Source organism: Qipengyuania proteolytica, from assembly GCF_019711565.1.
Classification (GTDB): Bacteria; Pseudomonadota; Alphaproteobacteria; order Sphingomonadales; family Sphingomonadaceae; genus Qipengyuania; species Qipengyuania proteolytica.
The window spans coordinates 1,517,393-1,573,018 of record NZ_JAIGNN010000001.1; the positions used below are offsets into that span (position 1 = coordinate 1,517,393).

The 55,626-nt window shown below is 64.7% G+C and carries 57 protein-coding genes and 3 tRNA genes (2 of these 60 only partly in view); 37 read left to right on the top strand and 23 right to left on the bottom strand.

The window, feature by feature from the left end; all coding sequences use genetic code 11:
* On the bottom strand, positions 1-358 hold the beginning of the coding sequence (gene rlmB / locus K3172_RS07455; RefSeq protein WP_221589120.1) for a 23S rRNA (guanosine(2251)-2'-O)-methyltransferase RlmB. 431 nt of this gene lie to the left of the window's left edge; only the first 358 of its 789 coding nucleotides appear in the window; its start codon is at positions 356-358; the stop codon falls past the left edge of the window.
* 150 nt (positions 359-508) lie between these two features.
* On the opposite strand from rlmB, the gene K3172_RS07460 reads away from it, so the two are divergent.
* Positions 509-594 (top strand) — tRNA-Tyr (locus K3172_RS07460).
* 1,024 nt (positions 595-1,618) lie between these two features.
* Here K3172_RS07460 and K3172_RS07465 read toward each other — a convergent pair.
* Entirely contained in the window at positions 1,619-2,335 is a 717-nt protein-coding gene (locus K3172_RS07465; protein ID WP_221588393.1) for a Crp/Fnr family transcriptional regulator, read from the bottom strand.
* 88 nt (positions 2,336-2,423) lie between these two features.
* Here K3172_RS07465 and K3172_RS07470 point away from each other — a divergent pair, with 88 nt between their 5' ends.
* Genes K3172_RS07470 through K3172_RS07480 form a run of 3 tightly spaced genes read left to right on the top strand, consistent with a single transcriptional unit; the run spans position 2,424 to position 5,179 of the window.
* Positions 2,424-3,566, top strand: a complete 1,143-nt coding sequence (locus K3172_RS07470; RefSeq protein ID WP_221588395.1) for a beta-ketoacyl-ACP synthase III — start codon at positions 2,424-2,426, stop codon at positions 3,564-3,566.
* Positions 3,567-3,605: 39 nt separating this feature from the next.
* Positions 3,606-4,358 carry a phosphatidylserine decarboxylase gene (locus tag K3172_RS07475; protein WP_221588398.1) on the top strand — a complete coding sequence of 251 codons (753 nt, stop codon included), beginning with the start codon at positions 3,606-3,608 and terminating at the stop codon, positions 4,356-4,358.
* Positions 4,355-5,179 carry a CDP-alcohol phosphatidyltransferase family protein gene (locus K3172_RS07480; protein ID WP_221588400.1) on the top strand — a complete coding sequence of 275 codons (825 nt, stop codon included), beginning with the start codon at positions 4,355-4,357 and terminating at the stop codon, positions 5,177-5,179. Before K3172_RS07475 ends, K3172_RS07480 begins: the two co-directional genes overlap by 4 nt.
* Here K3172_RS07480 and K3172_RS07485 read toward each other — a convergent pair.
* Positions 5,163-5,405, bottom strand: a complete 243-nt coding sequence (locus tag K3172_RS07485; protein ID WP_221588402.1) for a hypothetical protein — start codon at positions 5,403-5,405, stop codon at positions 5,163-5,165. The two genes, K3172_RS07480 and K3172_RS07485, sit on opposite strands and share 17 nt — an antisense overlap.
* 353 nt (positions 5,406-5,758) lie before the next feature.
* Between K3172_RS07485 and rpsB the strand changes: the two genes are divergently transcribed.
* Both rpsB and tsf read left to right on the top strand, forming a co-directional pair.
* A complete protein-coding gene (gene rpsB, locus K3172_RS07490) occupies positions 5,759-6,511 on the top strand; it encodes a 30S ribosomal protein S2 (protein ID WP_221588404.1) in 753 nt (250 codons plus the stop codon).
* A 112-nt stretch (positions 6,512-6,623) separates the two neighbouring features.
* Positions 6,624-7,550 carry a translation elongation factor Ts gene (gene tsf / locus K3172_RS07495; protein ID WP_221588406.1) on the top strand — a complete coding sequence of 309 codons (927 nt, stop codon included), beginning with the start codon at positions 6,624-6,626 and terminating at the stop codon, positions 7,548-7,550.
* Positions 7,551-7,771: 221 nt separating this feature from the next.
* On the opposite strand, the gene K3172_RS07500 is transcribed toward tsf, so the two are convergent.
* The 4 genes from K3172_RS07500 to K3172_RS07515 all read right to left on the bottom strand — a co-directional run bounded on the left by K3172_RS07500 (position 7,772) and on the right by K3172_RS07515 (position 11,360).
* Positions 7,772-8,638, bottom strand: coding sequence for an AraC family transcriptional regulator (locus K3172_RS07500; protein WP_221588408.1), 867 nt, complete (start codon positions 8,636-8,638; stop codon positions 7,772-7,774).
* Positions 8,639-8,690: 52 nt separating this feature from the next.
* Positions 8,691-10,064 carry an MFS transporter gene (locus K3172_RS07505; protein WP_221588410.1) on the bottom strand — a complete coding sequence of 458 codons (1,374 nt, stop codon included), beginning with the start codon at positions 10,062-10,064 and terminating at the stop codon, positions 8,691-8,693.
* Positions 10,065-10,157: 93 nt separating this feature from the next.
* Entirely contained in the window at positions 10,158-11,024 is an 867-nt protein-coding gene (locus K3172_RS07510) for a metallophosphoesterase (RefSeq protein WP_345725618.1), read from the bottom strand.
* Between the two features lie 177 nt (positions 11,025-11,201).
* Positions 11,202-11,360, bottom strand: a complete 159-nt coding sequence (locus tag K3172_RS07515; RefSeq protein ID WP_221588412.1) for a hypothetical protein — start codon at positions 11,358-11,360, stop codon at positions 11,202-11,204.
* A 601-nt stretch (positions 11,361-11,961) separates the two neighbouring features.
* Here K3172_RS07515 and pyrH point away from each other — a divergent pair.
* The 10 genes from pyrH (at position 11,962) to rpmE (ending at position 21,612) form a co-directional block, all read left to right on the top strand.
* Entirely contained in the window at positions 11,962-12,687 is a 726-nt protein-coding gene (pyrH, locus tag K3172_RS07520) for a UMP kinase (RefSeq protein WP_221588414.1), read from the top strand.
* Positions 12,688-12,700: 13 nt separating this feature from the next.
* Positions 12,701-13,258 (top strand): ribosome recycling factor, encoded by a 558-nt coding sequence (gene frr, locus K3172_RS07525; protein WP_221588416.1) that lies wholly within the window; start codon positions 12,701-12,703, stop codon positions 13,256-13,258.
* Between the two features lie 22 nt (positions 13,259-13,280).
* Positions 13,281-13,964, top strand: coding sequence for a polyprenyl diphosphate synthase (uppS, locus tag K3172_RS07530; protein ID WP_221588418.1), 684 nt, complete (start codon positions 13,281-13,283; stop codon positions 13,962-13,964).
* 1 nt (position 13,965) lies between these two features.
* A complete protein-coding gene (locus tag K3172_RS07535) occupies positions 13,966-14,667 on the top strand; it encodes a phosphatidate cytidylyltransferase (RefSeq protein WP_221588420.1) in 702 nt (233 codons plus the stop codon).
* Positions 14,664-15,821 carry a 1-deoxy-D-xylulose-5-phosphate reductoisomerase gene (locus K3172_RS07540; protein WP_221588422.1) on the top strand — a complete coding sequence of 386 codons (1,158 nt, stop codon included), beginning with the start codon at positions 14,664-14,666 and terminating at the stop codon, positions 15,819-15,821. Before K3172_RS07535 ends, K3172_RS07540 begins: the two co-directional genes overlap by 4 nt.
* Positions 15,822-15,823: 2 nt before the next feature.
* The gene (gene rseP / locus K3172_RS07545; protein ID WP_221588425.1) at positions 15,824-16,966 is read left to right on the top strand and encodes an RIP metalloprotease RseP; all 1,143 of its coding nucleotides are present in this window, start codon (positions 15,824-15,826) and stop codon (positions 16,964-16,966) included.
* Positions 16,967-17,138: 172 nt separating this feature from the next.
* Complete coding sequence (gene bamA, locus K3172_RS07550) at positions 17,139-19,838, top strand: outer membrane protein assembly factor BamA (protein ID WP_221588427.1); 2,700 nt, start codon at positions 17,139-17,141, stop codon at positions 19,836-19,838.
* Positions 19,838-20,530, top strand: a complete 693-nt coding sequence (locus K3172_RS07555) for an OmpH family outer membrane protein (protein ID WP_221588429.1) — start codon at positions 19,838-19,840, stop codon at positions 20,528-20,530. The genes bamA and K3172_RS07555 overlap by 1 nt, the downstream gene beginning before the upstream one ends.
* Positions 20,531-20,557: 27 nt before the next feature.
* The gene (gene fabZ / locus K3172_RS07560) at positions 20,558-21,019 is read left to right on the top strand and encodes a 3-hydroxyacyl-ACP dehydratase FabZ (RefSeq protein WP_221588431.1); all 462 of its coding nucleotides are present in this window, start codon (positions 20,558-20,560) and stop codon (positions 21,017-21,019) included.
* 368 nt (positions 21,020-21,387) lie between these two features.
* Entirely contained in the window at positions 21,388-21,612 is a 225-nt protein-coding gene (gene rpmE, locus K3172_RS07565; protein WP_221588433.1) for a 50S ribosomal protein L31, read from the top strand.
* 64 nt (positions 21,613-21,676) lie between these two features.
* Here the strand turns inward: rpmE and K3172_RS07570 are convergent, their stop codons facing one another.
* From K3172_RS07570 to K3172_RS07580, 3 genes are read right to left on the bottom strand one after another with little or no spacing between them, the layout of a single operon-like run.
* A complete protein-coding gene (locus K3172_RS07570) occupies positions 21,677-22,198 on the bottom strand; it encodes an MOSC domain-containing protein (RefSeq protein WP_345725619.1) in 522 nt (173 codons plus the stop codon).
* A 25-nt stretch (positions 22,199-22,223) separates the two neighbouring features.
* Positions 22,224-22,541, bottom strand: a complete 318-nt coding sequence (locus K3172_RS07575) for a TraR/DksA family transcriptional regulator (RefSeq protein ID WP_221588436.1) — start codon at positions 22,539-22,541, stop codon at positions 22,224-22,226.
* Positions 22,541-23,176, bottom strand: coding sequence for a prolyl hydroxylase family protein (locus K3172_RS07580; protein WP_221588438.1), 636 nt, complete (start codon positions 23,174-23,176; stop codon positions 22,541-22,543). Before K3172_RS07580 ends, K3172_RS07575 begins: the two co-directional genes overlap by 1 nt.
* Positions 23,177-23,370: 194 nt before the next feature.
* Between K3172_RS07580 and K3172_RS07585 the strand changes: the two genes are divergently transcribed.
* The 10 genes from K3172_RS07585 to K3172_RS07630 all read left to right on the top strand — a co-directional run bounded on the left by K3172_RS07585 (position 23,371) and on the right by K3172_RS07630 (position 31,605).
* Positions 23,371-23,447 (top strand) — tRNA-His (locus K3172_RS07585).
* A gap of 50 nt (positions 23,448-23,497) precedes the next feature.
* Positions 23,498-24,562 carry a Leu/Phe/Val dehydrogenase gene (locus K3172_RS07590; protein WP_221588440.1) on the top strand — a complete coding sequence of 355 codons (1,065 nt, stop codon included), beginning with the start codon at positions 23,498-23,500 and terminating at the stop codon, positions 24,560-24,562.
* 85 nt (positions 24,563-24,647) lie between these two features.
* Complete coding sequence (gene ccmC, locus K3172_RS07595) at positions 24,648-25,370, top strand: heme ABC transporter permease CcmC (RefSeq protein WP_221588442.1); 723 nt, start codon at positions 24,648-24,650, stop codon at positions 25,368-25,370.
* Positions 25,367-25,510, top strand: coding sequence for a hypothetical protein (locus K3172_RS07600; protein WP_221589163.1), 144 nt, complete (start codon positions 25,367-25,369; stop codon positions 25,508-25,510). The genes ccmC and K3172_RS07600 overlap by 4 nt, the downstream gene beginning before the upstream one ends.
* 5 nt (positions 25,511-25,515) lie before the next feature.
* On the top strand, positions 25,516-25,977 hold the full coding sequence (ccmE, locus tag K3172_RS07605) for a cytochrome c maturation protein CcmE (RefSeq protein ID WP_221589124.1): 462 nt from the start codon (positions 25,516-25,518) through the stop codon (positions 25,975-25,977).
* The gene (locus K3172_RS07610) at positions 25,974-27,956 is read left to right on the top strand and encodes a heme lyase CcmF/NrfE family subunit (protein WP_221588444.1); all 1,983 of its coding nucleotides are present in this window, start codon (positions 25,974-25,976) and stop codon (positions 27,954-27,956) included. The genes ccmE and K3172_RS07610 overlap by 4 nt, the downstream gene beginning before the upstream one ends.
* Positions 27,953-28,477 (top strand): DsbE family thiol:disulfide interchange protein, encoded by a 525-nt coding sequence (locus tag K3172_RS07615; RefSeq protein ID WP_221588446.1) that lies wholly within the window; start codon positions 27,953-27,955, stop codon positions 28,475-28,477. Before K3172_RS07610 ends, K3172_RS07615 begins: the two co-directional genes overlap by 4 nt.
* Positions 28,478-28,479: 2 nt before the next feature.
* Positions 28,480-28,884: a cytochrome c-type biogenesis protein gene (locus K3172_RS07620; RefSeq protein ID WP_221589126.1), complete on the top strand. Its 405-nt coding sequence runs from the start codon at positions 28,480-28,482 to the stop codon at positions 28,882-28,884.
* Positions 28,881-29,537 (top strand): tetratricopeptide repeat protein, encoded by a 657-nt coding sequence (locus K3172_RS07625; protein WP_221588448.1) that lies wholly within the window; start codon positions 28,881-28,883, stop codon positions 29,535-29,537. Before K3172_RS07620 ends, K3172_RS07625 begins: the two co-directional genes overlap by 4 nt.
* Before the next feature lie 121 nt (positions 29,538-29,658).
* Positions 29,659-31,605, top strand: a complete 1,947-nt coding sequence (locus K3172_RS07630; protein ID WP_221588450.1) for a potassium transporter Kup — start codon at positions 29,659-29,661, stop codon at positions 31,603-31,605.
* 315 nt (positions 31,606-31,920) lie between these two features.
* Here the strand turns inward: K3172_RS07630 and K3172_RS07635 are convergent, their stop codons facing one another.
* The 5 genes from K3172_RS07635 to K3172_RS07655 are packed head-to-tail and all read right to left on the bottom strand — an operon-like array spanning position 31,921 to position 37,219.
* Positions 31,921-32,571 (bottom strand): inner membrane-spanning protein YciB, encoded by a 651-nt coding sequence (locus K3172_RS07635; protein WP_221588453.1) that lies wholly within the window; start codon positions 32,569-32,571, stop codon positions 31,921-31,923.
* Positions 32,571-33,497: a signal recognition particle-docking protein FtsY gene (gene ftsY, locus K3172_RS07640; RefSeq protein ID WP_221588455.1), complete on the bottom strand. Its 927-nt coding sequence runs from the start codon at positions 33,495-33,497 to the stop codon at positions 32,571-32,573. Before ftsY ends, K3172_RS07635 begins: the two co-directional genes overlap by 1 nt.
* The gene (locus K3172_RS07645; protein WP_221588457.1) at positions 33,494-34,669 is read right to left on the bottom strand and encodes a MiaB/RimO family radical SAM methylthiotransferase; all 1,176 of its coding nucleotides are present in this window, start codon (positions 34,667-34,669) and stop codon (positions 33,494-33,496) included. The genes ftsY and K3172_RS07645 overlap by 4 nt, the downstream gene beginning before the upstream one ends.
* On the bottom strand, positions 34,666-35,487 hold the full coding sequence (gene dapF, locus K3172_RS07650) for a diaminopimelate epimerase (protein ID WP_221588459.1): 822 nt from the start codon (positions 35,485-35,487) through the stop codon (positions 34,666-34,668). Before dapF ends, K3172_RS07645 begins: the two co-directional genes overlap by 4 nt.
* 40 nt (positions 35,488-35,527) lie before the next feature.
* Positions 35,528-37,219: a putative bifunctional diguanylate cyclase/phosphodiesterase gene (locus K3172_RS07655; RefSeq protein ID WP_345725620.1), complete on the bottom strand. Its 1,692-nt coding sequence runs from the start codon at positions 37,217-37,219 to the stop codon at positions 35,528-35,530.
* Between the two features lie 152 nt (positions 37,220-37,371).
* Here K3172_RS07655 and K3172_RS07660 point away from each other — a divergent pair, with 152 nt between their 5' ends.
* Entirely contained in the window at positions 37,372-37,779 is a 408-nt protein-coding gene (locus tag K3172_RS07660) for an EVE domain-containing protein (protein WP_221588461.1), read from the top strand.
* A gap of 219 nt (positions 37,780-37,998) precedes the next feature.
* Entirely contained in the window at positions 37,999-38,181 is a 183-nt protein-coding gene (locus K3172_RS07665; protein ID WP_221588463.1) for a CsbD family protein, read from the top strand.
* A gap of 70 nt (positions 38,182-38,251) precedes the next feature.
* On the opposite strand, the gene K3172_RS07670 is transcribed toward K3172_RS07665, so the two are convergent.
* Positions 38,252-39,919, bottom strand: a complete 1,668-nt coding sequence (locus K3172_RS07670) for a thiamine pyrophosphate-binding protein (protein WP_221588465.1) — start codon at positions 39,917-39,919, stop codon at positions 38,252-38,254.
* 132 nt (positions 39,920-40,051) lie between these two features.
* Between K3172_RS07670 and K3172_RS07675 the strand changes: the two genes are divergently transcribed.
* Positions 40,052-40,246, top strand: a complete 195-nt coding sequence (locus tag K3172_RS07675) for a hypothetical protein (protein WP_221588467.1) — start codon at positions 40,052-40,054, stop codon at positions 40,244-40,246.
* 6 nt (positions 40,247-40,252) lie between these two features.
* On the opposite strand, the gene K3172_RS07680 is transcribed toward K3172_RS07675, so the two are convergent.
* Positions 40,253-41,590 carry an MFS transporter gene (locus K3172_RS07680; protein WP_221588469.1) on the bottom strand — a complete coding sequence of 446 codons (1,338 nt, stop codon included), beginning with the start codon at positions 41,588-41,590 and terminating at the stop codon, positions 40,253-40,255.
* 113 nt (positions 41,591-41,703) lie between these two features.
* On the opposite strand from K3172_RS07680, the gene pgsA reads away from it, so the two are divergent.
* Positions 41,704-42,297 carry a CDP-diacylglycerol--glycerol-3-phosphate 3-phosphatidyltransferase gene (pgsA, locus tag K3172_RS07685; RefSeq protein ID WP_221588471.1) on the top strand — a complete coding sequence of 198 codons (594 nt, stop codon included), beginning with the start codon at positions 41,704-41,706 and terminating at the stop codon, positions 42,295-42,297.
* A gap of 258 nt (positions 42,298-42,555) precedes the next feature.
* Here pgsA and K3172_RS07690 read toward each other — a convergent pair whose 3' ends face one another.
* From K3172_RS07690 to rnd, 3 genes are all read right to left on the bottom strand, one after another.
* Positions 42,556-42,864: a hypothetical protein gene (locus K3172_RS07690; protein WP_221588473.1), complete on the bottom strand. Its 309-nt coding sequence runs from the start codon at positions 42,862-42,864 to the stop codon at positions 42,556-42,558.
* 102 nt (positions 42,865-42,966) lie between these two features.
* Positions 42,967-43,863, bottom strand: a complete 897-nt coding sequence (locus tag K3172_RS07695; protein WP_221588475.1) for a hydrogen peroxide-inducible genes activator — start codon at positions 43,861-43,863, stop codon at positions 42,967-42,969.
* 10 nt (positions 43,864-43,873) lie between these two features.
* Positions 43,874-45,079, bottom strand: a complete 1,206-nt coding sequence (gene rnd, locus K3172_RS07700; RefSeq protein WP_221588477.1) for a ribonuclease D — start codon at positions 45,077-45,079, stop codon at positions 43,874-43,876.
* A gap of 178 nt (positions 45,080-45,257) precedes the next feature.
* Between rnd and aspS the strand changes: the two genes are divergently transcribed.
* A complete protein-coding gene (gene aspS / locus K3172_RS07705) occupies positions 45,258-47,123 on the top strand; it encodes an aspartate--tRNA ligase (RefSeq protein ID WP_221588479.1) in 1,866 nt (621 codons plus the stop codon).
* A 53-nt stretch (positions 47,124-47,176) separates the two neighbouring features.
* Here aspS and K3172_RS07710 read toward each other — a convergent pair whose 3' ends face one another.
* On the bottom strand, positions 47,177-47,608 hold the full coding sequence (locus K3172_RS07710; RefSeq protein ID WP_221588481.1) for a ferritin-like domain-containing protein: 432 nt from the start codon (positions 47,606-47,608) through the stop codon (positions 47,177-47,179).
* Positions 47,609-47,718: 110 nt separating this feature from the next.
* Complete coding sequence (locus K3172_RS07715) at positions 47,719-49,698, bottom strand: serine hydrolase domain-containing protein (protein WP_221588483.1); 1,980 nt, start codon at positions 49,696-49,698, stop codon at positions 47,719-47,721.
* A gap of 163 nt (positions 49,699-49,861) precedes the next feature.
* Here K3172_RS07715 and K3172_RS07720 point away from each other — a divergent pair, with 163 nt between their 5' ends.
* The 5 genes from K3172_RS07720 (at position 49,862) to K3172_RS07740 (ending at position 53,144) form a co-directional block, all read left to right on the top strand.
* Positions 49,862-50,098, top strand: a complete 237-nt coding sequence (locus K3172_RS07720) for an acyl carrier protein (RefSeq protein WP_006834437.1) — start codon at positions 49,862-49,864, stop codon at positions 50,096-50,098.
* A gap of 96 nt (positions 50,099-50,194) precedes the next feature.
* Complete coding sequence (gene fabF, locus K3172_RS07725) at positions 50,195-51,454, top strand: beta-ketoacyl-ACP synthase II (RefSeq protein ID WP_221588485.1); 1,260 nt, start codon at positions 50,195-50,197, stop codon at positions 51,452-51,454.
* 1 nt (position 51,455) lies between these two features.
* Entirely contained in the window at positions 51,456-52,430 is a 975-nt protein-coding gene (mltG, locus tag K3172_RS07730; protein ID WP_221588487.1) for an endolytic transglycosylase MltG, read from the top strand.
* A complete protein-coding gene (locus K3172_RS07735; protein WP_221588489.1) occupies positions 52,427-52,954 on the top strand; it encodes a 2'-5' RNA ligase family protein in 528 nt (175 codons plus the stop codon). The genes mltG and K3172_RS07735 overlap by 4 nt, the downstream gene beginning before the upstream one ends.
* Positions 52,955-53,067: 113 nt before the next feature.
* Positions 53,068-53,144, top strand: a tRNA-Met gene (locus K3172_RS07740).
* 22 nt (positions 53,145-53,166) lie between these two features.
* Here K3172_RS07740 and K3172_RS07745 read toward each other — a convergent pair.
* A complete protein-coding gene (locus tag K3172_RS07745) occupies positions 53,167-54,729 on the bottom strand; it encodes an aldehyde dehydrogenase (NADP(+)) (RefSeq protein ID WP_221589130.1) in 1,563 nt (520 codons plus the stop codon).
* A gap of 126 nt (positions 54,730-54,855) precedes the next feature.
* On the opposite strand from K3172_RS07745, the gene K3172_RS07750 reads away from it, so the two are divergent.
* A protein-coding gene (locus K3172_RS07750) for a sugar porter family MFS transporter (protein WP_221588491.1) crosses the window boundary here: on the top strand, positions 54,856-55,626 show its 5' portion. The gene runs 648 nt beyond the window's last position; only the first 771 of its 1,419 coding nucleotides appear in the window; it begins with the start codon at positions 54,856-54,858; its stop codon lies off the right edge, out of view.

Below are 55,626 nucleotides of genomic sequence, written 5' to 3' on the forward strand. Positions count from 1 at the left end.
TGACGATCGGTCCGGCGTCCGCTCCGCCCAGAACCTCGTCGAGGTGGATGTCCTCCAGCGGCGCGCATTCCAGCACCAGCCCCTGGTGCGGCGCATCCTTCGCCACCAGGCGCGCCAGATCTGCTACGTCCGCATATTCGAGCGGGAAATCCTGCGGAAGCTCGCCATCCAGCGAATCGATTCCCTCGCGGGTGGCCCACAGCTTGCGGTGGACCCGGTCGGGGTTCTTGAGCGCAGCCTCGACCGCGTGGCGACCCCAGAGGCGCACCTGCCCGCTACTCGCCCGGCCGCTACCCCGGCCACCCTTCATCCGGCCTGCACGCCCTCTCAGGGCTCGCTTGCGTTCGACCTTTGCCATCATTCCTGTCCTGTTCGATAGATTGCCAGCGGCTCCTGCCAGCGAGGCCATTGACAGGCAAGCGCCGCTTCGCCAAAGGGGCGCCTCTCGGCCGGGGAGCCCAGCGGTTTCCCCAGCATTTCTCTTCACTGAGATCAGGCGAGCCCGTGTGGACAGGTGGCCGAGTGGTTAAAGGCAGCAGACTGTAAATCTGCCCGCGCAAGCGTACGCTGGTTCGAATCCAGCCCTGTCCACCACAACCTTCCTAAAAACCCTTATAATTCAAGGGCTTGTGGAAGGTTTGCCAATTGGACCGTTTCCCACCTAGGCAAATTTCACAGAACTTCTCTTGTCATCCTGAGCGTAGAAACCTCCCTATCGCATCGGAGCTGTGCGGATCTCGCAAGGTCAAACAGCGGAGAGGCCGCTTTCTGGATTTTCTGCAAAAAAGCGGTAATTCCGCTACCGACCCGATTGCAGAAGTTCGATGTGTGAGTAGACTGATCGGATGCGGAAATTGTGTGGCCTGATTGCAGGCGTGTCGTTCCTTGCGAGTTGCGCAATCACGTCAGGATCAGAGATCATCGCGAGGTGCCCGGCCACAGAGCAAACTTTTCGTTATGAAACAGAACATGGGAGTTCACTCAGTCTCAGAGACGGGCAATCGGAAATTGAAGTTTCCGGCCTTGGTATCCGCACCGATCATGCAGACTCCTGGTCTCTGTTCGTCAACAGAGAAGCGAGCGGCCTCTTCATACGAAACTACGGGGCAATGGATTATAACTTATTGAATGGCGGATCGTGGTATAGAGATGGCCTTGCCTGCCAGTCTAATAAACTGCCAGATACTATCGAGGTGATCTGCAAGAATTCGTATGGCGATCTCGGTGGATACCATTTTAAAGAGGGGCGAGGAATAGAAGAGCTTTTTATTACTCATGGTCAAAATCGACAACGTGTTAGACTGATAGGTGAAAAGGGTATCTTCTGGAATTGTAGTTTCTGAGTCGGACGGCATCGGCCGAGCTTGGTCTGCCCTTCTCGGTCAGGTTGGCGCAAACGGTTTCACTTAACCTTTAAAGCAATGTCGGCTTCCCACCCAGAATCGGACAATCTCGTTCGCCAGAATATGCTCTGAAAGCTGCCGAATAGGATCGCATTTCAGGTTAGGCAATCAGCCCGCAACGCCGCAGTACTCCGTGGGTCAAAACGGGTAGGTTTGCCAACGCAAGTATCTGAAAAATAATATTTACCCTATACCAGGCCTGTCCACCAGCTCGCTCAGCCCGCCAATTCTTCCAGTCGGTCACGTGCGACAATCACGATCTCGCGCCGTGCGGGAAGATCGATCAGGCCGTCCTTCCTGAGTTTCGAAAGCTGGCGGCTGACCGTCTCGATCGTGAGGCCTAGCACATCGGCAATCTGCTGGCGCGACAACGGGAGTTCGAACTGCTCGCGGCCAGGCGCCGTGCAGCCTTTCTGTCCGACCCTCTCCGACATTTCGAGCAGGAAGCTGGCCAGCTTCTGTTCCGCGTTCATGCGTCCGAGCAACAACATCCACCGCCGTGTCCGATCCAGTTCCGACAGAGTACGCTCGAGCAGCTTGTGCTCGAGTCTGGGGTGCTCGCGCGCGAAGCGGTCGAAATCGGCCCGCTGGAAGACACAGACATGGGCGTCGGTGAGGGCCTCGACGCCGTAGGGCGTAGTCTGTCCAAACGGCCGCCCGAGGAAATCTGCAGGGTAAACCAGACCGAGTATCTGCTCCTTGCCGTCCGCGGTCTGGGTCGAGAGCTTCAAGATTCCCTCGATGACATTGGCGACCAAAATCGCCTCTTCGCCTTCCCACATAATCTGCTCGCCCGCAGCCAGCATCCGCCGGCGGCCGATGCTGTTGAGGATTGCGATCTCACCGTCGTCGAGATCGGCACAGATCGCCCGATTGCGGATCGCGCAAGCCTGGCAGAACGATGACGAACGCTGGAGGAGTGGGGAGTCCATGCGCTATCCATAGGGGGTTGCGGACAGCGTGCCAACTCCGGGCGGGATGACTTGCCCACTCGGCGTTGCCCGCCTAATCCCACGCGCCATGACTCAGCACACCATGATGACAGGTCGCCCCGTCATTTCCGCCACCGGGCTTTTCACGCCTGCAGAAAGCATCACCAACGAGGAACTGGTTGCCAGTTTCAACGAGTTCGTGCGGCGCCATAACGCGGCGAATGCAGAGGCAATCGCCGCGGGCGACATGGAGCCGCTGCAGGAAAGCTCGGTCGAGTTCATCGAGAAGGCCAGCGGGATCAAGGCGCGACATGTGATCGCGAAGGAACCCGTGCTCGATCCGGACACGATGGCGCCCCGCTGGCGCGAGCGCGGCAATGACGAGTTGTCCCAGATGGCCGAGATCGGCGTGGCGGCTGCGCGGCAGTCGCTGGAGCGGGCCGGGCGCGATGCAGGAGATGTCGACGCGGTGCTGTGCGCCGCCTCCAACATGGAGCGGCCCTATCCGGCCATGGCGATCGAGATCCAGCAGGCGCTCGGCATCGATGGCTTCGGCTTCGACATGAATGTCGCGTGCTCCTCGGCGACGTTCGGGATCCAGACGGCCGCCGACTATATCCGCGCGGGTAACGCGAAGAGCGTTCTGGTGGTGAGCCCCGAGATCACCAGCGGCCATCTCAACTGGCGCGACCGGGACAGCCATTTCATTTTCGGCGATGTGGCGACGGCGGTGCTGGTCGAGGATGCATCGATCGCTCCCGCGGGGCATTGGGACATTCTCGGCACCAAGCTGAAGACCGTGTTCTCGAACAATATCCGCAACAATTTCGGCTTCCTCAACCGCGCCTCGCCCGAAGGACAGGGTGGTGCGGACAAGCTCTTCGTCCAGGAAGGCCGCAAGGTGTTCAAGGAAGTCGTGCCCATGGTAGCCGAGATGATCGTCAGCGAGGCGGCTCGGCTCGGCATCGATCCCGAACGCCTGCGACGCCTGTGGCTGCACCAGGCCAATGCCGGGATGAACCGCCTGATCGCGCAACGCGTGCTCGGTCACGAGGCGACTGCAGACGAAAGCCCGACCGTGCTCGACACCTATGGCAACACGTCGAGTGCCGGCTCGATCATTGCGTTCCATCTGCATAGCGATGACCTCAAGGCAGGCGATACGGGCCTCATCTGTAGTTTCGGTGCGGGGTATTCGGCTGGCGCCGTGTTCGTGCGAAAGGCGGCCTGACGGCTTGTGGCGCTGTGGCGCAGCGCCTAGGTGCAGGGCATGGCAGGTGATCTTCTAGACAACCAGGGGCGCGGCGATGTGCGCTGGTCGCTCCCCCCGATCCATCCCGAAGGCCGCAAGTTCGGTGTCGTCGCGACGCTGGTCAGCCTGTTTTTCCTGCTGGGCCTCGACTGGGAGATCGTGGGTTGGCCGCTGCTGATCCTTTCTGCAGGGGTTTTCGCCTTTTTCCGCGATCCTGAGCGCGTGGTCCCACAAAGCGATAGCGCGATCGTGTCGCCTGCGGACGGATTGGTCATCCAGATTGCGGAAATCGAGCCGCCGCGCGAACTGGTGATCGAAGATGGGTCGGGTACGGCAGGCCTCGCGCCCGGACCGGTCACCCGGATTTCGATCTTCATGTCGGTGTTCGACGTCCACATCAATCGGGCGCCGGTCGGCGGCATGGTCAATCGCGTGGTCTATATTCCTGGCAGCTTCGTTGATGCCAGCCTCGACAAGGCGAGCGAGGACAACGAGCGTCAGCATGTCCTGATCGAACGGACCGATGGGGTGAAGGTCGGTTTCACCCAGATTGCCGGACTGGTGGCACGCCGCATCGTGCCCTTCGTGAAACCGGGCGATGCAGTGGGCGTTGGTCAGCGAGTCGGACTCATCCGCTTCGGCAGCCGCGTGGACGTGTACCTGCCGGCCGGCACCGGAGCGAAGGTCCTGTTGGGCCAGCGGGTCGTCGCCGGCGAAACCGTGCTTGCCGAGCTTGGCACGCAAAAGCTTTTGGAAGGTGTCGCACAATGAGCCTGCTCCCGCCGGAAACGCCATCGGAGCCGCAAGAAAACGCGAGGCTTGGGCCGAAAGCAGCCGAGGACGAGCGGCCGGTACTCGGGCGCTCGCGCGGGCTAACCCTGCGGGCAATGGCGCCCAACGCCATTACTGCGGCGGCCCTGTGCTCGGGCCTTACAGGCATCCGTTTCGCCATCGCGGAACAATGGCCCGCCGCGGCGGTGGCGATCATCATTGCCGGCATTCTCGATGGGATGGACGGTCGCATCGCACGGCTGCTGAAAGCCCAGTCGCGTTTCGGCGCGGAACTCGACAGTCTCGCGGACTCGCTGAGCTTCGGCACGGCGCCGGCGATCATTCTCTACCTCTGGTCATTGCAGGCTGAGCCGCGTTGGGGATGGTTCTGCGCGCTGGCGCTGGCGATCTGCTGTGCGCTGCGCCTCGCCCGTTTCAACGCGCAGATCGACGTCGAGGAACAACCGCACAAGTCGCTGGGCTTCCTCACCGGGGTGCCCGCCCCGATGGGGGCAGGCCTGGCGTTCATGCCGTTTTTCGCTTGGTCAGCGACCGGGATCGACCTGTTCCGCGAGCCGGTCCTGGTCGGGCCGTGGCTGCTGGGCACGGCCCTCCTGATGATTTCGAGCATGGCGACGCCGAGCTGGACGTCTGTGCGGCCGCGGCGTGGCATTCGCTTGTGGGTGCTGGCCTTCGTGGGGCTGCTCTTCGCCGCGCTCCTCGTGGAGCCGTGGTGGACGCTCAGCGCGATCGGTATCGGCTACCTCGCGCTGCTGCCCTTTACGCTGATGCGTTACGCGAGGCTCAAGCGGCGCGCTTGAGCTGGATGCCGGTGGCGGCACTGACCGAGCACCGGCCAAATGCTGTATGACCGCCCTTGGCGATTGCAGGACGCAGTGAAGGCAGGGCCACCGTCGCGGAGGTCATCCGCATCTCCCGCCGCAGCTGGCCAAAAGCGGACCACCAGCGCAGTCCGCTATCGGCGAGCACGCCCAGTGCAGCCACTGCCGTGAGGGCGAGAAGGGCGATGAGGAACAGTGCGAACATTGCAAATTCTCCTTGCCCGGGCTGTCGACTTGCCTGTTGACAGGCCGGGGATATCTAGTGGAAAACCCTTGTTGCCCGCCGGGTGTTCCGGCGATGAGAACAATGTTCCTGTTTTGTTCTCACTTGTCAAGCGCTTTTCGCGCCGAGATTCCATTTTTCTGCGACGAATTGAGGGTGGATTTCCTGCCTTACCCCCGCTAAAGGCGCGCGGTCCGTGAGGGATTCGGTCAGTTCAGGCCTTTCGCGCAGCGGGCAAATCCACATGGAAGGCGCTCATACCGGTGCCCGGCCGCGGGATACACCGCACCACGGGTTCCAGCTTTCCAGAGGCATAACCGGAAAGGAATATCACTATGGCGGCTCCTACCGTCACGATGCAGCAATTGATCGAGGCCGGCGCACACTTCGGCCATCAGACCCACCGTTGGAACCCGCGCATGAAGCCGTACATCTTCGGCGCGCGCAACGGCATCCACATTATCGACCTGTCGCAGTCCGTGCCGCTGTTCGCACGCGCGCTCGACTTCGTCAGCCAGACCGCACGGTCGGGCGGCAAGGTGCTGTTCGTCGGCACCAAGCGCCAGGCGCAGGACGCGATCCGCGAAGCCGCGCTCGCTTCGGGCCAGCATTACGTCAACCACCGCTGGCTGGGTGGCATGCTCACCAACTGGAAGACCATCAGCGAGCGGATCAAGTACCTCAAGACCCTCGACGAGCGCCTTGCCGGTGACACCGCGGGCCTGACCAAGAAGGAAGTGCTCGACCTGACCCGCAAGCGGGACAAGCTCGAAATGTCGCTCGGCGGCATTCGCAACATGGGCGGCATTCCCGACGTGATGTTCGTGATCGACGCGAACATGGAAGATCTCGCGATCAAGGAAGCCAACGTGCTTGGCATCCCGGTCGTCGCCGTGCTCGACACCAACGTCGATCCGGAAGGCATTGCCTTCCCGGTCCCGGGCAATGACGACGCCAGCCGCGCCATCAAGCTCTATTGCGATGCAATTGCCGAAGCGGCCCGCACCGGCAAGGGCGAGGGGATCCAGGATTCGGGTGCCGACGTCGGCGCCATGGAAAACCCGCCGGAAGAAACGGCCGCGGCCTGATCCGGAACCCGTGAACGGGGATGCCACGCCCCCGTCACAAAGCGAATTTACGCGCCGGGCCGCTCACCACAGCTGGCCCGGTGCCCGCACACTATACGAGAAGGAACATACCATGGCTGCATTCACTGCCGCTGATGTGAAGGCCCTGCGCGAAAAGACCGGCGCGGGCATGATGGACGCCAAGAAGGCGCTCGAAGCCGCGAACGGCGATATCGAAGCCGCAGTCGATGCACTGCGCGCCAAGGGCCTCGCCACCGCCCAGAAGAAGTCGAGCCGCACCGCGGCCGAAGGCCTCGTCGGCATCGCCGTCGAAGGCACCACGGGTGTGGCCGTCGAAGTGAACTCGGAAACCGACTTCGTCGCCAAGAACGACAAGTTCCAGGACTTCGTGCGCAAGACCACGCAGACGGCGCTCGCCACCGATGGTGACGATGTCGATGCGCTCAAGGCCGCTGCCTATCCCGATGGCGGCACCGTCGGCGAAAAGCTGACCGACAACGTTGCGACCATCGGTGAGAACCAGCAGATCCGTCGCATCAAGACCGTTTCGGTGACCAACGGCGTGATCGTGCCATACATGCACAACGCCGTCGCGCCCGACCTCGGCAAGATCGGCGTGCTCGTCGCGCTCGAAAGCGAAGGTGACAAGGCCAAGCTCGAAGAACTCGGCAAGAAGCTCGGCATGCACATCGCCGCTGCCTTCCCGCAGGCGCTAACCGCCGAAGGCCTCGACGCCGACGTGATCGCGCGCGAACGTGCCATCGCTGCCGAAAAGGCTGCCGAAAGCGGCAAGCCCGCCGAAGTGCAGGCCAAGATGGTCGACGGCGCGGTCAACAAGTACGCCAAGGAAAACGCGCTGCTCAGCCAGGTCTACGTCATCGACAACAAGACCCCGATCGCACAGGTCGTCGAGCAGGCCGCCAAGGACGTCGGCGCCAAGGTCGAGCTGGTTGACTATGTCCGCTTCCAACTGGGCGAAGGCATCGAGAAGGAAGAGAGCGACTTCGCCGCCGAAGTCGCCGCTGCCGTCGCCGGCTAAGCGATACCGCTTCCTACAGAATTGGGCCGCCGGGGGAGACTCCGGCGGCCTTTTTCGTGCGCGGCGGGGCGGTCGGCAGGGCAGGTTGATCAAACTCACGCGAGTGGACGCTGCAAGTCCGGTAAGCTGGCCGAATCACGATTTGAAAGAACCGATGAGAGGCTAATGCGCCGGTTTCGTGTAGGAAATCCGGTCCTTACGCCGTTGCGGATGTGGCCCGCTCACCCCGGATAAGCCGCGATCCTGCGTTGCATTTCCGCGTGCCAGGCCTCCATCTCGTCCTCGGTTTCCACGGCGCGTCCGTCGGGCCAGAGGTAGCGGTAGGGGAAGTCGTGGCCGAACAGCGCATCGTCTTTCAGCTGGCCCCGGTTGAGGCCGTAGATGCGGCGCATCTCGTTGAGGTAGTGCGGCAGGTCGGCATAGGCGAAATCGGGCTCTAGCTCGATCCGGCTGGCGATCGTGTCCTCGAGCATGCGGGTCCGGTACAGGCGGTGCGCGCGCAGGATGCGCTTGGGCGTGCGGCCGTAGCGGCGCTTGCAGGCGCGCTCGAGCGTGCGGATCGTGCAGCCGAGCCGCTCGGCGATCTCTGCTACCCCCCATTCGCGATCGGCGCCGCGGACCAGCATGACCATATCGCCTACCAACCCGGGTGGCTTGGCGTCGGGCAGCAGCTCGAGCAGCGCGGCATCCATGGCGGCAAACCAGCTTTCGGGAGTGGGATCGGCGGCCTTCAGCCTGTCGTACACGGCGGCGATCTTCGGATGGCGGTCCCGGTCCATGCCGACGATCCCGGTCTCGGCCGAAGGATCGATATCGAACAGGCGGTCGTAGGCGCCGCCGGTCACCCGCAGGCTTACGATGTCGCCGCCGCCGATGGAGTAGCGGATAAAGACCGGGTCGTTGGCGATCCCCATCAGGACAGGCTCGGTCCGCGGCTCCCCTTCCACCTCGATGCGCGTGCCGGACAGGTTGAACGCGATCAGGCCCGCTGCGAAGGTCGAGATGTCCTCCATCGGCACAGGCCAATGGCCGAAGACGTCGGCAAAGCCGGCGAGGCGCGCGTCGCACATGCGGATGGGGATCTGCATCGCGCGGCATCATGCGCGCCGTGGGAGCCAAGTCAATTCGCCGGCAGTTCGATCAGGCGGTCGCTCGGCTGCCGAAACCAGTGCTTTCGGACGTCGCTAGCTCGACCTTCCCGTCGCTCATGCCCTCGTTGTGGTAGAGCCGATAGCGCGCGAGGATCGCGATCCCGATCACCACGCCGATGATCGGCAGGATGCTCGACGAGGCGATAATCGCGACGATCGTTTCGCGACCCTGCTCTTCGTTGGGCACGAAACCGCTCAGTTGCAGCATCCACCCGAGCGCGAAGCCGGTCGCGGCACCGCCGACGTTCCCGACCAGCCGGTAGATCGTCATGTAGATACCCTGCCGCTGGCGCCCGGAAACGTTCGCGTCGTAATCTGCGATATCGCCCAACATCGCGTAGTTCACCGCCGCCGCGCCGCCGGCGATACCGGCCAGTACTCCCAGCGCGAGATAGAATTCGAACCCGATCACAGGCACCAGCGGAACCAGCGCGAAGACCACCAGCCACAGCTTGAGGCCCTTGCTCCAGATCGCCTGCATGCCCCAGCGCGGGATCATGCGGTACCAGGCGAAGCCCACGATGCGCTGGACGATCATGTAGGTTATGAACATCACGGCGATCATGTCCGGCCGGTCGATCACGTAACGCAGCATGTAGGGCACGCTGAAGGCGAGGCTGGTGAAGGCGAAACTCTCCGCGAACTGCACCGCGATCAGCTGGCGATGGTAGCCGACGCCGATAACCTCCCGCAGCATTTTCCAGACATTGCGCTCGACGTCGCGATGGCGCGCCGGAAGTTCCTTCAGCAGCGGATAGCAGGCTACGGTCAGGAGTGTGATCAACAGGCTGCCTCCCACGACCCACGGCAACACGGCTGCGCGGGGATCGGGCGCGTTGATGATGGACTGACCGCCGAAATTGACGGCCACGATGACGGGAATCATCAGGAAGGGGACGAGGATGCCGAACAGCGTTCGGGCCTTCGCGCCTTCGCCGGATTCGATGCCGAGCGCCTGGATGGGGATATAGCGCAGCGTGGCGGCAGTCTGGACGAGGATGAGGGCGATAAGGATCCACAGGATCGTGCCGTTCGTGCCGAGGTCTTGCGGCACCAGCCAGAGCATCCACAGCAGGCAAAAGAGCAGCCCTCCTGCAAGGATGAACGGCCGGCGCCTGCCGTGCCTGCTCTCCAGCCGGTCGCTCCAGGTGGCGATAGCGATGTCGGACACACCGTCGTAGATGCGCGCCACCGCCAGCAACGTGCCGACCACGGCTGGCGCGACGAGCAGCACGTCGGTTGCGTAGATGAAGTAGTAATTGGCAAAGAAGGTGAAGAGCGCGGTCGAAGGCACCGTCGTGATCGCGTAGAACCAGAGGGTCCTGCGGTAGACCAGCTTCGGATCGTCGACGATGGCGCTCATGTGGATGTCTCCCTTCATCGCGCCGGTTCTTGCGGTATCGACGGGCGGGAAGGCTTGAACGAATGCGACAATCGCGGAACTGCCGGCTATGCGCTAGTCCCGCGGCTCGCTCTTCCCGGTCACCTCGACCAGCCAGATCTCGGGTTTCGTGAACAGACGCACCGGCATCAGGCTGGTGCCGAGGCCCGCGCCGACGATGACCGTGCGCTTGCCCTCGTCGATGCGGCCGCAGGCGTAGCGGTCGCCGTAGTCGGAGAAATGCGCGGGCGCGCCGCCCCAGGGATAGGCGATCTGGCCGCAATGGGTGTGACCGGCGAGGACGAGGTCGATGCCCTCGGGCGCGTCGGCGGCTGGATCGGGACTGTGGCTCAGCAGGATCGCGCCGCCGCCGAGCTTGTCCATCGCGACCAGCGTCTCCGGGATGTCTTCGCGCCGGGTATAGGCATCGTCGAGCCCGCCGATCACCAGCGGGCCGAGGCGGATCGCGGAGTTCGCGACCAGCGGGATGCCGTACCGCTCAAGCTGGGCGGCGAGGGCGGGCATGTCGTACCAGTGGTCGTGATTGCCGGGCACTACCACCGTGCCGAGACGCGGGGTCAGCGCGGCCAGCGGGGCGACGATCTCCTCGGGCGTGTAGATATGCGTCGCCGTGCGCCGCTCGCTGACGAGGTCGCCCGCGATCGCGACGATGTCGGGGTCGAGCGCGTTGATCTGCGCGACGATCTCTTCCAGCCGCGCGGGCGGCATGTCGGGGCCGGCCACGTGGATATCGCTTATGAGGGCAACGGTTATCGGCCTGGCCCCGGCAGGCAGGGCGGCAGTCGCAACGCTCGTGCGGTGCACGACCGGATCGCCCAGCGTGTCCGACCACGCCTTCGCGCCGAGCATGCTCGCAAGCAAGGCGATCACGGCAAGCGACCATCTTGCTTTGCGGCTCGCCCTGTTGATGTCTGCCTTCACCAGATCCGGCTAGGCGGGCAGTCATCCGCCCGCAAGACCAATCCTTTTGGACGACATGCCAAAAAGCGACCTCCGCCCCGGGACGGGGCAGAGGCCGTGAAGGAGGGGACACGCCACCATAACCATTCTGCAACGCAGCCCGTGGGTCGCCTCGTCTGCCTCGCGTCCCGAAGCTCTTCAGCCGCGCGCGAGTGCCATTCTGAAAATTTCCGCTTCGACCGCATCGCGGCCGTCGTCACTGTCGCGCACGAGATCGATTGGGCGCCCCCCAAGCTCCGCGCACTCGCCGTTGATGAAATCCAGCGCTTCTTCCCGTCCCAACACCAGCATCGCCATCCGCAAGACTTCGGCGCATCGCTGCGCTGAACCCTCGGGAGGGTCCTGGATCATGCGCGGGGTTGTGGCGTCTTGCTCGCGGACTTGTGCGCCACGAGTGCCTGCATACTGCCCTTTGCCGTCCAGGCTGCTGCCGCAGCGGCGCCAAGTGTATTCTGGAGGGACCCGATCAGTGTCGCCAACCTGTCCGCATCGGCCAGGCAGGTGCTGCGATACCCATCGGAGATTGCCGTGGATGCCCGCATGGTGGCGACTTGATGATCGAAATATAGCTGGTTCAAATTCAAGATTGTGCTCCTCGGTCAAAGCGGGAGCACAACTTGTCTCTCAGGCGCAGCTGCTCTGTTCAGGTGCTGCGATGGCATGGCGATAACAGATTGGCCCGGCCGTGTATATGGACTTCATGGCGCTTGGTCCCGTGGTCAGGGGTCGCGGCGCACAGATCGGGTAGGCCTTTCGCTGACCGGGGCCGGGTACGGGGATCGCGTCACCGACCAATTGCCTTTGGATAGGTGCAGCTTCGGGGCTTTCCCTTTGCGCCTGTCACAGGTCTTGGCTAAGGAGCCGCATCCCGCTCCGCAACTTGGATTCTTTCCTGCCCATGCCCTTGTCCACGATGAAACGCGTCCTCCTGAAGCTTTCGGGCGAGGTGCTCATGGGGGACCAGCAGTTCGGGATCGACCCGGCCTTCGTCATGGAACTCGCGAAAGAGGTGAAGGCGGCGAAGGAAACCGGGCTCGAAATCTGCCTCGTCATCGGTGGTGGCAACATCTTCCGCGGCATGGCGGGTGCGGCGCAGGGCATGGACCGCGCGCAGGCCGACTACATGGGCATGCTTGCCACCGTGATGAACGCGCTGGCGATGCAGAACGCGCTCGAACAGATCGGCGTCCAGACCCGAGTTCAGAGTGCGGTGCAGATGGACCAGGTGTGCGAGCCGGTGATCCGCAGGCGGGCCGAGCGCCATCTCGAAAAGGGCCGCGTGGTGATCTTCGCCGCCGGCGTCGGCGCGCCCTATTTCACCACCGACAGCGGGGCTGCGCTGCGCGCTGCCGAAATGCGCTGCGACGCGCTGCTCAAGGGCACTAGCGTCGACGGGGTCTATGATAGCGATCCCAAGAAGAATTCGGACGCAAAGCGTTTCGAAACGGTGACTTACAGCAAGGTTCTGGCAGACGACCTCAAGGTGATGGATGCCAGCGCCGTGGCCCTGTGCCGCGACAACAACATCCCGATCGTCGTGTTCTCGATCCGCGAGCAGGGCAATCTCGCCCGGGTCATCGCGGGCGAGGGCGTGCAGACGATCGTCACGAACGAAAAGAAGTAAGAGGAAGCCGCACATGGCCAAGTACGACAAAGCCGATATCGAGCGCCGCATGAAAGGCGCCGTCGAAAGCCTCAAGGGCGACCTGTCCGGCCTGCGCACCGGCCGCGCCAATACCAGCCTGCTCGATCCCGTCGTGGTCGAGGTCTACGGCTCGATGATGCCGCTGAGCCAGGTCGCGACCGTTTCCGCGCCCGAGCCGCGCATGCTCAGCGTGCAGGTGTGGGACAAGTCGAACGTCAGCGCGGTGGAGAAGGGCATTTCCAAGGCCAATCTCGGCCTCAACCCGATGACCGACGGCCAGACCGTGCGCCTGCCGATGCCCGATCTTACCGAAGAGCGCCGCAAGGACCTCGCCAAGCTGGCGGGCGAATATGGCGAGAAGGCCAAGATCGCGATCCGCAACGTGCGCCGCGACGGCATGGAAGCGCTGAAGGAAGACGAGAAGAAGAAGGAAATCTCCGAAGACGACCGCAAGCGGCTCGAGGACGAGGTTCAGAAGCTGACCGACAGCCACGTGGCCGACACCGATGCCGCGGTCGAGAAGAAGGTCCAGGAAATCCTGACCAAGTAAGGTCGGGATTCGGGGAAAGAGGATGAGCGGGGAAGGCCAGCAGGCCCGGCATGTTGCCATCATCATGGACGGCAACGGACGCTGGGCGAAGCGCAAGCACCTGCCCCGCGCGATGGGTCATCGCAAGGGCGTGGAGGCGGTGCGCGAACTGGTGCGCAGCCTCAAGGAAACGTCGGTCGAGTGCCTGACGCTCTACGCCTTTTCGAGCGAGAACTGGAAGCGGCCCGACGAAGAGGTCGACGACCTGATGAATTTGATGCGCAAGTTCATCAAATCGGACCTGCCCGAGTTCATCGCGAATGACGTGAAGCTGCATATTCTCGGCGACTGGCAGGCACTTGCGCCCGATATCGTGGAAATGCTCGAGGATGCGCTGGAGCGGACCAGCAAGGGCTCGCGCACGCTGGCGGTGGCGCTGAACTACGGCGGGCAGGCGGAAATCGTGGCTGCGGCGCTCAAGGCGGCAGAGGCGGGCGAGATCACCGAGGACAGCATCGCCGCGAATCTCTACACCGCCGGCCTGCCGCCGCTCGACCTGCTGATCCGCACCAGCGGCGAGGTGCGGCTGTCCAATTTCCTCTTGTGGCAATGCGCCTATGCGGAAATGATGTTCACCGACGTGCTATGGCCGGACTTCACGCCCGACCTGTTCAAGCAGGCCCTCGAAGATTTTGCGGGCCGGGAGAGACGCTTTGGCGGACGCTGACATGACCGCGACGGCTCCTGCAAAGGGCAAGAACGCCGATCTGCCGGTGCGGCTGGCCTCGGCCGTAGTGATGATCGCCGTGGCGGTCGGTGCGCTCTGGGCCGGCGATCCGTGGCTCGACATCTTCATCGTCGCCGTGGTGCTGGCGGTACTGGTCGAATTCGTGCTCCTGGTGGTCAAGGCGACGCCCAACGTGCCCTACCGGCTGGCGGCGATCCTGGGGGGGGCAGTTTACATCGGCCTTGCCGGCCTCGCGCTGACGCGCTTTCCGGTCGCGATGATCGTCGCCGTCATCGGCGCGGTCGTCTTCGTCGATACCTTCGCCTATTTTTTCGGGCGCACGCTGGGCGGGCCCAAGATCGCCCCCGCGATCAGTCCTTCCAAGACCTGGGCCGGACTGCTCGGCGGGATCGTCGGCGCCTCGATCTGGATCGCGGGCTGGGTCTACGTCGTGGCGCATGCAACCTCCGGATCGAACACGATGTGGTTCGAAGCGCGCGAGCTGGCGCAGATCCTTGGCATGGGGGCGGCTGTCGCGGTCACCGCGCAAGCGGGCGACTTCTTCGAGAGCTGGCTCAAGCGCAAGGCCGGGGTGAAGGACAGTTCGCGCCTCATCCCGGGCCACGGCGGAGTGTTCGACCGAACCGACGGGATGATCCCCGTGGCGCTGCTCGCCGCGGCCTTCTTCAGGGCAGCACTGTGACCCGCTCCATTTCCATCCTCGGCGCGACCGGGTCCATTGGCACCTCGACGCTCGACCTGATCCGCCGGAACGGCGACGAGTGGCGCGTCGTCGCACTCACCGCCAATTGCAACGTTGCCGAACTCGCCGCGCTGGCGAAGGAATTCCGCGCAGAAGTCGCCGTCGTCGCGGACGAAAGCTGCCTTGCCGACCTGCGCGCCGCGCTCGACGGTTCCGGTATCGGGGCGGCGGGTGGCCGGACGGCCCTCTGCGAAGCCGCCTCGCGCCCGGTCGACCTTACCGTTGCGGCCATCGTCGGCTGCGCAGGGCTGGGCCCCGTGATGGCGGCGATCGAGCAGGGCGGCACCATCGCGCTCGCCAACAAGGAAGCGCTCGTCTCGGCCGGCGAAATCCTCAAGGCCTCGGTCGAGAAGCACGGGGCGACGTTGCTGCCGACCGATTCCGAGCACAATGCGATCTTCCAGTGCCTCGCCGGCAACCGGATCGAGGACGTGCGGCGGGTTATCCTGACCGCCAGCGGCGGCCCGTTCCGCACCCTCAATGCCGAGCAGCTCGCGACCGTCACCCGTGAACAGGCGCTCAAGCACCCGAACTGGGACATGGGCGCGAAGATCACGATCGATTCCGCGACCATGTTCAACAAGGGTCTCGAACTGATCGAGGCCCATCACCTGTTCCCGGTCGGTCTCGAGAACATCGAGATCGTGGTCCATCCGCAGAGCATCATCCACTCGATGGTCGAATATCGCGACGGTTCGATCCTCGCCCAGCTCGGCCCTTCGGACATGCGCGTGCCGATCGCGTCGTGCCTCGCCTGGCCGCAGCGGATGGAGACGCCGATGGCGCCGCTGGACCTGCCGGCCATCGGACGGCTCGATTTCGAGGCGCCGAACGAGCAGGTCTTCCCCGCGACGCGCCTGTGTCGCGAGGCGATCGGCGAGGGCGGGGCGGCCCCGGCGGTGCTCAATGCCGCAAACGAGGTCGCCGTAGCGGCCTTTCTCGATCGTAAGATACCGTTCAGCCGTATTCCCGTATTGGTGGAGCGCGTTCTCTCGAATGGCGAATTGCCGGAAGCGCCGCGGACCCTCGACGAGGTCCTGCGCGTTGACGAGGGCGCGCGACACCGTGCGAACGAATTGCTGGAGCTCGCCTGACCTTGGAAAACCTGCTGCCCCTCTGGGTCTATTACGTCCTTGGCTTTCCCCTATTGCTGGGCCCGCTGGTGACGGTTCACGAACTCGGCCACTATCTCGTAGGTCGCTGGTTCGGCGTCCATGCAGAGGCCTTTTCGGTCGGTTTCGGCAAGGAAATCTGGGGCTTCACCGACAAACGTGGCACGCGCTGGAAACTCTCTGCGCTGCCGCTCGGCGGCTATGTCCAGTTCAAGGGCGACATGAACCCCGCGAGCGTGCCCGATCCTGCGGCGATCGAACAGGCCAGCGCCGAGGAGCGTGAGGGCAGCTTCCACCACGCCGCACTGTGGAAGCGGGCGCTGATCGTCTTTGCCGGTCCCGCGACAAACATTCTCGTCACGCTGGCGATCTTCGCGAGCTTCTTCGCATTCTACGGCAAGCCCGTCCCCGCGGACGCGGAACAGCAACTCACCATCGCCGAATTCGCCGAAGTCTCGCCCGCGCGCGAGGCGGGGCTGCGCGAAGGAGACCGGATCCTCTCGGTCGAAGGCGAGGCGATGGAAAGCTTCCGCGACGTGCAGGACGCGATCATGATGTATCCGGGCCGCACGCTCGACATCGCTGTAAAGCGCGACGGCAGGCGCGAAACCTTCGCCGTCCCGGTGGGCGTGCACGAGATGGAAGACCGGTTCGGCAACGTCTCCAAGATCGGCCTGGTGGGAATCCAGGCCGCCGCCGCGGCCTACGACTACGAACCGCAGGGCCTCGTCTCGAGCATGGGGCTGGCGGTCGACCATTCGATCGGCGTGGTCGACATGATGCTGACCGGGATCGGCCAGATCGTCAGCGGCGAACGTTCCGTCCAGGAACTCGGCGGACCGGTCAAAATCGCCAAGTTTTCGGGCGAGCAACTGAGCATGGGGGCGCTCGCCTTCATCAATTTCGTCGCCCTGATTTCGCTTAACTTGGCATTCATCAACCTGCTGCCAATCCCCGCTCTCGACGGTGGGCACCTGGCTTTCTACGCGGCCGAAGCGGTCCGCCGGAAGCCGGTCGGCCCGCGTGGAACCGAAGTGGCGTACCGCGCCGGCGTGGCCCTCGTGCTCGCGCTGATGGTGTTCGTCACGATCAACGACCTGGCTGGGCTCCCGATCTTCGGGAAATAGCCGGGGAAAGGGAGTACGGCAGGCGCTCATCCACAGTCGCAACGCTTGATTGGCACCCGCGCTTCGGGCAGGGGACCTGCGGGTCGCCGCGCTTGCGGCGACACGGTGCCGGATCGGGTGAGAACCAGCCGCACGCCATGGGATTTTAACGAGGACGGGAATCTCCTTGTCGATGACTGAATTTGCTCCTGCCGCCACGCGCCGCAACACCTCGCCTGCGCGGCTGGCCATCGGCTTGCTCGCCGGAACCATGCTTGCCGGCATGCCGCAGGTGGCGCTTGCCCAAGAGGCCGAGGCCGCCCAGGCCGCAACGCCCGCGCCGGCAGCGCAGCAGGAAACGGTGCAGACCATCGCGGTCAGCGGCGCGCAGCGGCTCGAGCCGCAGACCATCCTGTCCTACATCCGGCTGCGTCCGGGCGACGTGTGGACCCAGGCGGTCGGCGACCAGGTGCTGAAGGATCTCTACGCGACGGAGCTGTTCTCCAACGCCAGCGTGGTGAACAACGGCGGCAACGTCGTGATCACCATCGTCGAGAACCCGGTGATCAACCGCCTCATTCTCGAGGGCAACAAGCGGATCAAGAACGACAAGATCCTGCCCGAGATCAAGCTGTCGCCGCGTCAGATCTTCACCCGTTCCAAGGTCCGCGCGGACGTCGCCCGCATCATCGAGCTCTACAAGCGCCAGGGCCGCTTCGCCGCCACGGTCGAGCCGAAGATGGTGCAGCTGAGCCAGAACCGCGTCGATATCGTGTTCGAGATCAACGAAGGGCCCAAGTCCAAGGTCCGCCAGATCAACATCATCGGCAACGAGCAGTTTTCCGACGGCGAATTGCGCGGGGAGATGCTGACGAAGCAGGCGCGCCTCACCAGCTTCTTCAGTTCGAACACCAGCTACGACCCCGATCGCCTCGCGTTCGACCAGCAGAAGCTGCGCCAGTTCTACCTCACCGAAGGTTATGCCGATTTCCGCGTCGTCTCGGCGGTCGCCGAACTGACGCCCGACAAGCGCGACTTCATCATCACCTACGTGGTCGAGGAAGGCGAGCGCTACAAGTTCGGCGACGTCAGCGTCGACAGCCAGATCCGCGACTTCGACAGCGAGGCGATGACGCGCCGCCTGCCGATGAAGGGCGGCGACTTCTACGACGCCAAGCTGGTCGAAGACACGGTCGAACAGCTGACCGAGCTAGCCGGGACCTTCGGCTATGCCTTTGCCGACGTCAGCCCGCAGTTCAGCCGCAACCCCGAAACGCTGACCATGGACGTGGAGTTCGTCCTGCGCGAGGCGCCGCGCGTCTATGTCGAGCGGATCGACGTCAACGGCAACACGCTGACGCAGGACAAGGTCCTGCGCCGCGAGTTCCGCCTGGCGGAAGGCGACGCCTTCAACTCGCTCGCGGTGGCGCGATCGACCGCGCGCATCAACTCGCTCGGCTACTTCCAGGAAAACTTCGAAATCAACCAGGTCGAAGGCAGCGCGCCGGACCGGATCGTCCTCGAAGCCAATGTGGAAGAACAGGCCACCGGCCAGCTGCAGCTGTCGGCCGGTTTCAGCTCGCTCGAAAGCTTCATCCTCGCGGGCTCGATCCAGCAGCGCAACTTCCGCGGTCGTGGCCAGACGGTCGGCCTCAGCCTCAACTATTCGCGCTATTCGAAGTCGGCCCAGGTGAGCTTCAGCGAGCCCTATGTTTTCGACCGCAACATCTCGGCCGGGATCGACATCTACCGCCGCGATTTCAACAGCTTCAACTTCCGCAACAACGAACGCAACACCACCTACCAGCAGGCCACCACCGGCCTGTCGATCCGGGCGGGTGTGCCGCTGACCGAATATCTTTCGGCTATCGGCAGCTATACCTTCAACTATGACGACGTCTCGCTGGGCGACGAGTTCTTCGATGCCGACGGGACCTGCCGGGCGACCCGCTATCTGTGCGAGGCGATCGGCCAGCGGTCGAGCTCGATCCTGGGCCTGTCGCTCAACTACAATTCGCTCGACAGCCGCCTGCGTCCGACGCGCGGCGAGAGCGTCAGCTGGACGACCGAAGTGGCCGGTCTGGGCGGGTCGGAGAAATACGTCCGCATGCGGACCCGCATGGCCAAGTACTGGCCGCTGGGTGGCGGCTTCATTTTCTCGCTTGCGGGCGAAGGCGGCTGGATCCGCGGCTTCGGCGGCGAAGAGGCGCCGGGTGTCGACGAAATCCGCCTGACCGACCGCTTCTTCCTCGGCGAACCGCAGATGCGCGGCTTCGATATCCGCGGGATCGGCCCGCGCATCGTCCGACTCGACTATGTCGTCGATCCGGATGATACCGATGGCCCGCGCATCCTCACCTCGCTCGAGGACGCGCTCGCCAACAACCAGCGACGGGACGACTCGATCGGCGGCAAGGCCTATTACCTCGGCCGTGCCGAGCTCGAAATTCCGCTCGGCAGCGGGGCCCGCGAAATGGGCATTCGTCCGTCGGTTTGGCTCGATGTCGGCTCGCTGTTCTCGATCACGCGCCCCGTGCTGATCGATCAGCCGAACGGACGCCAGGTCTCGATCGACGGCGTGCTGCAATATACCGGCCCGCTGCTCGATTCCGACGGTAACATCCGGCTCGACGCCGATGGCGATCCGATCATCGGCCGCACGCCCAACGCCACCGCGCCGGACGGCACACCGAACGATCCCGAGATCGATCCGTTCAGCTATTATCGCGAAGTGCTCGTCGGGGATTCGTACAGCCCCCGCATTGCCGCCGGTTTCGGCGTCAACTGGAACTCGCCCTTCGGTCCGTTCAGGATCGATGTATCGCAGGTGATCAAGAAGCAGCCTGGCGATGACACCAAGACCTTCTCCTTCAATGTAGGAACGCAATTCTGATGAATACCAAGACCAAGCTTTTCGCAGCCGCGGCCCTCGCAGGCGCGGCAGTTGCTGGCACGCCGGCGGCGGCTCAGGTGACCGGCGCGATCGCGACCAGCAGCCCCGAGGCGGTGATCGTCCGTTCGGCGGCGCGCATCGCGGCCTACCAGCAGATCGAAACCCAGTACGCGACGCAGATCCAGCAGATCCGCACCATGCGCCAGGAAGCGGCGACGCTGCAGCAGAGCCTCGACACCAACAAGGACGGCCAGCTGACCCAGACCGAAGCGCAGGCGAACCCGACCGTGGTCCAGCAGATCCAGCAGAAGGAACAGCAGATCCAGACGGCGTCGCAGCCGATCGTGCTGGCCCAGACCTATGCGATCGAGCAGCTGATCAACGATTACAACAACGTCCAGCAGCAGGTCGTGCAGCAGAAGAAGATCCAGCTCCTGCTGACGCCCGAAGCGGTTCAGTGGGCGCCCGACACGCTGAATGTCACGAACGATCTCGTGAACGTGATGAACCAGCGCATGCCGAGCGTGCAGATCACGCCTCCGGCCGGCTGGCGTCCGCGCGCGGAATCGCTGCAGACGCAGCAGACCGTCTCGCAGATCCTTCTCGGCGTGGCCCAGCAGCAGGCGGCGCAGCAGGCTGCCCAGCAGCAGGGCCAGCAGCCCGCGCAGCAGCAGCAGCCGGCCGGCCGCTAAGACGCTGACGGTACAGGGGGCAGGGCGATGAGCGAGGAAACAAACGGTTTCGACGTGGTCGAGGTGCTGAAGCGCCTGCCGCACCGCTATCCCCTGCTCCTGGTCGACCGCGTCAAGGAACTGGTCGTCGACGAGCGCATCCACGCGATCAAGGCGGTCAGCTTCAACGAGGACTTCTTCCAAGGCCATTTCCCCGGCGCGCCGATCATGCCCGGCGTGCTCCAGATCGAGGCGCTGGCACAGGCCGCCGGCGTGCTCGCGGTGGAAAGCCTCGGCCTCGCAGGCTCGGGCAAGCTCGTCTATTTCATGGCGATCGAGAATGCGAAGTTCCGCAGCCCCGTAACACCCGGCGTGCTCCTCGACCTGAAGGCCGAATTCGTCCAGAAGCGCGCCCGCGTCTGCAAGTTCGCGGGCGAGGCTTCGGTCGACGGCAAGGTGACCTGCGAGGTGAGCTTCACCGCCATGATCGCCGACGCCCCTTCGGACTGATTTTCTGTTTTTCGAACCGACATCCGTCGGTTCGTCCTCGCTAGGCGTGCGGCAAGCCGCACCCGCTGCGGGCGGCCAGTCGGCCTTGCCGACCGCTAGTCGCGGGCGGAACCAGCGCATTCTGTAGAACTTTGGCGATGTTTCCGAGCCGCAGGCGAGGCAAGCGCGACTGCGCGCCCGCAGTGACGCGAACTTCAGGTCGCGTGAGCGAGGATAGCCAAAGGCCCGGATGGGCCTGCCGGCGCCTGAGGCAGAACAAACAAACCCAAATCGGACTTGCCTTCCAAGGCAATTCCGATTAGGCGCGCGCCTTTCCCATTCACAGCTGGACCGGTCGGAACCGTTCCGAAGCTAGAAGGACGAATATCATGAAGGCCGAAGGGCATCCCGACTATCACATGATCACGGTCAAGATGACCGATGGTACCGAATTCCAGACGCGCTCCACCTGGGGCAGCGAAGGCGACACGCTGTCGCTGGAAATCGACCCGACCAGCCACCCGGCATGGACCGGCGGCAAGCAGCAGCTTCAGGAAGGCGGCCGCGTCGCAGCCTTCAACAAGCGCTTCGGTGGCCTCAGCCTCAAGAAGTAAGCCTCGCGCTGTACGAAATCAGGGAAGGGCGGTCCGCTTGGGCCGCCCTTTTTCGTTCTCTTGGCTAGACGCGGTCGAGCCCGATGTGCGGGCCGGGTGCCGTCTCGACCGCGATCGCATCGCCCGGCCTGATCGTCCCGCCGCGTTCGGCGATGGCCATGATTCCCGCCTTGCGGATAATCTCGTCCCCCCGGCGAATGGCGAGGTGCTCGAGCAAGCCCGGCTGGAATGCCTCGATCTGCGCGCAGGGATTGCGCAAGCCCGTGACCGTCAGCAGGGCCTCACCGATATGGAGCCTGTCGCCGCGGCCCAGCGCCAGCAAATCGATACCTGAGGTCGAGATATTCTCCCCCAGGTCGCCCGGCCGGACAACGAAGCCCACCTCGGCCAATGTACTGAACAGTTCGCAATCGATCAGGTGGACCTGCCTCAGGTTGGGCTGCGAAGGATCGACCTTTACCCGTGAAAGATGCTGGACGGTCTCGCCCGCATGGGCATCCCCGCGCACGCCGTGGCCGGCAACGATCTCGATCGCCTCGCAGCTGTCCTTGGAGAAGCCGTGGTGCCCGGATCGATGCACTGCCACGACCCGTCCTTGCGACATCCAGCCCTCAGTCCGCGCAGTCGATGCAGCGCGTGGCGATCGGGCGGGCTTCGAGACGCTTGCGGGATATGTCCTTCCCGCACTGGCTACACGTCCCGTACGTCCCGTTCTCCATGCGGTGCAGGGCCGTGCGGATTTGCCCGATCTCCTGCCGCAGCACCTCGTCGACGCCTTCGAGGGCCTCGTCGTCCGCGAGGTCGACCGCCTGTTCGCTCGAATCGGCATCGAGCGGGTGGCGCAGGTCGTCCTCGATCACCTCGGCACGTTCCAGCAGGTCCGCCAGGCGGGCCTGCAACTGGTCGCGGATGTCGTCATACTTGCTCATCACCATCCCCACGGTTTTTCGCGATACCACTTGGTTATCACATATTTGACGCCTTTGCGGACCTTCATGCCGTGGTGGATCGTGTTAGGGTTCTCGCGCCCGTCCGGCCTGCGGTTGTTCCAGCAGACCAGTTTGCCCGCCTGCGGCTGGAAGGTCTTGCCCAGCGCCTTGAACCGTGTAGCGCCACCACCGTCCACGTCATTGAGATAGATCATGAAAGTCCAGGTCCGCTGGCCTGCAACCGAACAGTATCGCGTCCAGTCTTCGCCCCCGGGATTGAAATAGTCGCAATGCGGCTTGAACTCCTGCCCGACGTCGTACCTCTGGCCCTGCACGGGCTCGCCATGCGCAGGATCGATGCCATTGAGGTCGAACAGCAGCTTTTCCAATGCCTGCACCGCAGGTTCTTCGGGCGCGAGATCGCAGGTCTCGCTGGTGCGGAAGTACCGGTCGTCCCCCGCATCGGCGAGGGTGGAGGGGCGCCGGTCCTTCTCGATCAGTCGGATCAGCTCCGCGCACAGGTCGGGGCCCGCAAAATCGCGCAGCTGGAACAGCTCCAGCTTGTCGCTGGGCACGCGTTGCACACCGCCATGGGCGAGCAAGCGTGCTGCCGAAGATTCGCCGGGCGCGATCATGGCCATCAGATTAGTCTCGCGCGAAGCGCAGGCAAGGGTGCGAAACAAAGTTGCGCGCAGCGCTTGCCTTACGCTTTTTCGCTTCCCATTTCCGACGCGTTGTGCAACAGGCACGCGCCGCTGCACGGGACGGGTTGACGCCCCTTCGTGCGAGCGTATCAGGCCCCCTTCCCGGGCGGAACCGGGGGCTTGTGGCGATCGTAGCTCAGTTGGTTAGAGCGCCGGTTTGTGGTACCGGAGGTCGGGGGTTCGAGACCCCTCGATCGCCCCATTTCCCCCCTGTCGAATGCCGCCCAGCTCAGCTTGCAGGGGCATAATGCGATGACGGCTTTCTGGACCGAAGCGGATTACGACGATCACGAACTGGTCGAAGTCGTCCGTGACCCGAAGAGCGGCCTGACCGCGATCATCGCGCTCCATTCGACCCATCTCGGCCCCGGCGCAGGCGGCACGCGTTTCTGGCATTACGCCAATCCCGAAGACGCGATGCGCGATGCGCTGCGCCTGTCGCGCGGCATGAGCTACAAGAACGCGATGGCGGGCCTGCCGATGGGCGGCGGCAAGGCCGTCATCCTCGCCGATGCCGACAAGACCAAGACCCCCGAAATGCTCGCCGCCTTTGCCGATGCGGTAGAGGGGCTCGGCGGTCGTTATGTCACCGCCGAAGACGTCGGCATTTCGGAAGCGGACATGGCCGCCGTCGCGCAGCGCACCCAGTATGTCTCCGGCCTGCCGGTCGAAGGCGAGGATGCGGCGGGCGGCGATCCCGGCCCGTTCACCGCGCTCGGCATCTTCCTCGGCATCAAGGCCGCGGTGAAGCACAAGCTCGGCAAGGACAGCGTCGAGGGCGTGCATGTCGCCATCCAGGGCACAGGCAGCGTCGGCGGCGGGGTCGCCCGCCTGCTGGCCAAGGAAGGCGCGAAGCTAACGCTCTCCGACATCCACGAAGATCGCGCTGCGGCCCTGGCCGCCGAACTGGGCGCCGACACGGCGGCATCCGACGCGATCATGTCGGTCGCTTGCGACGTATTCAGCCCCAATGCGCTCGGCGCGATCCTCGACGACGCGGGCATCGCCCGGCTCGATTGCCAGGTGGTAGCAGGCGGAGCGAACAACCAGCTGCAGAGGCCCGAGCACGGCCCGATGCTGGCCAAGCGCGGCATTCTCTACGCGCCCGATTACGTGATCAACGCGGGCGGGATCATCTCGGTCACGCTCGAATACCTCTGCCGCAACGACAAGGCGCCCTGCGATATCAACGAGGTACGCAAGCGGATCGCGCAGATTCCCGGCCGTCTCGAGCAGATCTGGCAGGAAAGCGAAGCCACCGGTGCCTCGCCCGACCAGGTCGCCGACCGCATGGCGCAGGACCTTATCGGGCGGTGAGAAGACCGGCAGGCCGTGGAGGCCTGTTTTTAGGCCATTGTTTCCCGTCGCCAGCCCTGCCAAAGCATGGGGCGGACGGACATTGATGCACGGCTTCGCAAATCCCAAACGCTTCCTCGCGCTCGCCAGCTGGCTGACGCCGTTGCTGATCGTGAGCGGACTTGTGATCAGCGCCGGCGCATTGTGGTGGGGCCTGACGCAAGTCGCCCCCGACCGCCTGATGGGGGAGACAGTGCGGATCCTCTTTCTTCACGTGCCCGCCGCGTGGCTGGGGATGGGCGGCTGGACGGCGATCGCCCTTTCCAGCCTCGTTTTCCTCGTCTGGCGGCACCCGCTGGCAAGTCTCGCCGCGCGAGCCGCCGCGCTGCCCGGCTTCGTCTTCACCGTCATCTGCCTCGTCACCGGCTCGATCTGGGGCCGGCCGACCTGGGGCACCTGGTGGGTGTGGGACGGTCGGCTGACCAGCATGCTGGTGCTCGCCTTCCTCTACCTTGCCTATATCGCGCTGGCGCAGGCGGCCGAGCGGGAGGGCGTGAGCCCCCGCATCCCGGCCATTTTCGGCCTGCTCGGCGCGATCAACATTCCGATCATCAATCGCAGCGTGGTGTGGTGGAATTCGCTCCACCAACCGCCCAGCATCACCATGGGCAAGAGCGCGATCGACGGCGAATTCCTCGCGCCGCTGCTGGTTGCGGTGATCGGCTTCTCGCTCCTGTTCGGCGGCGTGGTGCTCGCCCGCATGCGCGCGCTGCTCGCCGATATCCAGGCCGAAGCGCGTCTGCGTCGCCGGGCGATGGAGGCGGCGTGATGCGCGAGGCGCTCGACCAGTGGGATTTCGTCGCCGCCGCCTATGCGGTGGGCGTGATCGGGACGCTGGCGATGGTCGGCTGGGCGTGGATCGACATGAAGCGCGCCGAGAAGCGCCGAGAGGAGTCGCGCCGCAAATGAGCGCCATGAAAGCCAAGCACCAGCGACTCGTTCTCGTCGTCGTCGCGCTGGTCGCGCTGGTCGGCGCGGGGCTGCTCGCCGCCTATGCGCTGCGCAACCAGGCGAACTATTTCTACCTGCCCGAGCAGATGCAGGCCGATCCCCCCGAAGTCGGGCAGGCGGTGCGGCTTGGCGGGATGGTCGAGGCGGGCTCGCTGATCACCGATCCCGATGGGGTGACGCTGCGCTTCACTGTGACCGGCAACGACGGTTCGCGCGTGCCCGTGCGCTTCAGCGGCATCGCGCCGGACCTGTTCGTCGAGGGCTCGGGCGTCGTCGCCGAAGGGCGGCTGGAGGCAGACGGAACCTTCGTGGCGGACAACCTGCTCGCCAAGCATGACGAGAACTATGTCCCCAAAGAACTCGAAGGAATGACGCAGGCGCAGGCCGCGAAGATGGCCGAAGAAACCACGGTGGGCATCGAGTGATTGCAGAGATCGGCCACGCCGCCCTGTGGCTCGCCGCCGCGCTTGCGGCGCTGCAGATGCTGGCGGGCTTCCTCGCGGTAAATGCAGGCGGGGAGGGCGATGTCGCCCGGTTGGTCCGGCCGACTGCGATCATGCAGGGCGTGCTTGCCAGTGTCGCTTTCGCCATGCTCCTGTGGCTGTTCGCGACCACCGACCTGTCGGTGAAACTCGTCGCGGCGAATTCGCATTCGATGAAGCCGATGATCTTCAAGCTCGCCGGCGCATGGGGCAATCACGAAGGCTCGATGCTGCTGTGGGTGACCGTGATGTCGCTCGCTGGCGGGCTGATCGCGCTGGTCGAACGCCGCCTGCCCGAACGCACGATGCAGGCGACACTGGCCGCACAGGGGCTGGTTTCACTCGGCTTCTACGCTTTCCTGATCCTCAGCTCCAATCCGTTCGAGCGGCTGCCGGTGCCCGCGCCGGAGGGCATGGGCTTGAACCCGCTGTTGCAGGACATCGGCCTCGCCTTTCACCCGCCGACGCTTTACATCGGCTATGTCGGCCTCTCGGTTGCCTTCAGCTTCGCAGTGGGCGCGCTGCTGACGCGGCAGGTGACCCCCGATTTCGCCAGCGCGATGCGCCCCTGGGTTCTGGGCGCCTGGGTGTTCCTGACCATCGGCATCACCGCTGGCTCCTACTGGGCCTATTACGAGCTCGGCTGGGGCGGCTGGTGGTTCTGGGACCCCGTGGAAAACGCCTCGCTGATGCCGTGGCTCGCCGCGACCGCCTTGCTCCATTCGGCGAGCGTACTGGCGAGCCGCGACGCGCTGCGAATCTGGACGATCATGCTCGGGGTGGTCGCCTTCTCGATGAGCATGGTCGGCACCTTCCTCGTGCGCTCGGGCATCCTCACCAGCGTGCATGCCTTTGCGGTCGACCCCGAACGCGGGACCTTCATCCTCATCCTGCTGGCGCTGTTCATCGGCGGCGCGCTGCTTCTGTTCGCCCTGCGCGCGAACACGATCAACGAGGGCGAGCGGTTCGCCATCGCCAGTCGCGAGGGCGCGCTGGTGTTCAACAATGTCATGCTAAGCGCGATCCTTGCCATCGTCCTGCTCGGCACGCTCTACCCGCTGCTGACCGAGGCGTTCGACGTGCGCGTTTCGGTCGGGCCGCCTTATTTCAATCCGGTGGGCGCGATCTTCGCGGTGCCCATGTTCCTCGTCATGGCGGTGGGCCCGCTGCTGCGCTGGAGGCAGGACCGGCTCGACCGCATCCGCCCCGAGATCGCACTATTCGCCGCGGTGGTGATCGCTGCGCTGATCTGGTTCGGGCTGGTGATGGACGTCGCGATCCTCCCGCTGCTCGGGCTGGCGCTCGCCGTCGGCCTCGGCGTCGCGAGCTTCATGCCGCTGCGCGGGCGCAAGCTGACCCGCGTACCGCTCGCGACCTGGGGCATGGTCGTCGCGCATTTCGGCATCGCCGTCGCGCTGCTGGGCATGGCGAGCGAGAGCGCGTTCTCGGAGGAACGCCTCGCTGCGGTCCAGGAAGGTGGCACCACCACGGTTGGCCCGTGGACGATCACGCTGCGCGAAGTCGTGCCCGTCGCCGGACCCAACTGGACCGCGACCGAGGCGCATATTCTGGCCAGCTATGACGGCGGCGAGCCGGTCTATCTCGGCCCGCAGGCGCGCAATTTCTGGGCGCCGCCACAAGAGACCACCGAAAGCGCGCTGGCGACACGCTGGAACGGGCAGCTCTACGCCGTGGTTGGCGACCGGGCGCCCGATGGCCGCTGGCAGGTCCGCCTGTGGTGGAAGCCGCTGGTAACGCTGATCTGGTTCGGCGGGCTGCTGGTGGCGGTGGGCGGCGTGCTGGCGCTTTTGGGGCGCGTCGTCGCCGACCTGCGTCGCCGCAGCATCGCGCGCAAGATCGTCGAGCGGCGCAGCGAGGAGGAGGCATTCGCCCGCTCGCAGGCGCAGGAGGCATCGGCATGAGCTGGCGCGTCTGGGTCCCCCTGCTGCTGTTCTCCGGCTTCCTCGGTCTTGCCGCCTACCAGCTGACCCAGCCCAAGGACGATTTCGTCCAGAGCGCGATGGTCGGCGAAGAACTGCCCTATTTCGACCTTCCGCCCGCCACGCAGGGCGCGCAGGGCGCGGCAAGTGCCGATTTCCGGGATGGCACACCGCGCCTGCTCAACATCTGGGCCAGCTGGTGCCTACCCTGCATCGCCGAGGCCCCGCAGCTCGAAGCGCTCAAGCAACAGGGGGTCGAAATCGTCGGGATCGCCATCCGTGACCGGCCCGAGGATGTCGCGCAGTTCCTTGCGGAGAACGGCAATCCCTACGCCCGGATCGGCCGCGACGACCTGTCCGAAGTGCAGCTGGCGATCGGCTCTTCGGGCGTACCCGAAACCTTCGTGATCGATGGCAAGGGCGTGATCCGCTACCAGCACATCGGCGACATCCGCGAAAATGACGTGCCGAAGCTACTTGCGGAACTGGAGGCGGCCCGATGATCATGCGGCTTTTGCTGAGCCTCGCCGCATTCGTGCTCGCAGTACCTCTCGCGGCACAGGACAGCATGCCGCCCGCTCCCTACGCCTATCGCCAGCTCGACGACCCGGCACAGGAAGCCGCCGCGCAGGACCTGATGGAAACGCTGCGCTGCCTCAAGTGCCAGTCGCAGTCGATTGCCGATAGCGATGCACCGATGGCGGGCGACCTGCGTCACCAGGTCCGGATCCGCATCGCGGCCGGCGAGGAGCCGGAGGCCATCCGCCAGTGGCTGATGCAGCGCTATGGCGACTACGTCAGCTACAAGCCCGAAGTCAGCGCCAGCACATGGCCGCTGTTCGCGATCCCGCTGCTGCTCGTCCTCGTCGCCGGGGGCATCCTCGTCGGACGGTTGCGGAGGCGCGCATGACCTGGCTCCCCATCCTTGCGCTGGCGCTGGCCACCTTCGCGGTCGCGGTGGTGGTCCTCAAGCTGCCGCGGACGGTCTGGATGCTGTTCGGCGCAGCCTTGCTGTTCGGTCTTGCCGGCTACGGCGTGTCCGGTTCGCCGGGCCAGCCCGCCGCCCCCAAGGCCGCGGAGCCCGAACTGGCGGCACAGACCGGCGAGCTTATCGTGAAGGCCCGGCGCGAATTCTATCCCGAGGGAGTCCTGCCGTCGCGCTTCGTCGTCACGGCCGACGCTTTCGCCCGGCGCGGCGATTTCGAGAGTTCGGCGCGTTTCCTGCGCAATGCCGTCACCGAGAACCCCAGGGACGGGGAGGCCTGGCTGGCGCTCGGCAATTCGCTGGTCGAGCATGCCGACGGCAAGCTGACCGCGGCGGCGCTGTTCGCCTACCAGCGCGCCGAGGAATTGCAGCCGATGAACCCGGCGCCGACCTATTTCCTCGGGCTCACTTTCCTGCGCGAAGGCAATCCGGTGCGCACGCGGGAACTGTGGGTCGACCTGCTGGAAAAGGCGCCGGAGGATTCTGAGTGGCGGCCGCTGTTACAGGACCGCCTCGCGCGTCTCGATGCGCTGCTCGGCATCGGCCCGCCGCCGCCTGCGGCAGAAGAGCCGCAATAGAACGGGCATTTGCGGCCTGTATTGCGGCGGCATGGCGATGCTGCTAATCGCCGCCGCTTGCGCGGGCCTGCGGGCCCCCAAGCGAGATATTTGACCCTATGCGGCAGGACACCACTTTCCCATGAGCGAGGCCATCGTGCCGCAAACCGCCACACCGAACGAAAGTCCGGTGGAGGGCGAATCCGCGCATGGTCATGGCTCGGCCTCGAAGACCGCGCTGGCGATCGGCGCGATCGGCGTCGTTTTCGGCGATATCGGGACCAGCCCGCTCTACGCCTTTCGCGAGACCTTTCTGGGCGAGCATAGCCTGGCGATCGACAAGCTGCACATTTACGGTGTCGTCAGCCTGATCTTCTGGTCGATGACGCTGATCGTTTCGATCCAGTACGTCACGATCCTCATGCGCGCGGACAACAACGGGCAGGGCGGCACGCTCGCGCTCGTCGCCAAGCTGTCACGCCACATCGGGGCGACGCGTTACGGCTGGATCACCGTCCTGCTGGGGGTTTTCGCCACTGCACTCTTCTATGGCGACAGCATGATTACGCCGGCAATCTCCGTGCTCTCGGCGGTCGAGGGCCTGACTGTGGTGGACCCCGGGTTCGGCCGCTTCGTCATCCCGATCGCGCTCGTGCTGCTGATTATGCTGTTCCTGATCCAGCGGCGCGGCACCGGGACAGTCGGCAAGCTGTTCGCGCCGATCATGATCGTCTATTTCACCACGATCGCGGTGTTGGGGACGATCCACATCGTCCAGAATCCCTATATCCTGCAGGCGCTGAACCCCTGGTATGCGGTGCAGTTCTTCATCACCGACGGATGGATCGCCTTCCTCGCGCTGGGCTCGGTCGTTCTCGCCGTGACAGGTTCGGAAGCGCTCTATTCGGACATGGGGCACTTCGGCCGCGGCCCGATGCGGCTCAGCTGGTTCGGCTTCGTCATGCCCTGCCTGCTGCTGAACTATTTCGGCCAGGGCGCGATGATCGCCGCGATGGACCCGGCCGAAACGCTCGCGGCGATGAAGAGCCCGTTCTTCAACATGGCGCCCGAGGAACTGCGCCTGCCGCTCGTGCTGCTCGCGACTGCCGCTACCTTCATCGCCAGCCAGGCGGTGATCAGCGGTGCATTCTCGATCACCCACCAGGCGATCCAGCTGGGCTTCATCCCGCGCCTGTCGACCGAGCACACCAGTGCGACCGAGCGCGGGCAGATCTACATTCCCTTCATCAACAATGCGCTGATGGTGGCGGTCATCCTGCTGGTGCTGATGTTCCAGAATTCGAGCAATCTCGCGGCCGCCTACGGTATCGCAGTCACCGGCGCGATGTTCATCGATACGCTGCTGATGGGTGTGCTGCTGGTGGCCGTATGGAAGTGGAAGTGGTGGTATGCGCTGCCGGTCTTCCTGGTCTTCGTCTTCGTCGACGGAGCGTATTTCTTCGCCAACCTGCCGAAGGTGCCCTACGGCGGCTGGTTCCCGCTCGTAGTCGGAGTGATCGCGTTTACGCTGCTCACCACCTGGGCACGCGGGCGCAAGCTGATGCGCGACCGCATGAGCGAGACCGCGCTGCCGATCGAAATCTTCGCGAAAAGTGCGAAGAACTCTGCAACCCGCGTGCCCGGGACTGCAATCTTCATGGCCAGCCAGACCGCCGGCGTGCCCTCTGCGCTGTTGCACAATATCAAGCACAACAAGGTGCTGCACGAACGCGTCGTGATCCTGACCGTGCTGATCGCCGACAAGCCCTATGTTCCCGAAGGCGAGCGCTGTTCGATGATCGACCTGGGAGACGGGTTCTATCGCGCCACGCTGCATTACGGCTTCATGGAAGAGACCGACGTGCCCGAAGGGCTCAAGCACATGCAGCGTTGCGGCGGCGATTTCGACATGATGCACACCAGCTTCTTCCTCAGCCGCCAGACCCTGCTGCCGAGCGCCAAGCCCGGCATGCCGATCTGGCGCGAGAAGATTTTCGCGTGGATGTTGCGCAATGCGGCGACCGCGATGGATTTCTTCCGCCTGCCGACCAACCGTGTGGTCGAGCTGGGGAGCCAGGTGGAAATTTAGGGTCGGTTAGCGCAGCACTGCGACAACGGATGGCAGGAGGAGGACTGCGCCTGCGGTCCAGTGCCAAACTTTCGGTCTGCTGATCCTTCTAATCGAAAGGGCAAAGCAGATCGAAAGACCTGCCAAGATCATGCACAGTCCGCTGGCTAGGCTTCCGTCCATATTGCTGAACAAGATTCGGAAGCGACTGCGAGCGCCAGCCAGATCGCCGCGCTCGTCCAGAACATGACCTGAAGCAGGAACAAGAGGTGACGCTTGGTCTGCTCGAACGGCGTTTCGTAAGCCAAGTTGCGTGATCCTCCGCGCCGAAAATGCTCAGGCCGTCGGCGGCTCGTCCTTCGCCACCTCGTCAGCATCCTCGAGCGCGAGGCCGTGCTTCAACAGCATCGGGATCTGGGTGAAGGTGAAGAGGAAGCTCAGCGGCATGAAGACCCACAGCTTGGCCCACAGCCAGCCTTCGAAGTGCATCATGCGCACCAGCACCTCGTTCAGCGCAGCGAGCGCGAAGAAGAAGAAGCCCCAGTTGCGCGAGAGCTTGAGCCAGCCTTCCTTGTCGACACCCTCGAAGGCGGCCTCCAGCAGCACTTGCAACAGCGCCTTGCCGCGCAGCCAGCCACCCACCAGCAGCACGCCGAACAGCAGGTAGATCGCGGTCGGCTTGAACTGGATGAACCGTTCGTCCTGCAGCCAGATGGTGAGGCCGCCGAAGCCCACGATCAGGGTCGTCGAGAGGATCAGCATGGGGCTGACATGGCCGAACTTCAGCTTGCTGAAGGTCAGTGCCACGACCGCCGCGACCATGAAGGCGATGGTGCCGTAGATCACCGCCGCGATCTCGCCGAAGGTGGAATCGGCGGGCGGCTGGTAGAACTTGTAGACGCCGAGAAAGACCAGCAGCGGGCCGTAGTCGACCAGGATGTTGAGCCAGCCGGACTTGGGCTTGGACTTGGTTTCGGTCTCGAGCATCACGCTACTCCTGCAATCACGCGCGCGACGAGGTCGGGGTCGAAGGGGCGCAGGTCGTCGATCTTCTCGCCCACGCCGATGGCGTGGATGGGCAGGCCGTATTGCTCGGCTGCCTGCACCAGCACGCCGCCGCGAGCGGTGCCGTCGAGCTTGGTCATGACGATGCCGGTGACGCCCGCGACTTCCTTGAAGACATCGATCTGCGCGAGGGCGTTCTGGCCGTTCGTGGCATCGAGCACGAGCACCACGTCATGCGGCGCTTCGGGGTTGAGGCGGCCGAGCACTTTGCGGATCTTCGCGAGCTCGTCCATCAGCTCGCGCTTGTTCTGCAGGCGTCCGGCGGTGTCGACGATCAGCACGTCGGTGCCGATATCGGTTGCCTTCTTGACCGCGTCGAACACGATCGAAGCCGGATCGCCGCCCTCGGCCCCGCGCACGATGGGGACGTCGATGCGATCCGCCCAGGTCTGCAACTGACCGATGGCGGCGGCGCGGAAGGTATCGCCCGCAGCCAGCATCACGGCATAATCGTCTTCCTGAAACAGGTGCGCGAGCTTGGCTATCGTCGTCGTCTTGCCGCTGCCATTGACGCCGATCACCAGCAGCACCTGCGGGCGCGGGAAGGCGGTGATTTCGAGCGGTTTCGCGACCGGACGCAGGATCGCGGCGATTTCCTCGGCGACGGCTTCCTTGAGCTCCTGTTCGGAAATCTCTAGGCCGAAACGCTTATCGCGCAGCTTCTCGCGAATGCGCGCGGCGGCGCTGGGGCCGAGATCGGACAGGATCAGCGCATCCTCGACATCGTCCAGCGTCGCATCGTCGAGCTTGGCCGTGCCGACCACTTCGGTGAGGTTGCTGGTCAGCTTCTCGGAAGTCTTGCGGAAGCCGCCGAACAGGCGCTCTGTCCAGCTGGGTTTGTCGCTCATATCAGCAGGCCGTTCTCGATCGTCTTGGGCGTCACGGTGAGGAGATCACCGGCGCGTGTGCCCTGCGGCACGGAAACTCTTGCGAAGTGCGGTGTGTAGCCCGTCCCGTCGCGCTCGGCGAGGACGGTGTGCGGCTTATCGACGAGCGACGCCAGCCACTCGTCGCGGGTTGCGGCGGCGACAGCGCGCAACTCGGCGGCGCGGTCCTTGACGCTCTCGCGCGCGACCTGCGGCATGCGCGCGGCGGGCGTGCCGGGGCGGGGCGAGTAGGGGAAGACATGCGCGTGCACGATTCCGAGCTCGCGGAGGATCGACAGGTTTGCCGCGTGATGCTCCACGGTTTCGGTCGGGAAGCCTGCGATCAGGTCGGCCCCGATGGCGATGTCGGGACGACGCTCCTTCAGGCGCCTCACGAGATCCATCGCGTCGCTGCGCAGGTGCCGCCGCTTCATGCGCTTGAGGATCAGGTCGTCCCCGTGCTGGAGCGAGAGGTGCAAGTGCGGCATCAGCCGCTCCTCGCTGGCGAACATTTCGAACATCAGAGGGTCGATCTCGATCCCGTCGAGCGAGGACATGCGCAGGCGCGCAAGCTGCGGGAAGGTTTCGAGCACCGCCTGCACCAGCGCGCCGAGCGGCGGCGTGTCGGGCAGGTCGTGGCCCCATGAGGTGACGTCGACTCCGGTCAGGACCACCTCGCTCGCACCGTGATCGAGGTGGCGCGCCACCTCGGCGAGCACCTCGGCGATGGTCAGCGATCGGCTAGGCCCGCGCCCCTGCGGGATGACGCAGAAGGTGCAGGCATGGTCGCACCCGTTCTGGACCGCGATGAAGGCGCGGGTGCGGTCCTGCGGGGCGGGCGGCGCATCGACCGGCACGTTCCACGCCCGCGCGTCGAGCTTGGCGGCATTGGCGACGAGGCCGTCGACCTCGGGCATTGCGGCAAGCTGTTCGCGCTCGATATCGGCGGCGCAGCCGGTCACCAGCAGGCGGGCTTGCGGGTGGGCGCGGCGTGCGCGGCGGATCGCCTGCCGCGTCTGGCGTACGGCCTCGCTCGTTACCGCACAGCTGTTGACGACCACCAAGTCGCGCTCCTTGGCCAGCATGGCTCGGATCTGCTCGCTTTCGGAAATGTTGAGCCGGCAGCCGAGCGAAATGACCTGCGCTTCGCTCACGCGAAATCGCTCCATGCGAAGCTGCCGCGATAGCTCTCGGTCGCGGGGCCGGTCATGAGCATGCGATTGTCCTCGCCCCACGCGATGGTGAGGTCTCCGCCGGGGAGAGTCACGGTCACTTCGCGCTCGACCAGGCCGCGCCGCATCGCGTGGATCGCGGTGGCGCAGGCGCCGGTGCCGCAGGCGCGGGTAAGGCCCACGCCGCGTTCCCATACGCGCAGGCGGATATGCGTGCGGCTTACGATGGTCGCGACGTTCACGTTCACGCGTTCGGGGAACAGCGGGTCGGTCTCGATCCCGGGCCCCATTCGGTCGAGCGGAACCGCGTCGGTGTCCTCGACGAAGAAGATCACATGCGGATTGCCGACATTGACCGCGCCGGGTTGGTCGAGGCCGTCCCACCCAACCGGCATGAGCGCCGTGTCCATGCCGTAGGCGAGGGGGATCGCATCCCAGCCGAAGCGTGGCTCGCCCATGTCGACGGTTGCGCCACTGTCGGTCGGTTCGACGCGGATCACGCCGCCACCTGTCTCGACGCTGGCGGCAGACCCGTGAAGCAGGGCGACCGCGCGGCTCGCATTGCCGCAGGCCTCGACCTCCCCGCCGTCGTGGTTGAAAATGCGCATGCGGAAGTCGGCGGCATCGCTGGGCTCGAGCAGGATCAGCTGGTCGCAGCCGATCCCGGTGCGGCGGTCGGCCAGCGCCCTGGCGACGCGCGCGTCGATGGCGGGCAGGGTGGTCTCGCGCGCATCAAGCACGACGAAATCATTGCCGAGGCCATGCATCTTGGTGAAGTGGACGCGCGTCATGCGGCGCATCTATGCACTGGCGCGTGCAGCGTCCAGCCTGCTGGCGCGATCAGCCTGCTTTCGCGCCGCTTTCGCGCGGGCCGTCGCCGGCGCCGAAATTGACCTTGGTGACGTTGCTGTCGACTTGTTTCGACAGCAAATCCTGCCTGCCGAGACGCTCGAGCACCTTTTCGGCCGGTTCGGGCTTGCCATAGTGGTAGCCCTGGCCCTTGAGCTTGCCCATCGATCGCAGGGCCTGGAGCACCTGCTCGTTCTCGACGCCCTCGGCGGTGATCGGCAGCTTCAATCCGTCGCCCATCGAGATGATCGCATCGATCAGCTTGCCGCCGTGGTGGTCTTCCTTGAGTTCGGCGATAAAGGCGCGGTCGATCTTGAGGCGGTCGAACGGCAGGCTGCGCAACTGTGCAAGGCTGGAATAGCCGGTGCCGAAATCGTCGAGGCTGATGTGCACGCCCTGGTTGCGCAGCGAGGTGATCATCGAGCGGACCATGCCGATATTCTCGTGCAGGCAGCTTTCGGTGATCTCGATGTCGAGGCGGCTGGCCGGGAAGTTGTGCTTCACCAGCAGCTTCAGCAGTTTCTGGGCGAACCACGGGTCGCGCATCTGGACCGGCGAGATGTTGACCGAGAGGGTGAGTTCCGCGTCCCACTGCTTGGCGTCCTCGAAAGCCTGCGACATCAGGCGGTCGCTGAGATCGCCGATGACGCCGATTTCCTCGGCAATTGGGATGAAGATATCCGGGCCGACGACGCCCATTTCGGGCGATTGCCAGCGCGCGAGCATTTCGAAGCCCGTCAGCCGGCCCGTCTCGAGGTCGATCTGCTGTTCGTAATAGGGGCGGAACTCGCCCAGCGCGATGCCCTTGCGGATACCCGATTCGAGCTCGTTGCGGAAGCGCAGCTCGTTTTCCATCGGCGGTTCGAACCAGTAGTAGCGGTTCTTGCCCTGCTTCTTGGCGTGATACATCGCGATATCCGCCTTGTGCATGAGCTTCTGGGCGGACGCGGTGCCGAGATTGGGATCGTCGAGCTGCGTGCTCGAGGCGACGCCCACCGAAATCGTCACGTCGATCGAGGCGGTTTCGTGGCGCACCGGCGTGGCGACCGTTTCGATCATGCGGGACACCAGCTGGTCGATCCGGTCGGGGACCTGCGGGTGATAGGGCACGACGCAGAGGAATTCGTCGCCGCCGAGCCGGGCGAGCAGGCCGCCTTCGGGCAGCAGGCGGCCGATGCGGCGGGCGATGGCCTGCAGCACCTCGTCGCCGGCCTGGTGGCCGTTGAGGTCGTTGATCTGCTTGAAATTGTCGAGGTCGACCGCGACCACGGCCAGCGCCCGCTCGCGATGCGCGCGTTCGGCCAGCAGGTCGGCGAGGGCGGCGGTGAGGCTGCGGCGGTTATGGCAGCCGGTGAGATGGTCGATATCGGCGAGGCGGCGCGCTTCCTCTTCCGAGGCACAGCGGCGAACCAGCTCGGCATTCAGCGCCTTGTAACGGCTCCAGCCAAGCAGGATCAGCGCGATATTGAGCAAGAGGGCGTTGGTAAGCACCACGTCGGGCGATGCTGCGCCGCCCTGCCAGGCCCTGATCAGCGTCGGCATGGCGACACCCGCGGTGCCGACGAACAGGATGATGGCCGCGAGCGCAATTCCGAGCGTGACGAAGTCGTGGCGGCGCTCGGCCTGCCGCCTGCGTCCCCCTGCCAGCTTCCCGCGTCCCGCAACTTTCGACAATTCGGACAATCTCGCCCCCGGATACCAATCCCGCCCGGAATACCGCGAGCGGCCTAAGAAGCGGTTAACCGGCCGGTTACCTGCTGCAGGCTGGCCAGCGCAGCGCACAGCCGCTACGCGGCGCGCAACCCGTTCATCGCACACGAAGGATTTGCCCGACCATGCGCTACTGGCTGATGAAGTCCGAACCGTTCAAATACAGCTGGGACGACCTCGTCGCGGAACAGGAAGGTACTTGGGACGGCGTGCGCAATTACCGCGCGCGCAACAACCTCGCCGCGATGGAGGTGGGCGACCAGGCGTTTTTCTATCACTCGCGCGAAGGGCTGGAGATCGTCGGCATCTGCGAGGTCAGCGTGGCCGGCATCGGCGACCCGACCGACGACACCGGCAAGTGGGCCGCGGTCAAGATCAAGCCTAAGACCAAGCTGCCGCATCCGGTATCGCTGAAGCAGATCAAGGCCGAGCCGCAACTAGCGGAATGCGAACTGGTCAAGCTGTCGCGCCTGTCGGTGGCGGAGATCACGCCAGACGAATGGTCGGTGATTCTCAAGATGGCGGGCATTTGAAGCAGCTAGGTGAGGGGCCATCGGGCCATCGCGCCGGCCTCGTCGGTTCGGAAGCGCACGTTTCCTTTCGATCAATATGGCACAAGAACATTCGTTGATTTCGCTTGGTCGCAAACATGGAGCGACTGGGCGCCAGCAACTGGAACCCAATCGCGCAGGTCACCGTTATCCTGCTGTAACGGCGCAAGAAATTGCGCTTCCAGCCAGAGGAGAGACCCCATGGGTGAACTGAGCGAAAAGATCAAAGGCAACACCAACGAAGCCATCGGCAACACCAAGCAGGCGGTGGGCGACATGACCGACAACCACAGCCTCGAGCGCGAAGGCGAGCGCCAGGAAGCCAAAGGCGAAGCCCAGCAGCTGAAGGGCGAAGTGGAAGGCAAGCTCGGCAACGACATCTGACGCCGGACACGCTGATACCAGCGAGCGAAGGGCCGTCTCCCCCAGCGGGAGGCGGCCCTTTCACGTAAGGTCAGCGGCTGCGCAGCCCGCTGACGCTCGCGCCGCTGGCGGCAAGTTGCTCGATATCGATCCGGCAATGGATTAGGCGCAGCCCGCTGCGGCCCTGCGCGGCGACGAGAGCGTCCTTGAAGGCCTCGGTCGTGTCCGCGCGCGCGGACCAGCCGCCGAAAGCCTCGGCCATGGCGGCGAAGTCGGGGTTGGCGAGACGGGTGGCGCTGATCCGCTCTTCGCCGGGAAACTCGCGTTCCTGGTGCATGCGGATGGTGCCGTAGGCGCCATTGTCGACCACGATCACCATCAGGTTTGCACCATGCTGGACTGCGGTGGCGAGCTCCTGCGCGTTCATCATGAAATCGCCGTCACCCGCGACGGCCACGACCGTGCGTTCGGGATGGCGTAGCGCGGCAGCTACGGCAGCGGGCACGCCATAACCCATCGCGCCGCAGGTCGGGGCAAGCTGGCTTGGATAACCGGCATAGCGCCAGTAGCGGTGCCACCAGCCCGCGAAATTACCTGCACCGTTGCACACGATGGTATCGGCGGGGAGCGTGTCGCGCATGAACTGGACGGCCTGGCCCATATCGAGCGGATGGCCGTTGGGATGCGCCGTAGCCCACGCCTCCCACTCGGCATGCGCCGCCGCACCGGCGTCGAAATCGATCGCGTCGCCATCGTCCCACAGGGCCGCGCTTTCGGCGAACTCTGCCATCCCGGCGCAGATAGCGAGGTCAGCAGGATAGACACGGCCCAGTTCGTTGGGATCGGGGTGGACGTGGATCAGCTTGCGATCGGGCGCTGTGATCTGGGGAACCGTATAGCCGTCGGTTGTCGCTTCGCCGAGCCGCGCGCCGACGGCCAGGATGAGGTCGGCATTCCTGACCCGCTCGACCAGCTTGGGGTTCGGGCCATAGCCGAGGTTGCCCGCATAGACCTTGCTCGACGGTGCTATCGCGTCCTGACGGCGGAAAGCAGTCGCAACGGGAATGGCGAGCCGTTCGGCGAAGATCTGGAAGTACTCGCGCGCCTTGGCGTTCCAGCCTGCGCCGCCGATAATTGCGACGGGTGAAGCGGCGTCGCCGATCAGGGCCATCATCGCCTGCATCGCATCGGGGCACGGCGCCTGAGCTGGCGCCTCGACCCGTGGGCGCGGCTTCGCCTCCGTCTCGCGGCTCAGCATATCCTCGGGCAGGGCAAGCACGACCGGGCCGGGCCGTCCGGAGATCGCGGTGGAATAGGCGCGAGCGACGTATTCGGGAATTCGGTCGGCCGAATCGATCCGTGCCGCCCATTTGGCGATGGGCCCGAAGAAGGCGGCGAAATCGACCTCCTGGAAGCCCTCGCGGTCGCGCATTTCGCTGTCGACGTCGCCCACGAAGAGGAGCATCGGCTGCGAATCCTGCATCGCGACGTGGACGCCGATGCTCGCATTGGTCGCGCCCGGGCCGCGGGTGACGAAAGCCACGCCCGGCCGGCCGGTCATCGCCCCGTCGGCACAGGCCATGAAAGCTACGCCGCCCTCTTGCCGGCATGTGACGACATCGATCGTCGACTGCTGGCCGAGCCCGTCTAGTACCTGGAGGAAACTTTCCCCCGGCACGGTGAAGACACGGTCGCAGCCCTGTTCGATCAGGCAGTCGACCAGCAGGCGCGCGGCGGCGGGGGTAGTGCTCTCTCTCATGGCCGAGCGACTAGCCCGCGCGCCCACGGCTGGCAATCGCGCGCTATGGTTAATAACGGCGATTCCGTTCCGTTTTGCGACAGTGGAAAGCGGCGGGGATACCAAACGGTTAAAAAAGCGTTAACTGCCATCATGAGACGCGCATTAGTCCTTACGAGCGAAGCCGCCCGGCACTGGTTCCGGGCCAGCCTACCGCAACGCCGCCTGGCCTTTGCCGATCTCCCGGCAACCGGACCGGTGAGCTGGCAGATTACCGCCAGCGACATTCGCGGCGTGGCGACGACCTATTTCGCGACCGTCGCGGCGGTCCTCGCCTTCATTATCTGAGGCTGTTCAGATCCCGCTGGCGAGCGCCTGCTCCGCAGCTGCGTTCTCCGCTGCGATCAAGCGCTTTGCGAGCCATGCCGAAAAAAGGCACATGGCGGCGCAGAGCAACACCTGTTCGGTAATCGGCACGCCCGCGGCGCTCAGGGCCATGGCCGCCAGCGAACCCGCCACCATCGCCCCCGAATTGACGATGTTGTTCGCCGCGATCGTGCGCGAGGCGCGGTCGGGCGAGACCCGCGTGGTCAGAAAGGCGTAGAGCGGCACCACGAACATCCCGCCAGCGATCGAAATGCCCAGCAGGCAAAGCAGCAGGACGGTCGCCATCGGCCAGGCGACGAATTCGCGCACCGAAAGCAGGGTGTCCGGCTGGTCCGCTTCCCACATCTTCGCGACGACGTAGAAGGCAACTACGAATAGCCCCATCACGATTACCGAAACCGGGGAATAGCGCGCCGAGACGCGGCCCTTGAGCAGGGCGTTGACGGCCACCGATCCGATCGCGACGCCGACCGAAAAAACCACGAGGAACAGGCTCGCGACCTCGGGGCTGGCCATGATCGTGTTCTTCGCCAGCGGCGGAAACTGGATGAATAGCACCGCCCCGATGGTCCAGAAGAAGCTGATCGCCAGGATGGCGTAATAGACTTCCGGATTGTGCATCGTGTCGCGCACCAGCTTCACCGAGGCGCGCAGGATATGCCAGTCGAGCTTCTCGACCTCGCCCATCGGCGGCGCCGCGGGGATCTGCCGGCTGACAAGATAGCCGATGCAGGAAATGCAGATGATCGCAATGGCGGCCCAGCCGGTGCGCTCGACCGCAATGAAGCCCGCAATGATCGTGCCGGCAAGAATCGCGATATAGGTCCCCGCCTCGACCAGGCCGGTTCCCGCCAAAACCTCGTCCTGTTCCAGGTGCTGCGGCAGGATTGCGTATTTGATCGGGCCGAGGAAGGTCGATTGGACGCCGGTCAGGAACAGGGCGAACAGCAGCAGCGGGATCGCCAGCGTGTGCACCATGATCCCTTTCCACGCGAGATAGAGGCCGCAGGCGCCGATCACCATCAGACCGATCTCGGCAGCCTTGACGATCCGCACGATCCGCGCCTTGTCGCGCATGTCGGCCAGCTGTCCCGCCAGCGCGGACAGGATGAAGAACGGCAGGATGAACAGGCCCGAGGCCAGCCCGCTGAAGCTCGCTTCGGTCGCCGGGTCGCTGTAGACCGCGTAGACGACGAACAGGACCATGGTGGTCTTGTAGAGATTGTCGTTGAAGGCATTGAACAGCTGCGTGACGAACAGCGGCAGGAACCGCCGGGTACGCAGCAGGTGAGTGGATGTTAGCATGACCCCCCGGGAATGGCCCCGTCGTATGACGGCCATGTGTAAAGCCATCGCGGTGGCGGACAAGGACAATCCGCGACTTTTGCGGCGAGCCGTAACTCGCTAGGGGAGGCTTCATGCTGAGCCTGCCCAACATGCTGACGCTGTCGCGCATCGTCGCGATCCCGCTGCTGGCCTTCCTGCTGTGGTGGCCGGGATGGGAGCAGGGCTATCTCGCCGCCTTCGTGCTCTACTGCCTGATGGGCATCACCGACTATTTCGACGGCTACCTCGCGCGATCGAGCGGCACGGTGTCGAAGCTCGGCATCTTCCTCGACCCGATCGCCGACAAGATCATGGTCGCCGCGGTGATCCTCGTGCTGGCGGCGCAGGGCGTGCTGCGCGGGCCCTATGTCGGCGACGCGCATGTGATCGCCGGCCTGATCATCCTCACGCGCGAAATCGCCGTCTCGGGCCTGCGCGAATTCCTCGGTCCGCTACAGGTCTCGGTTCCCGTGAGCCGCCTCGCCAAGTGGAAGACGACCTTCCAGATGATGGCACTGGGCTCGCTGATCCTCGGGCAGGGCCTGCCGGACTGGACTGTGATGGTTGGTGCGGTGGAGGCGAATGTCCCGCACACCTACGGCCTCGTGACTCTGTGGGCCGCGGCGGTGCTGACGGTGATTACGGGCTGGGATTACCTGCGGGTCGGTTTGAAGCACATGGATTGAGCGGGGAAGTGGAACACCGAACGGGGTGTTTTGCGAAACTGCGATCCGTGCTGAAAGGCCCGGATAGCGCCAGATTGCGGGCAATTCGACGGCCTGAACTGTCACCTTCCGAATTGCCATCCGAGACAAGCCAATGCGCGGTGGAAATTGCGCGCGGCAAGTTGGCGTGTCCAATCCCTCAAACATCCGGCCCGAATGGCAGAAAAAGATCCTGTAGGAAAATGAGCGGAATGGCTGCCTATGGGTGGGTAGCGGACTTCAAGGCCGGGTGAGTCGGAACTCCGCGGGACCTTCACTTGACGCCGAAGCGTCAGGCCGGACGGCCCCCTCAATGGCAGGCGTGAGGGCTGCACCTCGAACGAGTATTTCAGCCCAATTCGGGTGATGCTCGAAAACGTTCCAGATGATCGCGAGGGGGTCCGAACCATCCTTGAAGACGGCGCTGTTCGCATCGATCCGGCCAACTTGCCTTTCGAACCATGCGCGATTCTCCGGCGTGTCAATAATCCACACAGCGTCGTAAGAAGCGCCACCAGGCGCGCCTTCAAACTCGATGAGAACTTTCATGTCGGTGTTCTGCCCGGGAATGCGCTTGCACTCAATGTCTGCAATCGGGTCGTTAGCTGAACTTCCGCTTTGGGGCCCATATCGCCCCAAGCCGCCACTCGCTCACCCCGCCCGCAGTTCCTCGGCCAGCAGTTCGAAGTCGTCCCGCCGCGGCGAGTTCTTGCGCCAGATCAGGGCGATCTCGCGGGTGGCGCTCTTGCTCTTGAGGGGGCGGGCGACGACTTTCGTGCCGGTCAGGATTCCCGCATCCACGGCCATCTTGGGCAGCATCGTCAGGCCGAGGCCGTTGTCCACCATCTGTACCAGCGTGTGCAGGCTGGTCCCGATCATCGTCGCCGAGGCGCGCAGTTCGGGCCGGTTGCAGGCGGCGAGCGCGTGTTCCTTGAGGCAGTGCCCGTCCTCGAGCAGCAGCAGGCGGCCCTCGTCGATCATGCTCGGCGGGATGATCTCGGGCGGATCGCGCGGATCGTTTTCGGGAAAGGCGACGTAGAGTTCGTCGTCCGCAATATGCGCCATCTCCACTTCGCCGGTGGCGAAGGGCAGGGCGAGCAGAACGCAATCGACCCGCCCGTGCTGCAGCGATTCGACCGCATCGTGGCTGGTCTCCTCGCGCAGGAACAGCTGCAAGTCGGGGCGTTCCTTGCGCAGGCGCGGCAGGAAGCGCGGCAGCAGGAAGGGCGCGATCGTCGGTATGACGCTCATGCGCAATTGCCCCGCGAGCGGCTTGCCCGCCGCCTGGACGAGATCGGCCAGTTCCTCCGCCTCGCGCAGCACGCGGTGCGCCTTGTCCACCACCTGGTTGCCGAGCGCGGTGAAGCGCACCACGCGGCGGCTGCGCTCGACCAGCGTCACGCCGAGCAGCGATTCCAGCTCGCGAATGCCGGCGCTGAGCGTCGATTGCGACACGAAGCTGGCCTCCGCCGCCCGGCCGAAATGGCCATGCTCGTGCAGTGCCACGAGATACTGCAGCTGCTTGAGGGTGGGGAGGTAGGTGCTCATACGCGGCGGCCTATTCCGCCGCCGCCTGGGTCTCGACCATTTCGGCCTGCATGTCGTCGATATGCGTCATCAGCAGTCGGCCCTGCTTGACCGCGAAGGCCATGCGGCCCTCGACCAGTTCGAGCGCATCCTTGCCGAAGACCTCGTAACGCCAGCCTTCGAGCACCGGCAGGTTGCGGACACCGGCGGCAAGGGCTTCCATCTCGTCCGCGCGGGTCAGCAGGCGGGCGGCGACGTCGATCTCGCGGGCGCGGATCTTGAGCAGCAGCTTGAGCAGGTCCGCCACCAGCGCGCCTTCCTTGCCGAGCGGCGCGCCGCGCTGCGGCTTGTCCGGCATTTCGTCCTTCGACAGCGGCTCCGCCTTTTCGATCACTTTCATCAGGCGCTTGCCGATGTCGTTGTCCTTCCACGCGTTCGACAGGCCGCGCACCTTGGCAAGGTCGGCCTGCTTCTTGGGCGGGTGGCTGGCGATATCGGCCAGCGTCTCGTCGCGCATGATGCGACCGCGCGGGATATTCTTGTGCTGCGCCTCGCCCTCGCGCCAGGCGGCGAGCGCCTTGAGGCGGCCGAGCACCGCGGCGTTGCGCCCGGGCGAACGGATGCGCTTCCACGCCTGGCCCGCATCGTTGGCGTAGTTCGCCGGATCGGCGAGCTTGTCCATCTCCGCATCGAGCCACGCGCCGCGCCCCGTCTTGATCAGCTTCTTGAGGATCCTGGGGAAGATATCGGACAGGTGGGTCACGTCCCCGATGGCATATTCGATCTGGCGGTCGGTCAGCGGACGGCGGCTCCAGTCGGTGAAGCGCGCACCCTTGTCGACCGGGATGCCGAGCCAGCTTTCGACGAGGTTGGCATAGCCGATCTGTTCGGACTGGCTGATCGCCATCATCGCGATCTGCGTGTCGAAGATCGGGTGCGGGGTCTTGCCGGTGAAATTGTAGACGATCTCGACGTCCTGCCCGCCCGCGTGGAAGACCTTGAGAACGTCCTCGTTCTCGCACAGCAGGTCCCACAGGGGCTTGAGGTCGATCCCGTCGGCCAGCGGGTCGATCGCCGCCGCCTCTTCTTCATTGGCGATCTGCACCAGGCACAGTTCGGGCCAATAGGTGTTCTCGCGCATGAATTCGGTATCGACGGTGACGAATTCGCTCTTCGCCAGACGCTCGCACAGTTCGGCCAGCGCGTCGGAGGTGGTAATCAGGTCGTGTATTTTCATCGTTCTCAATTCATGGTCGGGGCGGAGTGCCGCCCTCGGGCCCGGGGCCCAGTTTCAACGCACCGTCGCAAGCCTTGACAAAAACCCGCCGGTGCCCTGTTAGCGCGCGCGATTCCTGCTAGAGGAGCGCGACGTTCGCGCCCCTAGCGCCATAGCTCCGAAAATGGAAAGATTTTAGATGCACGCCTATCGTACCCACAACTGCGCACAGCTGACGAAGGATAATGTCGGCGAAACCGTCCGCCTGTCGGGCTGGGTGCACAACAAGCGTGACCATGGCGGCGTGCTGTTCGTCGACCTGCGCGACCACTACGGCATAACGCAGATCGTCGCGGACGAAGACAGCCCGGCGCTGCCGATCCTCGATAAGATAAAACTGGAATCGGTGGTCACCATCGACGGCACGGTGAAGGCGCGCGCCGATGTGGCGGTGAACAAGAACCTGCCGACCGGCGAGATCGAGGTCTTCGCCCGCTCGGTCGAGGTGCAGAGCCGCGCCGAGGAATTGCCGCTGATCGTCAACTCGGCGGAGGACTATCCCGAGGAAACGCGCCTCAAGTACCGCTTCATCGACCTGCGGCGCGAGCGCGTTCACGCCAACATCATGCTGCGCAACAAGGTCATCACCTCGCTGCGCCGCCGGATGATCGACCAGGGCTTCAGCGAGTTCCAGACCCCGATCCTCGGCGCGTCGAGCCCCGAAGGCGCGCGCGACTACCTCGTGCCGAGCCGCCTGCACCCGGGCCGCTTCTACGCGCTTCCGCAGGCGCCGCAGATGTTCAAGCAGCTGCTGATGGTCGCCGGGTTCGACCGCTACTTCCAGATCGCGCCGTGCTTCCGCGACGAAGACCTGCGCGCCGATCGCAGCCCCGAATTCTACCAGCTCGACTTCGAAATGAGCTTCGTGACGCAGGAAGACGTCTTCCAGGCGATCGAGCCGGTGCTCGCGGGCGTGTTCGAGGAATTCTCGGGCGGCAAAAGCGTGACGCCCGCCGGTGAATTCCCGCGTATCCCCTATGCGGAAGCAATGCTCAAATATGGCAGCGACAAGCCCGACCTGCGCAACCCGCTGCTGATTTCGGACGTGACCGATCACTTCACCACTTCGGGTTTCGGCCTGTTCGAGAAGATCGTCGGCGGTGGCGGCAAGGTTCGCGTCGTTCCCGCGCCCGACACGCACGAGAAGAGCCGCAAGTTCTTCGACGACATGAACGACTGGGCGCGCCGCGAAGGCTTCGCCGGCCTCGGCTATGTCACCCGCAAGCGCGGCGAGTTCGGCGGCCCGATCGCCAAGAACCACGGCACCGAAGGCATGGAAAAGCTCTACGCCGAACTGGGGCTGGGCGAGAACGATGGTCTGTTCTTTGCCGCGGGCAAGGAAAAGGACGCCGCCAAGCTCGCCGGGGCCGCTCGGACCCGCGTGGCCGAGGAACTGGGCCTGATCGAAGAGGGTTGCTTCAAGTTCTGCTGGATCGTCGATTTCCCGATGTACGAGTATGACGAGGATGCAAAGAAGATCGACTTCAGCCACAACCCCTTCTCGATGCCGCAGGGCGAGATGGAAGCGCTGGAAACGCAGGATCCGCTCGAGATCAAGGCTTGGCAGTACGACATCGTCTGCAACGGCTATGAGCTGTCGAGCGGCGCGATCCGGAACCACAAGCCGGAGATCATGTACAAGGCGTTCGAGATTGCCGGCTATACGCAGGCCGAAGTCGACGCGAACTTCAGCGGCATGATCGAAGCCTTCAAGCTGGGCGCCCCGCCACACGGTGGCTCGGCCCCGGGCATCGACCGGATCGTGATGCTGCTCGCCGACGAGCCGAACATCCGCGAGGTGATAGCCTTCCCCCTCAATCAGAAGGCGCAGGACCTGATGATGGGCGCCCCGAGCGTGGTAGCACCCAGCCAGCTTCGCGATGTCCACGTTCGCCTGGGCGGAGCCGCGCTCGAAGCGCAGAAGGCCGCGAGCGAAGCCGAGAAGACTGACATGAACAGCACCGCCACCGACCGCGATACGCCCGAGCGTAGCGACGATACCTGACACGAAAAAGGGCGCGGATTTCTCCGCGCCCCGCCGTTCGACTGAATGGGGGCTCAGTCGTACTGGCGTTCGATCATGTCGCCGAATTGTTCGCCTTCGCAGATCTCGTTGTAGCATTGCTGTACGACGGCGCGTTCCTGGCCTTCGAGCTGGTCGCTCTCGAGCGCTTCCTGGAACTTGTTCTTGATGTAGTCCTCGCCTTCCTCGATCCGCTCTGCAACGTTGTCGTCGCTGTTGCCGAAGAGGCTGGTGATGCTCTGCCACATCTGGTGAACTTCGCCGGTCAGCGTGCCCTTTGTGACGAGTTCATCGCCCTGACGCTCGAGTTCCGCGTTCATTTGGCGCAATGTGCTCTCACGCTGCTGGAGGCGATGGTTGAGGGCCTGCGTAAGCTGGGGGCTGTCGGCTTTTTCGGCCGCCTGGCGGTAACCTTCGACCGAATCGAACGTGGTGTCGGTGAGGCTCTTGAAAACCGTGCTGCTCATCGTTTGCTTCCCTAAATCAATGGTTTGATACAGCCCTAACGGGCGAGGGGAGCATGAGGTCCGGGCGCATCGACCCGAACCTCATCGTAGCGGCGCAAAATCCGCGCGCTTCAGCCTGCATCTTCGACGAAGACATACTCGTGCTGCGCATCCAGAAGCTTGAGCGTGCGCTTGCCCTCGCTTTCGCCGATGACCAGCGGGAAACCGAAGAAGCCGGGCGTCATGAAGACGATGGAGCTCGTCCCGTCATCGTTTTGGAGCGTACCGATGCGGGAGCGGCCCGAGGTGACGGCGATGAAGGTGTCCTCGCCCTCGCGGCTAACCGTAAGCGGGCCGAGTTCCGGGTTGCTGTAGCGGCTGGCGAGCGATGCGAGAACCGTGGGATCGCCCTCCGGCACAATGCCTTCGCGGGCCTTTTCGCGTGCTTCCGCACCAAGCTTTACCGATGCTGCAAGGTTTTCCTCCGCCTCGGCAGCGCCGTCGTACAGCACTTCGAGCAGCTTGCGCTGGAACAGCCCGAGCAGCCCTTGGCCGGTATCCGAATTGGTGAGCAGCACTGCCGCTACACCGTCTTCCGGAATGAACCAGAAGTTGCTCTTGTAGCCGATCAGGCTGCCGCCGTGGAAATAGATCTCCTTGCCGCGGCTCGCATCCTCCATCAGGCCCATGCCGTACCAGGAGTCCTCGCCGATCGGGACGTAGCGTTCGCGGCGCTTGAGCAGGTTCTCCGCCGAGACCAGGTCGGTCCCGTCGGCCAGCGTGCCTTCGCGAAGTTCGTTCATCGCATAGAGCGCCATATCGTGCGCGGTCGACCAGACGCCGCCAGCGGGGCGATAGGGATGGACCATGTAGTTCCAGTCCATCGGCGCGCCTTCGACCGGCCCGTCATAGCCGCGCGCATGCGGCCTCGCCCAGTTGGCCCGCATGGCCTCGCTGAAATCGAAGGTCGTGCGGGTCATGCCCAGCGGGTCGAAGATGCGCTCGTCCATTGCCCGATCGAAGGCCGCGCCGATTTCCATGTCCGGATAAACGAGGTGCCCGCCGATATAGCCTGCAGCACTCGCCATAAGGTTGTTGTACTGGAACACCTCGCCGAAGCCACTGGTCGGCTCGGTCGCGGCGAGCTGGACGAAGGTGTCGCTCGCCGGCGTGTCGCGGCTGGTGTTCATGATCCACTGCATGTCCTTGCGCGGCAGGCCCGTGCAGGCGCAGATCAGGTGTTCGACGCGCACGCTCGCTGTGGTCTCGCCGCTGCCGAGGCGAAACTCCGGGTAGACCTCTGTCACCTTCTGGTCCCAGGCAAGCTTGCCCTCGTCGACCAGGGTGGAAAGCAGCAGCGTCGCCATGCCCTTGGTGTTCGATGCAACCATGAAGCCGGTGTCCTTGTCCACCTGCTCGGCGCCACCCTTTTCGGTCACCCCGAGGCCGCCTTCCCAGACGATCCTGTCACCCTGCACGAGCGCGAGGCCGACGCCGGGAATTTCGAGCCCTTCCATGGCGCGGGTCACGAAGCCGGTCAGCTCGGCGATGCGTTCGGGGGTCAACTCGTTGGCCGCCTTGCCGGCGAAGGTCTCCTTTTCGAAATTGGCAGGGCGCAGTGAACCGAATGCCTGGTTCAGCTGCGCGCCGCGCTTGGCGACGGTGGCCAGGGCGCCGTCGATGAGAATCACGGTCCATTGCGCGCCCTTGCGCAAGCCGATGCCCTGTACGGCGATCTTCTCTTCGGGTGAGGATTTGTAGTTGACCACGGTAATCTGGTCCCAGCCGTCGCGGGCCGGCGGGTCCTGCGCGATCAGCACCTCGCGTGCGAAGCCGGGGGAGAGCTTCTGCCATGCGTTAGCCACGGCCTTGCTACCGTCCTCGCCGCCGTCCACGCCGACGATGGCTGCAGTCACGTCGCCCTCCGGCGCGGTGAACACCAGCATGCCGTTGCGCTGCTCGCGTGCCCAGCCGGGGATCGGCGCCATTTCTGCGCCCGTTCCGGTGTCCAGCTTTTCCACCGCTTCGGTCTGAGCCTGCTCCTGCGCCAGCAAGGGCAGCGGCGACGTGGTCAGCAGCAAGGCGGAAGCGATAAGCGCGAAACGTTTCATAGGGTTGCTCTCCTTGAGTGTCTTTCTGTGTCTTATATGTGTAATACGGCAAATCCGTTACAGGTCAATTTCAGTTACGGCATTGCCAGCCCTTGCGCTTGGCCACGGCGTTCATTAGGGCGAAAGCCAATCTCCTAACCCCCAGAATTCGAGAGGGACAAAAATGAGCGATACTGCCGACCGCGTGCAGAAGATTGTCGTCGAGCATCTCGGCGTCGAAGCCGACAAGGTGACCCAGGAAGCGAGCTTCATCGACGATCTGGGTGCGGACAGCCTCGACATCGTCGAACTCGTGATGGCCTTCGAAGAAGAATTCGGCGTGGAAATCCCCGACGATGCGGCCGAGAAGATTACCACCGTCGGCGATGCCACCAAGTACATCGAAGAGCACAAGGGCTGAGCCTCACGCTTTTCGGCTAGCCTGCTTCATTGGCGGGAACGGACAGGCCCGACCCGATAAGGGCCGGGCCTGTTGTCTTATATCGCGGAGAAATACATGCGTCGTGTGGTCGTTACCGGTCTCGGACTCGTCACCCCCCTTGGCGGTGACGTCGAAACCAGTTGGTCCAACCTTATCGCCGGCAAGAGCGGGGCGGGGCCGATTACCCGCTTCGATGCCTCGAACCAGAAGGCGCAGATCGCCTGCGAGGTGAAGCCCAAGGACCACGAATGGGGCTTCGACCCCGACAAGCGCGTCGATCCCAAGATCCAGCGCCAGGTCGATCCCTTCATCGTCTATGGCCTCGATGCCGCCGGACAGGCGATCGAGGATGCGGGCCTGACCGACATGGACGAGGCGACCCGCGAGCGCGCCGGTGTCTCGATCGGCGCCGGTATCGGCGGCCTGCCGGGGATCGAATATGAATCGGTCAACCTCCATGAACGCGGCCCCGGCCGGGTCAGCCCGCACTTCGTCCACGGCCGCATCATCAACCTCGTCAGTGGCCAGGTTTCGATCCGCTACGGCCTGATGGGCCCCAACCATGCGGTTGTCACCGCCTGCTCGACCGGCGCACATTCGATCGGCGACGCGGCGCGCATGATCCGCGACGACGATGCTGACATCATGCTGGCGGGCGGTTCGGAATCGACTATCAACCCGCTCGGCATCGCCGGCTTCGCGCAGGCACGCGCGCTCAACACCGGCTACAACGACCGTCCGGAGCAGGCCAGCCGTCCCTACGACAGGAATCGCGAAGGCTTCGTGCTGGGCGAGGGCGCGGGCGTGGTCGTGCTCGAGGAATACGAACACGCCAAGGCGCGCGGCGCGAAGATTTATGCCGAAGTGGTCGGCTATGGCCTGTCGGGCGATGCCTATCACGTCACCGCGCCGCATCCCGAAGGCAAGGGCGCCGAACTCGCCATCCGCATGGCGCTGCGCAAGGCCGGGCTCGAAGCGTGCGACATCGATTACGTCAACGCGCACGGAACCTCGACCATGGCCGACACCATCGAACTGGCGGCGGTCAAGCGCGTGCTGGGCGATGATCTCTGCGGCGCGAGCATGAGCAGCACCAAGTCCGCCATCGGCCACCTGCTCGGTGGCGCAGGCGCGGTGGAGGCGATCTTCTGCATCCTCGCGATCCGCGACCAGATCGTGCCGCCGACGCTCAACCTCGACGATCCGGACGAAGGCACCGAAGGCGTCGACCTGGTGCCGCACACGGCCCGCAAGCGCGAAGTGAAGGCGGCGCTCAACAACAGCTTCGGCTTCGGCGGGACCAACGCCTCGCTGATCGTCAAGAGGGTCGACTAAGGTGAAAAAGGCCGGCGCGCTGGGTCTCGGCGCGGTCCTCGCGCTTGTGTTGCTGATCGGCGCGGCATGGTTCCTCTCGGGCTGGTGGGGGGCTGCCGATGTCGAGGAGGACACGAATTTCATCGTCCCCTCCGGCTCGACGCTGACCGCCGTCGCTGCCAAGCTGGAGGACGAGGGCCTGATCGCCTCTGCCGACAGCTTCCTGCTGCGCGCGAAGCTGTTCGGTTCGGGCGACCCGATCAAGGCGGGAGAGTTCCTCCTCCCGGCTGGTGCCAGCCCGGCGACCATTCTCGACACATTCCAGAATGGCGAGGTGATCAACCGCTTCGTGACCGTGCCCGAAGGCCTGCCCTCGATCATGGTCTACGAGCGGCTGATGGCCGAGGACCTGCTGACCGGCGAGATCCCCGTGCCCGCCGAAGGCTCTGTCCTGCCCGACACCTATTCGTTCGAACGCGGCGAAACCCGCGCCGCCGTCCTCGCCCGCATGCAGGCCGCGATGCAGAACTACCTCGCCGAAGCCTGGCCCAAGCGCGGACCGGACATAGCGGTCGACAACATCAAGGACGCGGTGATCCTCGCCTCGATCGTGGAGAAGGAAACCGGCGTCGCGCGCGAACGCAAGATGGTCGCGGGCCTCTATTCCAACCGGGTGAAGGACGGGATGCTGCTGCAGGCCGATCCGACCATCATCTACCCGATCACCAAGGGCAAGCCGCTCGGCCGTCGCATCCGCCAGTCGGAGATTGCGGCGATCAACGATTACAACACCTATACCATGGTCGGCCTGCCCAAGGGTCCGATCACCAATCCGGGACGCGAGAGCATCGCGGCGGTGCTCAATCCCGCGAAGACGACGGCGCGCTACATGGTCGCCGACGGCACCGGCGGCCATGCTTTTGCCGAAACGCTCGACGAGCATAACCGCAACGTCGCCAAGTGGTTCGAACTGCGCCGCCAGCGCGGCGAGATGTGAGCGCCGACGACGCCCCGCTGATCCTGACGGCACAGCTGCCCGAGGATCTCCACCAGCGCTTCACCGCACTGCGCACGCAGCATTTCCCGCCCGAGCGCAATTATCTCGAGGCGCATGTCACGCTGTTCCACGCGCTGCCAGGGATGTGCGAGGGCGAGGTCGTCTCGATCTGCAAGCGCTTCGCGCAGGACTATGCGCCGGTCGAGGCCGAGGTGGTCGGGTTGATGTCGCTCGGCGGGGGCACTGCCATCAAACTGCAGAGCGCCGCCATGCTCGTCCTGCGCGACCGGCTGGCGGAGAATTTCCACGGCCTCCTCACCCAGCAGGACCAGCATCGCCCGCGGCTGCATGTGACGATCCAGAACAAGGTCACGAGCAAGGAGGCCAAGGCGCTCCAGGCGCTGCTCGAAGGCACGATCCAGCCGCGCCCATTCGCCTTTCGCGGCCTGTCGCTGTTCCGCTACCGCGGCGGTCCGTGGGAAGCGGTCAAGAGCTTCAGCTTCCGCGGGCGCGAGACCCCCTGAGCGCCGCACGCACAAAAATTGCGCGAAGCCACATTGCACAGTTGACCCCATCGGGCCCGCGCCCTAAATGCGCCGCCTGCCGAGCGGGCACTTGCCCCGGCATGCCTCTTTGGGGCGGAGTAGCTCAGGTGGTTAGAGCAGCGGAATCATAATCCGCGTGTCGGGGGTTCGAGTCCCTCCTCCGCTACCATTCTCAACGATACTCGGGTGCGTCAGGCCATGTAGACACCGTCGACCCGGCGCCATACGTTGCTGTCGACCTCGCGCAGTCCCGGAGGAAGCAGGTCCTCCGGCATGTCCTGATAGCACAAGGGCCGCAGGAAGCGGTCGATGGCGAGAGTGCCGACCGAAGTGCTGCGCCCGTCGGAGGTGGCGGGGAAGGGGCCGCCGTGAACCATGGCGTGCGTCACGTCGACGCCAGTCGGCCACGCATTGGCGATGATCCGTCCGGCGCGCTGTTCGAGAATCGGGAGAAGATCCGCGGCGTCTGCGCGGTCTGCCTCTTCCATATGGAGCGTCGCCGTGAGCTGGCCCTCCATGGCACCGAGAATGGCGGCCACTTCCGCAAGGTCGACGCAGCGCACGATGATGGAACTCGGTCCGAACACCTCTTCCTCGAACAGGCCGTTCGCGCGGAAATCTGCGCCGCTCACTGCATAGACATGCGCGCGCCCGCAGCTCGCCGAGCCCTCGGCGCCCCGGCCGATGAGACTTGCGCTGTCATATGCTCCGAGCTTTTCGATGCTGCTTTCGTAGGCCTTGCGGATGCCGCCTGTGAGCATTGTCTGCGCAGCCACGGGTTCGAGCGCTTTCGCCGTAGCGACGACGAACCGGTCGAGCGCTGTGCCATCGACCGCCAGCAATACACCCGGATTGGTACAGAACTGACCAGCACCGAGCGACAGCGATGCGACATAGGCAGCGGCGAGATCTTCTGCTGCGCTGTCGAGCTTCGCGGGCATCAACACTACGGGATTGACGCTGCTCATCTCGGCATAGACCGGGATCGGCACCGCCCGTGCGGCGGCATGCTGCATGAGCGCGAGACCACCCGCACGCGAGCCGGTGAAGCCGACCGCAGCGATGCGCGGATCCTTCACGAGCGCTTCGCCGAGATCGTAGCCCGCACCGTTGAGCAGCGAGAACACGCCCGCCGGCAGACCTGCCCCCTTGACCGCGTCCGCCATCGCGCCCGCGACGAGTTCGGACGTCCCGGGATGCGCCGGATGCCCCTTCACGACCACGCAGCACCCGGCAGCAAGCGCAGATGCCGTGTCACCGCCGGCGACCGAGAAGGCGAGCGGGAAGTTGCTCGCGCCGAACACCGCCACAGGGCCGAGCGGAATCTTGCGCAGGCGCAGGTCGGGCTTGGGCGGGGTGCGGGCAGGGTCGGCATGGTCGATGCGCAGCGCCTGCCAGGCTCCGTTCTCCACTTCGTCGGCGAAGAGGCGGAGCTGGCCGACGGTTCGGCCGCGCTCGCCGATGAGGCGTGCTTCGGGCAAGCCGCTCTCCTGCATCGCGCGCTGCGTCAGCGTGTCACCCAGCGCGTCGATCTTGTCGGCCGCAAGGCGTAAGAATGCGGCACGCTGCGCCAACGGAAGGCTGGCGTAGGCATGCTGCGCATCCGCTGCCGCTGCACAGGCATCGGCCACATCGCCCGCCGTCGCTTCATAGAATCGCGGTTCGATCGCCGCGCCACTCGCCGCATCGACAGCCGCGAAGGTCGTTCCGCCTGCGCGCCAATCTCCGGCGATGAGGTTCTTGCCGTGGAGCATTGTCATTTCCTTTGTCGAAGATTGTTCAAGAGCCGCAAAAGGCGGCTTGCCTTCGCGAGGATTTCAGTGAAAGGTAGCGCTACCATAAATGGCTGCAGTTGCAACAGGCAGTCCGGGAGAGGGACATTGGAAAAGACCAGCGGGGGCCAGAATCTGGCCCTGATTTCCGCCATCGTGGCTGTCGCCACCATCGGCGGTTTGCTCTTCGGCTACGACAGCGGGGCGGTGAACGGGACCCAGCCGGGTCTCAAGGCAGCCTTTGCACTGAGCGAAGGGGGACTCGGCTTCACGGTCGGTTCGCTGCTCATCGGCTGCTTCATCGGCGCATTCTTCGCCGGGACGCTGGCCGACCAGATGGGGCGGCGCAACGTCATGCGGATCGCGGCACTGCTGTTCCTCGTCGGCGCGCTCGTTCAGGGCCTCACCACCGACCACACCATTTTCGTGATCGCGCGCCTTGCAGGCGGGATCGCCGTCGGTGCAGCGAGTGTCCTGTCCCCGGCCTACATCGCAGAGGTCGCCCCGGCGAACATCCGAGGCCGGATGACCACTGTGCAGCAGATCATGATCATTACCGGCCTGACGCTGGCCTTCGTGGTCAACTATTTCCTGGCAGCGGCAGCCGGCGATTCGACCAGCGCCTTCTGGGGCGGGATCGAGGCGTGGCGGTGGATGTACCTGATGCAGGCGGTGCCCGCTGCGGTGTTCCTGGTTGCGCTCTTCTTCATCCCCGAAAGCCCGCGCTATCTCGTCTCGAAAGGCCGCAACGAGGAGGCGGGCGGCGTGCTCACCCGTCTGTTCGGCGAGAGCGAGGCTACGACCAAGCTTCAAGAAATCCGCGAGAGCTTCTCGGTCGATCACCGCCCGCAACTGCGCGACGTGCTGGCACCGGCGGGG

Coding starts and splice junctions, on each gene's coding strand:
- rnd (WP_221588477.1), bottom strand. CDS start 45,079: ATGAAAATACACGACCTGATTACCACCTCCGACGCGCTGGCCGAACTG.
- K3172_RS07500 (WP_221588408.1), bottom strand. CDS start 8,638: ATGCAGATCCCCATCCGCATGTGCGACGCGCGCCTCGCCGGCTTTGCC.
- K3172_RS07615 (WP_221588446.1), top strand. CDS start 27,953: ATGAGCTGGCGCGTCTGGGTCCCCCTGCTGCTGTTCTCCGGCTTCCTC.
- K3172_RS07715 (WP_221588483.1), bottom strand. CDS start 49,698: ATGAAACGTTTCGCGCTTATCGCTTCCGCCTTGCTGCTGACCACGTCG.
- K3172_RS07710 (WP_221588481.1), bottom strand. CDS start 47,608: ATGAGCAGCACGGTTTTCAAGAGCCTCACCGACACCACGTTCGATTCG.
- K3172_RS07515 (WP_221588412.1), bottom strand. CDS start 11,360: ATGGCGATGCTGGTGTTGGGACGGGAAGAAGCGCTGGATTTCATCAAC.
- K3172_RS07465 (WP_221588393.1), bottom strand. CDS start 2,335: ATGGACTCCCCACTCCTCCAGCGTTCGTCATCGTTCTGCCAGGCTTGC.
- pyrH (WP_221588414.1), top strand. CDS start 11,962: ATGCCCTTGTCCACGATGAAACGCGTCCTCCTGAAGCTTTCGGGCGAG.
- ccmE (WP_221589124.1), top strand. CDS start 25,516: ATGAAAGCCAAGCACCAGCGACTCGTTCTCGTCGTCGTCGCGCTGGTC.
- K3172_RS07535 (WP_221588420.1), top strand. CDS start 13,966: ATGACCGCGACGGCTCCTGCAAAGGGCAAGAACGCCGATCTGCCGGTG.
- K3172_RS07720 (WP_006834437.1), top strand. CDS start 49,862: ATGAGCGATACTGCCGACCGCGTGCAGAAGATTGTCGTCGAGCATCTC.
- pgsA (WP_221588471.1), top strand. CDS start 41,704: ATGCTGAGCCTGCCCAACATGCTGACGCTGTCGCGCATCGTCGCGATC.
- ccmC (WP_221588442.1), top strand. CDS start 24,648: ATGCACGGCTTCGCAAATCCCAAACGCTTCCTCGCGCTCGCCAGCTGG.
- tsf (WP_221588406.1), top strand. CDS start 6,624: ATGGCTGCATTCACTGCCGCTGATGTGAAGGCCCTGCGCGAAAAGACC.
- uppS (WP_221588418.1), top strand. CDS start 13,281: ATGAGCGGGGAAGGCCAGCAGGCCCGGCATGTTGCCATCATCATGGAC.
- aspS (WP_221588479.1), top strand. CDS start 45,258: ATGCACGCCTATCGTACCCACAACTGCGCACAGCTGACGAAGGATAAT.
- K3172_RS07670 (WP_221588465.1), bottom strand. CDS start 39,919: ATGAGAGAGAGCACTACCCCCGCCGCCGCGCGCCTGCTGGTCGACTGC.
- K3172_RS07690 (WP_221588473.1), bottom strand. CDS start 42,864: ATGAAAGTTCTCATCGAGTTTGAAGGCGCGCCTGGTGGCGCTTCTTAC.
- ftsY (WP_221588455.1), bottom strand. CDS start 33,497: ATGAGCGACAAACCCAGCTGGACAGAGCGCCTGTTCGGCGGCTTCCGC.
- frr (WP_221588416.1), top strand. CDS start 12,701: ATGGCCAAGTACGACAAAGCCGATATCGAGCGCCGCATGAAAGGCGCC.
- rpmE (WP_221588433.1), top strand. CDS start 21,388: ATGAAGGCCGAAGGGCATCCCGACTATCACATGATCACGGTCAAGATG.
- K3172_RS07620 (WP_221589126.1), top strand. CDS start 28,480: ATGCGGCTTTTGCTGAGCCTCGCCGCATTCGTGCTCGCAGTACCTCTC.
- dapF (WP_221588459.1), bottom strand. CDS start 35,487: ATGCGCCGCATGACGCGCGTCCACTTCACCAAGATGCATGGCCTCGGC.
- K3172_RS07555 (WP_221588429.1), top strand. CDS start 19,838: ATGAATACCAAGACCAAGCTTTTCGCAGCCGCGGCCCTCGCAGGCGCG.
- K3172_RS07480 (WP_221588400.1), top strand. CDS start 4,355: ATGAGCCTGCTCCCGCCGGAAACGCCATCGGAGCCGCAAGAAAACGCG.
- K3172_RS07475 (WP_221588398.1), top strand. CDS start 3,606: ATGGCAGGTGATCTTCTAGACAACCAGGGGCGCGGCGATGTGCGCTGG.
- K3172_RS07470 (WP_221588395.1), top strand. CDS start 2,424: ATGACTCAGCACACCATGATGACAGGTCGCCCCGTCATTTCCGCCACC.
- rpsB (WP_221588404.1), top strand. CDS start 5,759: ATGGCGGCTCCTACCGTCACGATGCAGCAATTGATCGAGGCCGGCGCA.
- K3172_RS07745 (WP_221589130.1), bottom strand. CDS start 54,729: ATGCTCCACGGCAAGAACCTCATCGCCGGAGATTGGCGCGCAGGCGGA.
- K3172_RS07660 (WP_221588461.1), top strand. CDS start 37,372: ATGCGCTACTGGCTGATGAAGTCCGAACCGTTCAAATACAGCTGGGAC.
- K3172_RS07625 (WP_221588448.1), top strand. CDS start 28,881: ATGACCTGGCTCCCCATCCTTGCGCTGGCGCTGGCCACCTTCGCGGTC.
- K3172_RS07590 (WP_221588440.1), top strand. CDS start 23,498: ATGACGGCTTTCTGGACCGAAGCGGATTACGACGATCACGAACTGGTC.
- K3172_RS07675 (WP_221588467.1), top strand. CDS start 40,052: ATGAGACGCGCATTAGTCCTTACGAGCGAAGCCGCCCGGCACTGGTTC.
- K3172_RS07665 (WP_221588463.1), top strand. CDS start 37,999: ATGGGTGAACTGAGCGAAAAGATCAAAGGCAACACCAACGAAGCCATC.
- fabF (WP_221588485.1), top strand. CDS start 50,195: ATGCGTCGTGTGGTCGTTACCGGTCTCGGACTCGTCACCCCCCTTGGC.
- K3172_RS07575 (WP_221588436.1), bottom strand. CDS start 22,541: ATGAGCAAGTATGACGACATCCGCGACCAGTTGCAGGCCCGCCTGGCG.
- K3172_RS07485 (WP_221588402.1), bottom strand. CDS start 5,405: ATGTTCGCACTGTTCCTCATCGCCCTTCTCGCCCTCACGGCAGTGGCT.
- K3172_RS07630 (WP_221588450.1), top strand. CDS start 29,659: ATGAGCGAGGCCATCGTGCCGCAAACCGCCACACCGAACGAAAGTCCG.
- K3172_RS07635 (WP_221588453.1), bottom strand. CDS start 32,571: ATGCTCGAGACCGAAACCAAGTCCAAGCCCAAGTCCGGCTGGCTCAAC.
- fabZ (WP_221588431.1), top strand. CDS start 20,558: ATGAGCGAGGAAACAAACGGTTTCGACGTGGTCGAGGTGCTGAAGCGC.
- K3172_RS07695 (WP_221588475.1), bottom strand. CDS start 43,863: ATGAGCACCTACCTCCCCACCCTCAAGCAGCTGCAGTATCTCGTGGCA.
- bamA (WP_221588427.1), top strand. CDS start 17,139: ATGACTGAATTTGCTCCTGCCGCCACGCGCCGCAACACCTCGCCTGCG.
- K3172_RS07505 (WP_221588410.1), bottom strand. CDS start 10,064: ATGAGCGCCATCGTCGACGATCCGAAGCTGGTCTACCGCAGGACCCTC.
- K3172_RS07680 (WP_221588469.1), bottom strand. CDS start 41,590: ATGCTAACATCCACTCACCTGCTGCGTACCCGGCGGTTCCTGCCGCTG.
- K3172_RS07580 (WP_221588438.1), bottom strand. CDS start 23,176: ATGATCGCGCCCGGCGAATCTTCGGCAGCACGCTTGCTCGCCCATGGC.